45 protein-coding genes, 3 tRNA genes and 2 pseudogenes (2 of these 50 cut by a window edge) are annotated in these 57671 nt (G+C 72.7%); 25 read left to right on the top strand and 25 right to left on the bottom strand.

What is annotated here, in order from left to right; translation table 11 throughout:
• Together K2224_RS07265 and K2224_RS07260 are read right to left on the bottom strand one after the other, a co-directional pair.
• Window positions 1–1352, bottom strand: partial view of a cell wall metabolism sensor histidine kinase WalK gene (locus tag K2224_RS07265; RefSeq protein ID WP_260693420.1) — the 5' portion only. 151 nt of this gene lie to the left of the window's left edge; only the first 1352 of its 1503 coding nucleotides appear in the window; its start codon is at window positions 1350–1352; the stop codon falls past the left edge of the window.
• 311 nt (window positions 1353–1663) lie between these two features.
• On the bottom strand, window positions 1664–2365 hold the full coding sequence (locus K2224_RS07260; RefSeq protein ID WP_313904796.1) for a response regulator transcription factor: 702 nt from the start codon (window positions 2363–2365) through the stop codon (window positions 1664–1666).
• Window positions 2366–2744: 379 nt separating this feature from the next.
• On the opposite strand from K2224_RS07260, the gene K2224_RS07255 reads away from it, so the two are divergent.
• Complete coding sequence (locus tag K2224_RS07255) at window positions 2745–3302, top strand: NADPH-dependent FMN reductase (RefSeq protein ID WP_221905801.1); 558 nt, start codon at window positions 2745–2747, stop codon at window positions 3300–3302.
• A 67-nt stretch (window positions 3303–3369) separates the two neighbouring features.
• Here K2224_RS07255 and K2224_RS07250 read toward each other — a convergent pair whose 3' ends face one another.
• Window positions 3370–4287 (bottom strand): DUF2797 domain-containing protein, encoded by a 918-nt coding sequence (locus K2224_RS07250; protein ID WP_399019972.1) that lies wholly within the window; start codon window positions 4285–4287, stop codon window positions 3370–3372.
• 365 nt (window positions 4288–4652) lie between these two features.
• Window positions 4653–4919 carry a hypothetical protein gene (locus tag K2224_RS07245; RefSeq protein WP_221905800.1) on the bottom strand — a complete coding sequence of 89 codons (267 nt, stop codon included), beginning with the start codon at window positions 4917–4919 and terminating at the stop codon, window positions 4653–4655.
• Between the two features lie 744 nt (window positions 4920–5663).
• Here K2224_RS07245 and K2224_RS07240 point away from each other — a divergent pair.
• Complete coding sequence (locus K2224_RS07240) at window positions 5664–6866, top strand: IS110 family transposase (protein ID WP_221909414.1); 1203 nt, start codon at window positions 5664–5666, stop codon at window positions 6864–6866.
• An 18-nt stretch (window positions 6867–6884) separates the two neighbouring features.
• Here the strand turns inward: K2224_RS07240 and K2224_RS40275 are convergent.
• Window positions 6885–7252, bottom strand: a pseudogene (locus K2224_RS40275) (VOC family protein); the annotation flags it as partial.
• 79 nt (window positions 7253–7331) lie between these two features.
• On the opposite strand from K2224_RS40275, the gene K2224_RS07235 reads away from it, so the two are divergent.
• Window positions 7332–7796 (top strand): MarR family winged helix-turn-helix transcriptional regulator, encoded by a 465-nt coding sequence (locus tag K2224_RS07235; RefSeq protein WP_221905799.1) that lies wholly within the window; start codon window positions 7332–7334, stop codon window positions 7794–7796.
• Between the two features lie 60 nt (window positions 7797–7856).
• Here K2224_RS07235 and K2224_RS07230 read toward each other — a convergent pair.
• Together K2224_RS07230 and K2224_RS07225 are read right to left on the bottom strand one after the other, a co-directional pair.
• A tRNA-Arg gene (locus tag K2224_RS07230) sits at window positions 7857–7929 on the bottom strand.
• Window positions 7930–8458: 529 nt separating this feature from the next.
• A tRNA-Ser gene (locus K2224_RS07225) sits at window positions 8459–8549 on the bottom strand.
• A gap of 291 nt (window positions 8550–8840) precedes the next feature.
• Here K2224_RS07225 and K2224_RS07220 point away from each other — a divergent pair.
• Both K2224_RS07220 and K2224_RS07215 read left to right on the top strand, forming a co-directional pair.
• Window positions 8841–9374 carry an SSI family serine proteinase inhibitor gene (locus tag K2224_RS07220; RefSeq protein ID WP_221905798.1) on the top strand — a complete coding sequence of 178 codons (534 nt, stop codon included), beginning with the start codon at window positions 8841–8843 and terminating at the stop codon, window positions 9372–9374.
• Window positions 9375–9565: 191 nt separating this feature from the next.
• The gene (locus K2224_RS07215) at window positions 9566–13567 is read left to right on the top strand and encodes a PAS domain-containing protein (protein WP_221905797.1); all 4002 of its coding nucleotides are present in this window, start codon (window positions 9566–9568) and stop codon (window positions 13565–13567) included.
• A gap of 69 nt (window positions 13568–13636) precedes the next feature.
• On the opposite strand, the gene K2224_RS07210 is transcribed toward K2224_RS07215, so the two are convergent.
• Window positions 13637–15289, bottom strand: a complete 1653-nt coding sequence (locus K2224_RS07210; RefSeq protein ID WP_221905796.1) for a long-chain fatty acid--CoA ligase — start codon at window positions 15287–15289, stop codon at window positions 13637–13639.
• A 144-nt stretch (window positions 15290–15433) separates the two neighbouring features.
• Complete coding sequence (locus K2224_RS07205) at window positions 15434–17371, bottom strand: SpoIIE family protein phosphatase (protein WP_221905795.1); 1938 nt, start codon at window positions 17369–17371, stop codon at window positions 15434–15436.
• 144 nt (window positions 17372–17515) lie between these two features.
• On the opposite strand from K2224_RS07205, the gene K2224_RS07200 reads away from it, so the two are divergent.
• Window positions 17516–21892: a HAMP domain-containing protein gene (locus tag K2224_RS07200; RefSeq protein ID WP_260692367.1), complete on the top strand. Its 4377-nt coding sequence runs from the start codon at window positions 17516–17518 to the stop codon at window positions 21890–21892.
• The gene (locus K2224_RS07195) at window positions 21889–22623 is read left to right on the top strand and encodes a two-component system response regulator (protein ID WP_221905794.1); all 735 of its coding nucleotides are present in this window, start codon (window positions 21889–21891) and stop codon (window positions 22621–22623) included. The genes K2224_RS07200 and K2224_RS07195 overlap by 4 nt, the downstream gene beginning before the upstream one ends.
• 32 nt (window positions 22624–22655) lie before the next feature.
• Here K2224_RS07195 and K2224_RS07190 read toward each other — a convergent pair whose 3' ends face one another.
• The 4 genes from K2224_RS07190 to K2224_RS07175 form a co-directional block, all read right to left on the bottom strand.
• Window positions 22656–23186, bottom strand: a complete 531-nt coding sequence (locus K2224_RS07190) for a DinB family protein (protein ID WP_221905793.1) — start codon at window positions 23184–23186, stop codon at window positions 22656–22658.
• Window positions 23187–23237: 51 nt separating this feature from the next.
• Window positions 23238–23807, bottom strand: a complete 570-nt coding sequence (locus K2224_RS07185) for a Uma2 family endonuclease (protein ID WP_221905792.1) — start codon at window positions 23805–23807, stop codon at window positions 23238–23240.
• The gene (locus K2224_RS07180; RefSeq protein WP_260692366.1) at window positions 23807–24670 is read right to left on the bottom strand and encodes a helix-turn-helix domain-containing protein; all 864 of its coding nucleotides are present in this window, start codon (window positions 24668–24670) and stop codon (window positions 23807–23809) included. The genes K2224_RS07185 and K2224_RS07180 overlap by 1 nt, the downstream gene beginning before the upstream one ends.
• A 368-nt stretch (window positions 24671–25038) precedes the next feature.
• On the bottom strand, window positions 25039–25449 hold the full coding sequence (locus tag K2224_RS07175; protein WP_221905790.1) for an ATP-binding protein: 411 nt from the start codon (window positions 25447–25449) through the stop codon (window positions 25039–25041).
• Window positions 25450–25558: 109 nt separating this feature from the next.
• On the opposite strand from K2224_RS07175, the gene K2224_RS07170 reads away from it, so the two are divergent.
• Complete coding sequence (locus tag K2224_RS07170) at window positions 25559–26407, top strand: helix-turn-helix transcriptional regulator (RefSeq protein WP_221905789.1); 849 nt, start codon at window positions 25559–25561, stop codon at window positions 26405–26407.
• Window positions 26404–26610 (top strand): DUF397 domain-containing protein, encoded by a 207-nt coding sequence (locus tag K2224_RS07165; protein WP_221905788.1) that lies wholly within the window; start codon window positions 26404–26406, stop codon window positions 26608–26610. Before K2224_RS07170 ends, K2224_RS07165 begins: the two co-directional genes overlap by 4 nt.
• Before the next feature lie 10 nt (window positions 26611–26620).
• Here the strand turns inward: K2224_RS07165 and K2224_RS07160 are convergent, their stop codons facing one another.
• The 4 genes and pseudogenes from K2224_RS07160 to K2224_RS07145 all read right to left on the bottom strand — a co-directional run bounded on the left by K2224_RS07160 (window position 26621) and on the right by K2224_RS07145 (window position 30712).
• Window positions 26621–27172, bottom strand: coding sequence for a SigE family RNA polymerase sigma factor (locus K2224_RS07160; protein WP_221905787.1), 552 nt, complete (start codon window positions 27170–27172; stop codon window positions 26621–26623).
• 162 nt (window positions 27173–27334) lie between these two features.
• The gene (locus K2224_RS07155) at window positions 27335–28501 is read right to left on the bottom strand and encodes a lipid-transfer protein (RefSeq protein ID WP_221905786.1); all 1167 of its coding nucleotides are present in this window, start codon (window positions 28499–28501) and stop codon (window positions 27335–27337) included.
• Window positions 28502–29019: 518 nt separating this feature from the next.
• Window positions 29020–30090: pseudogene (locus K2224_RS07150) on the bottom strand (bifunctional MaoC family dehydratase N-terminal/OB-fold nucleic acid binding domain-containing protein); the annotation flags it as partial.
• A 316-nt stretch (window positions 30091–30406) separates the two neighbouring features.
• The gene (locus K2224_RS07145) at window positions 30407–30712 is read right to left on the bottom strand and encodes a hypothetical protein (protein WP_221905784.1); all 306 of its coding nucleotides are present in this window, start codon (window positions 30710–30712) and stop codon (window positions 30407–30409) included.
• 509 nt (window positions 30713–31221) lie between these two features.
• Here K2224_RS07145 and K2224_RS07140 point away from each other — a divergent pair.
• Window positions 31222–32277, top strand: coding sequence for a bifunctional DNA primase/polymerase (locus K2224_RS07140; protein WP_221905783.1), 1056 nt, complete (start codon window positions 31222–31224; stop codon window positions 32275–32277).
• Between the two features lie 82 nt (window positions 32278–32359).
• Window positions 32360–32734, top strand: a complete 375-nt coding sequence (locus K2224_RS07135) for a hypothetical protein (RefSeq protein WP_221905782.1) — start codon at window positions 32360–32362, stop codon at window positions 32732–32734.
• 93 nt (window positions 32735–32827) lie between these two features.
• Here the strand turns inward: K2224_RS07135 and K2224_RS07130 are convergent.
• Window positions 32828–32914: transfer RNA gene (locus tag K2224_RS07130), tRNA-Ser, on the bottom strand.
• 43 nt (window positions 32915–32957) lie between these two features.
• Window positions 32958–34487, bottom strand: a complete 1530-nt coding sequence (locus K2224_RS07125; protein ID WP_221905781.1) for a S1C family serine protease — start codon at window positions 34485–34487, stop codon at window positions 32958–32960.
• Window positions 34488–34939: 452 nt separating this feature from the next.
• Here K2224_RS07125 and K2224_RS07120 point away from each other — a divergent pair, with 452 nt between their 5' ends.
• From K2224_RS07120 to K2224_RS07110, 3 genes are all read left to right on the top strand, one after another.
• Window positions 34940–35860: a glycerophosphodiester phosphodiesterase family protein gene (locus K2224_RS07120; RefSeq protein WP_221905780.1), complete on the top strand. Its 921-nt coding sequence runs from the start codon at window positions 34940–34942 to the stop codon at window positions 35858–35860.
• Window positions 35861–36073: 213 nt separating this feature from the next.
• A complete protein-coding gene (locus tag K2224_RS07115; protein WP_399017906.1) occupies window positions 36074–36694 on the top strand; it encodes an ATP-binding protein in 621 nt (206 codons plus the stop codon).
• Window positions 36695–36854: 160 nt separating this feature from the next.
• The gene (locus K2224_RS07110; protein WP_221905779.1) at window positions 36855–37847 is read left to right on the top strand and encodes a DUF5926 family protein; all 993 of its coding nucleotides are present in this window, start codon (window positions 36855–36857) and stop codon (window positions 37845–37847) included.
• A gap of 234 nt (window positions 37848–38081) precedes the next feature.
• Here the strand turns inward: K2224_RS07110 and K2224_RS07105 are convergent, their stop codons facing one another.
• Window positions 38082–38639, bottom strand: coding sequence for a hypothetical protein (locus tag K2224_RS07105; protein WP_221905778.1), 558 nt, complete (start codon window positions 38637–38639; stop codon window positions 38082–38084).
• Window positions 38640–38861: 222 nt separating this feature from the next.
• Complete coding sequence (locus K2224_RS07100; RefSeq protein WP_221905777.1) at window positions 38862–39611, bottom strand: bifunctional DNA primase/polymerase; 750 nt, start codon at window positions 39609–39611, stop codon at window positions 38862–38864.
• Window positions 39612–40153: 542 nt separating this feature from the next.
• Here K2224_RS07100 and K2224_RS07095 point away from each other — a divergent pair.
• Window positions 40154–41914, top strand: coding sequence for a PP2C family protein-serine/threonine phosphatase (locus K2224_RS07095; RefSeq protein WP_399017902.1), 1761 nt, complete (start codon window positions 40154–40156; stop codon window positions 41912–41914).
• Between the two features lie 171 nt (window positions 41915–42085).
• Window positions 42086–43555, top strand: coding sequence for an aminopeptidase P family protein (locus K2224_RS07090; protein ID WP_221905775.1), 1470 nt, complete (start codon window positions 42086–42088; stop codon window positions 43553–43555).
• 41 nt (window positions 43556–43596) lie between these two features.
• On the opposite strand, the gene K2224_RS07085 is transcribed toward K2224_RS07090, so the two are convergent.
• The 3 genes from K2224_RS07085 to K2224_RS07075 form a co-directional block, all read right to left on the bottom strand.
• A complete protein-coding gene (locus tag K2224_RS07085) occupies window positions 43597–44238 on the bottom strand; it encodes a TetR/AcrR family transcriptional regulator (RefSeq protein WP_221905774.1) in 642 nt (213 codons plus the stop codon).
• 238 nt (window positions 44239–44476) lie between these two features.
• Complete coding sequence (locus K2224_RS07080) at window positions 44477–45274, bottom strand: SDR family oxidoreductase (protein WP_221905773.1); 798 nt, start codon at window positions 45272–45274, stop codon at window positions 44477–44479.
• A complete protein-coding gene (locus K2224_RS07075; RefSeq protein WP_221905772.1) occupies window positions 45271–46935 on the bottom strand; it encodes an FAD-binding dehydrogenase in 1665 nt (554 codons plus the stop codon). Before K2224_RS07075 ends, K2224_RS07080 begins: the two co-directional genes overlap by 4 nt.
• A gap of 277 nt (window positions 46936–47212) precedes the next feature.
• Between K2224_RS07075 and K2224_RS07070 the strand changes: the two genes are divergently transcribed.
• Entirely contained in the window at window positions 47213–48346 is a 1134-nt protein-coding gene (locus K2224_RS07070; protein ID WP_260692364.1) for an SPFH domain-containing protein, read from the top strand.
• Between the two features lie 25 nt (window positions 48347–48371).
• Window positions 48372–49685, top strand: a complete 1314-nt coding sequence (locus tag K2224_RS07065) for a hypothetical protein (RefSeq protein ID WP_221905770.1) — start codon at window positions 48372–48374, stop codon at window positions 49683–49685.
• A gap of 69 nt (window positions 49686–49754) precedes the next feature.
• Here K2224_RS07065 and K2224_RS07060 read toward each other — a convergent pair whose 3' ends face one another.
• Window positions 49755–50237: an ATP-binding protein gene (locus tag K2224_RS07060; protein WP_221905769.1), complete on the bottom strand. Its 483-nt coding sequence runs from the start codon at window positions 50235–50237 to the stop codon at window positions 49755–49757.
• A 269-nt stretch (window positions 50238–50506) separates the two neighbouring features.
• On the opposite strand from K2224_RS07060, the gene K2224_RS07055 reads away from it, so the two are divergent.
• The 7 genes from K2224_RS07055 to pheA form a co-directional block, all read left to right on the top strand.
• A complete protein-coding gene (locus K2224_RS07055) occupies window positions 50507–51346 on the top strand; it encodes a hypothetical protein (protein ID WP_260692363.1) in 840 nt (279 codons plus the stop codon).
• Window positions 51347–51508: 162 nt separating this feature from the next.
• On the top strand, window positions 51509–52294 hold the full coding sequence (locus K2224_RS07050; RefSeq protein WP_260692362.1) for a YcnI family protein: 786 nt from the start codon (window positions 51509–51511) through the stop codon (window positions 52292–52294).
• A gap of 164 nt (window positions 52295–52458) precedes the next feature.
• Window positions 52459–53109 (top strand): SCO family protein, encoded by a 651-nt coding sequence (locus K2224_RS07045; protein ID WP_221905766.1) that lies wholly within the window; start codon window positions 52459–52461, stop codon window positions 53107–53109.
• On the top strand, window positions 53106–53603 hold the full coding sequence (locus tag K2224_RS07040; protein WP_221905765.1) for a copper chaperone PCu(A)C: 498 nt from the start codon (window positions 53106–53108) through the stop codon (window positions 53601–53603). The genes K2224_RS07045 and K2224_RS07040 overlap by 4 nt, the downstream gene beginning before the upstream one ends.
• A 99-nt stretch (window positions 53604–53702) precedes the next feature.
• A complete protein-coding gene (locus K2224_RS07035; RefSeq protein ID WP_221909475.1) occupies window positions 53703–55763 on the top strand; it encodes a copper resistance CopC family protein in 2061 nt (686 codons plus the stop codon).
• Window positions 55763–57058: an iron uptake transporter deferrochelatase/peroxidase subunit gene (gene efeB / locus K2224_RS07030; RefSeq protein ID WP_221905764.1), complete on the top strand. Its 1296-nt coding sequence runs from the start codon at window positions 55763–55765 to the stop codon at window positions 57056–57058. Before K2224_RS07035 ends, efeB begins: the two co-directional genes overlap by 1 nt.
• A gap of 123 nt (window positions 57059–57181) precedes the next feature.
• Window positions 57182–57671, top strand: the 5' portion of a protein-coding gene (gene pheA, locus K2224_RS07025; protein WP_221905763.1) for a prephenate dehydratase. The gene runs 437 nt beyond the window's last position; only the first 490 of its 927 coding nucleotides appear in the window; the start codon lies at window positions 57182–57184; its stop codon lies beyond the right edge, outside the window.

Genomic DNA, 57671 nt, shown 5'->3' with positions numbered 1-57671 from the left:
GTGGTGCGCGACCGGGATGCGTCGCCCCGCGCGAACCGTTCGAAGACATGCGGCAGCAACCCGGCCGGAACCCCCGGCCCGTCGTCCTCGACCTCCAGCTGGACCGCGTCGCCCGCGCCACTGCCGGCCCCCGCACCCGGGCCGCGCGCCGCGGGCCCCAGGGTCCGCACCCGGGCCGTCACCGTCGTCCCCTCGGGTGTGTGCGTACGCGCGTTGGCCAGCAGGTTGACCAGGATCTGATGCAGCCGGTCGGCGTCCCCGTGCACCAGCGCGGGGTGGTCCGCTTCCGGGAGTTCCAGGCGCCAACGGTGGTCGGGGCCGGCCGCCCGCGCGTCGCTCACCGCGTCCACCACCAGCGGCGAGAGGTCCACCGTGGCGTACGAGAGCGGGCGCCCGGAGTCGAGCCGGGCGAGCAGCAGCAGGTCCTCCACCAGCCCGGTCATCCGCTCCGCCTCGGACTCGATCCGCCCCAGCGCATGCCGGGTCTCCGGGCCGGGCCGCTCCTTGCCGCGGCGGGTCAGCTCGGCGTAGCCCCGTATCGACGCCAGCGGGGTCCGCAGCTCATGACTGGCATCGGCGACGAACCGCCGTACCCGCGTCTCGCTCTCCTGACGCGCCGAGAGCGCCGAACCGACGTGCCCCAGCATGCGGTTGAGCGCCGCCCCGACCTGCCCCACCTCCGTACGTGCATCGGCCTCGGCGGCGGGGACGCGGACGTGCAGGGCGACCTCGCCCTGGTGGAGCGGGAGTTCGGACACCCGGGTCGCGGTCGCGGCGACCCGCCGCAGCGGGCGCAGCGCGATCCCGACCATGGCCGAGCCGGCGATCCCGGCCGCGACCAGCCCGGCGACCGTCACACAGCACTCGATGAGCACCAGCCGCCCGACCGTGTCGTTCACCTCGGTGAGCGGAATCCCCAGCACCAGCGCGCCGTTCTTGGCGTACTGCACGCGGTACGGTCCGAGCCCGGGCACGTCGGTGCTGTGCTGACGACCGTCCCGGGGCACCCCGGCCAGCGCCGCGAGCTGGTCGTCGTCCAACGGGGTCAGCCGGTCCGACGGCAGCCGGCTCGTCGAGTGGTTCATCCGCGCACCGCCCTCGAACGTGCCGTCCGGCCGGACCCGGGCCCCCACCGTCCCCGGCTGCTGACCGGGCAGCGCCACGAACTCCAGCCCCTCGTCCCGCAACGGATCGTGCGGCCGCGGCGCCATCGCCCGCCCGATGCCCTCGCGCAACCGGCCGTCCAACTGCCCTTGCAGATACGCATGCAGCGCAATCGCGGTCACCGTGCTGATCACCGCGGCCACGACGGCGATCAACGCCACCGCCGACACCACGAGCCGCGTCCGCAACGTCCAGCGCCGACGCCGCCGACGCCCGCCACTGCTCCGGGGGCCGGACCTGGCGCCGTCCGCGGCACCGTCGCCGTCGCCGGCACCGTCGGGGCTCACGCCGGCCCCGAGGCCCGCGCCAGGACGGGGACCGGGGCCGTGACCGGGGTCGTGACCGGGACCGGGGTCCGGGTCCGCGCCCGGACCGACACGGTCACCGGCACTGCCGCCGAAGCCCGACCCGGCACGCACAGCCTCCGCCGAAAGCCCAGCAGTCCCCGAAGGCCCAACAGACCCCGAAAGCCGTGAAGACCCCAAAGAGCCCACGATCGTTACCCGACCGGCTTGATCAGATAGCCCGCACCCCGCCGGGTGTGGATCATCGGCTCCCGTCCGGCGTCGATCTTCCGCCTCAGATACGAGATATACAGTTCGACGACATTGGCCTGCCCTCCGAAGTCATAGCTCCACACCCGGTCCAGAATCTGCGTCTTGCTCAGCACCCGCCGCGGATTGCGCATCAGATACCGCAGCAACTCGAACTCCGTGGCGGTCAGATGGATGTCCTGGCCGTCCCGCCACACCTCGTGGCTGTCCTCGTCCAGCACCAGATCGCCCACGGTCAGCAGCGACTCACTGCGCACCGCGGCCGCGCCCGCCCGCCGCAGCAACCCGCGCAGCCGGGCCACCACCTCCTCCAGGCTGAACGGCTTGGTGACGTAGTCGTCGCCCCCCGCCGTCAGCCCGGCGATCCGGTCCTCGACCGCGTCCTTGGCGGTCAGGAACAGCACCGGTACGTCCGGCAGTTCGTTCCGCAGCCGGGCGAGGACCGTCAGCCCGTCCATGTCCGGCAGCATCACATCGAGCACCACCGCGTCCGGCCGCCAGCTCCGGGCGCACCGCAGCGCCCCCGCGCCGTCGCCCTCCGCCTTGATGGCCCATCCCTCGTAACGCAGCGCCAGCGACAACAGGTCCGCGAGCGAGGACTCGTCGTCCACCACGAGCACCCGCACGGGGCTGCCGTCGGCCCGCAACAGCTCCGGCTGCTTGCCGGGGCCCTGCCCGGGCGTCTTGCCGGCTGCCTTACCGGCCGCTCCCCTGGAGGACGAGCCCGAAGTCGCCACACGGCGCGTAGTTGAGGACGTCGACGAAGTCACGGTCATGGCAGGGAGCCTGACCCGGCCCTCTGAAAGCTCCCTTGCCGGTTCCTGTGAATCTCCTGAGAATCTCCCCTCCCTTCGGTCAAGCCCGCAGGACACACCTGCCCCACCCCGTCACAACCGACCGGGGCCCCCGCGCGGCCCATGCCGATCACTCTTCCTTCAGCATGACACCCACCACTGACAATCCCCCTGACCTGCGCCTCTCCCCAAGCACCCCCACCGTCCCCCAACTCCCCGTAACGTCCTCCCCATGACCCGCCTCCTGGCCCTCTCCGGCAGCCTCCGCGCCCGCTCCTCCAACGGCGCCGTCCTGCGCTCCGCCCTGGAACTCTTCGACGGCCCGGCCGGCACCGCGGACATCGGCGCGCTCCCGCACTTCAACCCCGACCTGGACGGCGAGGACGCCACCCCGCCCGCCCCCGTCGCCGCCCTGCGGACCGCCGTCGCCCGGGCCGACGCGCTGCTGATCGTCAGCCCGGAGTACGCGCACGGCGTCCCCGGCGCCCTCAAGAACGCCCTCGACTGGCTGGTCAGCAGCGGCGAATGCGTCGGGAAGCCGATCGCCGTGATCACCGCCTCCCCGTTCCCCACCGGCGGTGACCACGCCAACGCCCAACTCCGGGAAACCCTGCGCATGATGACCGGCAACGTCATCGCGGACGCCTGCCGTGAGATCCCCGCCATCGGCCCGAAGATCGACCCCAGGACCGAGCGCGTCACCGACGAGCCCACGCTCACCGACCTCCGCACGGCCATGACCCACCTGGCCACCGCCGCCGGCACCCCCACACCCGCGCCCGCCACGTAACCGGGACCGGGTCCGCCCCCACCACCCGCACCAGAAGGGCGCCACCGCGTCCCGCCCTACCCCACCCTCAGAACAACCCGCCCTGCTCCCCTCCCTCCTCGGCACGCCCCGCCCCGCCCCACCGCACCGGCACCGTGGTCACCCGCCCCCGCGCCGCCCCCAGCACCCACCCCGCCAACAACCGCCCATCCATCACGGCAACCACCGCGCCCCCGTCCGAGCCCCCGCCCCCACGCTCACCAGCACCCACCAACCGCAGATACACATCCGCCCCCGCCCCGGCCACGACCTCCCCCACGATCTCCGCCCCGGCCGTCATCCCGCCCAGCTCCGCCACACCGCCCGCCGCACCACCTGCCGCCGCGATCCGCTCCAGCCCGAACAGCTCCGTGTGATCCGCGCACGAGAACGCAACCGGCTCCAACGTCTCCGGCCAGCCCCCCAACCCCTGTGTTCTCCCGTGCATTTCGGCCAGCTCCGCGACCCGCTCCGCCACCGGCGGCAACACCCCGCGCGCCGCCCGCTTCGCCTCCTTCCCGAACCGGTCCGGAACGCCCAGCGCACTCCCCAACAGCGCCTCCGCCCGCCGCGCCGCCATCAACGGCCCGCGCCCCAGCCAGGCGTACGCCACCGCCCCCTGCTCCACCAGCCGCGCCGCCCCGCGCTCCACGGCGGTGATCCCCACCTTCACCAGCCCGGGCCCGAAGTACGCCAGATAGACGCCGTACGGACGCGGATCGTCGGCCATGGTGTCCGCCGCCACCGACCGCGAACGGTCCAGCTGCGCACACCGCGGGCACTGGTCCTTCACCCCCTCGCTCTCCAGCACCGCCTCGTACGGGCAGACGATCCACCGCCCGGCCCGCCGCACCCCCAGGCACCGCCGCTCCCCCACCGCCGCGAACGCCAGCTCCTTCCCCGGCGGCAGCAGGCTCACCCGCTCGGCGCCCCGCTCCGCGCAGTACCAACCGAGCCGCTGCCCCAACCGCCCCGCCGGCCCGGCCCCCGGCCCGCCGCCCGACCACCGCGGTCCCGTACATCGCCACACGCAGTCAGCGTACGACCGCCCACTGACAACGCCCCGCCGCACGCCCCGCCCTCAGACCCCAGGCCCAGGCTCAGCCCCACGCCATCGCGCACCGTGTCGACCACGACCGGTTCGTCGCCCTGCCCGCCCTCGCGCTCCACAACTGGGCCCCGGAACGCAAGCCGCGCCGCCACCTCCCCAGCCAGTGCAGAGGAACAGCGCGCTCGGCCGCGAGATCACCGACCTGAAATCGCGTCAGCCCACTGATTTCGACAGTCCTCTCCCCCGCGATCCGAAGCGTTCCACCCGCCCCGCCCCTCGTCTCATCCATGCGCCAACCAGGCCAGCACCCCGAACACCACGAGAAGACCGAAGGCGAAGGCCCCACCGACCCCCGGGGCCCTGCGCCGCGCCGCGCACCACCCCGCCATACAGATCGCCGGCACCCACCCGCATCCGTACAGAATCCACCCGACCCCCACCGCCGCATCGGACCGTACGACGACGAACGCCACAAAGGCAGCCATACAGAAAAGCGCCGTCGACCCCCACATGTTGTCGGAAACGACCTGCGCACGCGTCTTCTTCATTTTCGCCTCGTCTTCATTCCATGCCGAACGAGCTCCCCCGGATTCCCCGGAAGGAGCTCACTTCCAACCACGGCCCAAAACCCGAACCAGCCCACCGACAACCGAACCGGCCCTCGGCCACCGACCCGTTCCGCGGTCTCGAATCAGAGATGGGCGAGATAATCCATGAGCTGGTACACCACGTGCTCGGGACGCCGGGTTCGCGGCCTTCAGCGCGGCCGGCTCCGCCGCGGAAACAGAGGCCGCCGCAACGGCACGGTTCGACGGCATGCGCAGCCGGAGCTCGGCGTGGAAACCGAACGCCCCCGCTCCTCCCCCTGGTTCATTGCCCGGCCCATCGGCATGGTCGGAGCCGGGCGAGCTGACGCCACGTTAGGCGACGCCCCAAGGGAGATCCAAAACATTCCATCATGATCAAGATCACGACAGGGTGACATTGAGGGACAACCCTCAGCCACTGCACTACGCCCCCGACGACAGGACACCCCCGCACTCAGCCCCGCGACTCCCCATTACCTTCTTGGTGGCCCCGCAATGGGGCGCCCGGCCTTCGGAGTTGGCATGACTTTCTCCCCCTGTCGAACGTATGGCCTGGGGGGTGGTGTCACCGGCTCCGGAGGCATCGACAGACCGCTGATTAGGGGCATGACCACCGGCTTGTCCGCAGGTCGGGAGGCTCTTCGTAATGTGGATGTGGCGATCGGTGCCGTGGGACGGCCGGGCGGGAACGACCAGAGGACGCACGTGATCGACGTCAGTGAGATCGGCGCCTTCCTCGGCCTGGACGTCGGCAAGAGCGAACACCACGCCACCGCCGTCACTCCGGCCGGAAGGAAGGCCTTCGACAAGCGGCTGCCCAACAGCGAACCCAAGCTCCGCGACGTGTTCGCCAAGCTGAAAGCCAAGCACGGCACCGTGCTCGTGGTCGTCGACCAGCCCGCCTCCATCGGCGCCCTGCCGCTGGCCGTGGCCCGCGACATGGACTGCCCCGTGGCTTACCTGCCGGGCCTGACGATGCGGCGGATCGCCGACCTCTACCCCGGTGAAGCCAAAACCGACGCCCGCGACGCCTTCATCATCGCGGACGCGGCCCGGTCGATGCCGCACACTCTGCGGGCCGTCGAGCTTGCCGACGAGGCAGTAGCCGAGCTGGAAATGATCGTGGGTTTCGACGACGACCTGGCCGGCGAAGCCACCCGCATCAGCAACAGACTGCGGGGACTGCTGACACAGATCCACCCGTCGCTGGAACGGGTACTGGGACCGCGAATGCAGCACCCAGCCGTGCTCAAGCTGCTCGACCAGTGCGGTTCGCCGGCCCAGGTCCGCAAGGCCGGACGGCGTCGGCTGGTGAACCTGATCCGCCCAAAGGCACCACGGATGGCGGAACGGCTCGTCGATGACATCTTCACCGCCCTGGACGAGCAGACAGTGGTCGTGCCAGGCACGGCCGCGGCCGCATTGATCGTCCCCAGCCTCGCCAGCTCGCTCCAGTCGGTACTTGACCAGCGCAAACTCCTCGCCACAAGGATCGAGGAACTGCTGGAGGCTCACCCTCTTTCCAAGGTCCTGACGTCCATGCCGGGGATCGGCGTCAGGACCGGAGCACGCATCCTCATCGACATCGGCGACGCCAGCAGCTTCCCCAGCGCCGCCCACCTCGCCGCCTACGCCGGCCTCGCCCCGGCAACCCGCAGTTCCGGGTCCTCCATCCGCGGCGAACAGCCATCGCGCAGAGGAAACAAACAGCTCAAACGCGCCTTCTTCCTCTCCGCGTTCGCCGCCCTGGCCGACCCCGTCTCCAGGGCCTACTACGACAAGAAGATCGCCCAGGGAAAACACCACACCCAAGCCCTCCTCTGCCTCGCCAGACGACGAGCCGACGTGCTCTTCGCCATGCTCCGCGACGGCACCTTCTACCAACCCCAACCAGCCCCCACGGGTTGACGAAACCCATAGGGGCACCCCCCCGTGCGCGGTGAGCGTGCCCCCCTCCGGCCCCTCGAACGAAAACATCGGCCCGAACGGACTCCCGACCACCGGCGTCAGAATCCTGATCCCGCCGGCAACGAGCTGATCGTGGAGCCGTTGCGCGTCGGAAGTCCGGAACCAGAGCACCACACCGCGTCCCGGCCGCGCGGCATCCGCGAGAGCGACGCCCGGCAGCAGCTCCCGAACCGCGAACGGCGTCGGCTCGGTGCCGAACACCACCGCATGCGGCGGCGAGACCGCGGCCCGACGCATCCCCAGATGCCGCTCACAGAAGTCCGCCGCCGCATCCACATCACGAACCTGCGGGCGACAGAGTCAGGCCCCTCGACAGCAACAGTCACAAGCTCGCCCCCACTCCCATGTCAAAGCATTGACATGGGAAAGCCCAGGAAACCCCCGCCCCTATGTCAAAATTCTGACATGCCAAAGAGCGCGCCCACCGAACCGCCCCACCCCACGCCGGACGATGTCACCCAACACCTGGGCCACCTGATCAAACGGACCCAGTCCGCCCTCCGCGGCGCCATGGACAAGGCCCTGCGCGCACACGGACTCACCGTCCCCCAGTACGCCACCCTCGAACTCCTGGCCCTGCACCCCGGCATGTCCAACGCGGACCTCGCCCGCGCGACCTTCGTGACCCGCCAGTCCGGCAACGTCGTCCTGCGCGGCCTACAGGAAGCGGGACTGATCACCCGCCCCGCCACCGCCGACCACGGCCGCGCCCGCCCCGCCCACCTCACCGAGGAGGGCCACCGGCGCCTCACCGAAGTCCAGTCCGCCGTCTACGCCATCGAGCAGCGCATGCTCGACGCGATCCCGCCCCACCGCCTGCCGGCACTCCTCGCCGACCTCAACCACCTGGCAACGGCCCTGGAGCAATAACCCCTCAACTCACCACGACAAAGCCCCCACCGGAGAACCGGCGGGGGCTTCGACCTGCTGTGCGCTCGGCAGGATTCGAACCTGCAACCTTCTGATCCGTAGTCAGATGCTCTATCCGTTAAGCTACGAGCGCTTGGCTTTCCGGCGGTTTTTCTTGCCGGTCGGCGTTGCGGGAACAACATTACATGACCTGCGCCGTTAGGCGAAATCCGATTGCCGCACCCCCTCTGACCTGCGGAAATGCACTTTGGGGCCGAGATGGGGGCCGGCCGGGCCGGGAGCGTTCCCCGGTGATCCGGACGAACTCCGGGCGAGGGAAGCCGAGGCGGGGCTCTCCTGTGGTCGGCGATGCCGGGGGCGGTGCCGATGCCTGCGTACCGACGCCCGCGTACCGATGTCCGTGCCGATGCCCGAGCCGGCGGAAGTGCCGACAGCCGGCCCGCCGGTAGCCGTAGAGGTGGACCGGTAGCGGTAGCGGTAGGGGTAGAGGTGTCGCGGGAGGGGTGTGGGCTCGTGGGGCCATGGTCCCGTCCCGGCCCGTCCCGCCGGGTGCGGTGTGCGGCCCCCGCCAGCCCCCCGGCCCCGCGCCCGTGCCCGGCCCCGCGCCCAATAAAAAACCAGGCCCGATCGCAGTTGATCGGGCCTGGGGTGGGACTCAAGAGCGGAGGCGGAGGGATTTGAACCCTCGATGGGCGGTAAAACCCAAACCGCATTAGCAGTGCGGCGCCATAGACCGGACTAGGCGACGCCTCCACACACCTCACGCGCGTGAACGCGATGTGGCGTGACCAGATGATGACACAGCTCGGTGGCCTGTCACCAATCGCCCCCTACGGTACTAGGCCCGCAGGCCACCCGGCAAAGACGTTCCTGCGGCGCAACGTCGGGGGCGGCGGGGCGTTAGAGAGTCGGGGTCGCGGCCGCCCGCACGTGTGTCGTGCGCCCCCGGCGCGTACGGACCGCGTACCGCCGCCACGTCCTGTACGGGCCGTCCCGCGCATGGAATCGGGTAGCGCCCGCACTCGCCCCTTCCAGGAGCCCGTGATGTCCCGTCGCCGGATCCCGTCCCGATCGCTGTCGCTGCTCGCCGCCGCCGCGGCCGCCGTGTGCGCGGTGCCCGCACTCGCCATGGCGCCGGCCGCCTCCGCCGCCCCCATCCCGCTGCCGTACCACCACGACGAGCTGCCGATCCTGGGGCATTTCGCGCCCGACGCCGAGGTGCCCGGGCTCTTCCCCGACCGGCGGCGGCAGGACCACCTGACGATCACCGTCCGCGACTCCGGCGCGAAGCGTACGGACGGCCGGTTCGAGCTGTACTGCCATCCGCAGGGCGGGACGCACCCCGACGCGCGGCGGGCCTGCGACCGGCTGGACCGGATGACGCGGTGGGGCAAGGACATGTTCGCCCCCGTGCCGCAGGGGGCGCAGTGCACGATGATGTACGGCGGTCCGGCGCGGGCGCACGTCAGCGGGACGTGGGCGGGGCGCCGCGTCAACGCCGACTTCCGGCGCACCGACGGGTGTGAGATCGAACGCTGGGGCCGCTTCGAACCCATGCTCCCCAAGACCGTTTCCTGACCCGGTTCGTGCCGGAGTAGCGCGCCAGGTCAGGACGAGGGGCACATGTCGGGCACGCGGCGAGTCGCGTCGGGGCGCGGCAATAGCGGGGCGTGATCCGCCTCCGCGTCCCCGGCATGTGCCCGTAGACTCCATCCCAGCGACCCGCCGTGGTGGGTCGGCAAGGTGCGGTAACAGGGAGGAAGCGTCGCGTGAGCAGCAGGCCATCCCGAGGCGCTGCTCGCCTCGCAGCCATACTGGACGCCCTCCCCGACGCGTTGCTGCTGGTGAACTGCAACGGCACCGTCGTCAACGCCAACGCCATCGCGCTGGAGATGTTCGAGGCCCCCGGCACGGCCCTGGTCGGGCGCGGGCTGCTCGATCTGCTGCCGACCTTCGACTCCAAGCGGATCCCGGGGTCGATGCGGCGCGCGGAAGAAGAGGTTTACGGGCGGACGAAGCCGACGCGGATGGTCGCGAGGCGGACCGACGGCGGCGAGCTGCTGGTCGAGGTGACCAGTGCCAATCTGGAGGACGGCCGCACCCCGTACGAGTCCTCCTTCGAGGCGGCCTACGCCGATCACCGCAACGGCTACACCGGCGACGAGCTGCTGATGCTCGTGGTGCGGGATCTGACCGGGACGCTGGACACCGAGACCGAGCTGGCGCGCCAGCAGCGGCAGACGGAGATGATCCTGCGGGCCGCGGCGGAGGGCGTGGTCGGCGTCGACTCCGAGGGCCGGGTGGTCCTGGTCAATCCGTCCGCGGCGCAGATCCTCGGCTACCGGGCGAGCGAGTTGGGCGGCAAGGAGCTGCATCCGCTGGTCCACCACTCGCGGGCGGACGGTTCGGCGCTGCCGTGGGAGGACACTCCGCTCGCCGACACCCTCAAGTCCGGGCGCAAGCACCGGGTGCGCGGACAGGTGCTGTGGTCCAAGGGCGGCCGGTCGGTCGCCGTCGATCTGACGACCGCGCCGGTGCGGGACGGCGATCAGCTGGTGGGCGCGGTGATGACGTTCACCGACCGCCGTCCGTACGACGCGCTGGCAGACCGGCAGGCCCAGCTGCTGGCCGTGCTGGGGCGGTCGCTGCGCGGCCCCCTGGAGGAGCTCAGCGGTGAGCTGGGCACCCTCGCCGCGGACCCGGCGGGCCAGTTGTGGCCCGAGGCGAACCAGATCCTGCACCATCTCGCGGCCGGGCACGCCCGGATGACGACGCTGGTCGACAACGTTCTCAGCTACCAGCGGCTGGACTCCGGCCAGGAGAAGCTCAACCGCACCAAGGTGTCGCTGGACCAGGTGGTCGCGGCCGGTGTGGAAGGCGCCGTCGAGCTGATCGGGCCGGGCCGGGCGCAGTTCGCGGTGCACGCGCCGCCGATAGCGGCGCTGGTCGACGCGGAGCGGCTGGCGCAGGCGTTGTCGCATCTGATCGCGGACGTCGCCGGGGTGGATTCCACCGGCCGGACGGTCGCCGACGGTGCCACCGGGCCGGGCGGCCGCCCGGTGCCCGGTGACTCGACGATCGTGGTGGCCGCGGCCAAGCGCGGCGAGGTGGTCCGTATCGAGGTGCGCGGGCCGTTCGGCGGCGGCGATCCGGTGCACGGGCCGATCGTCCGCGGGATCGTGCGGATGCACGACGGGCTGATCCAGACGCACGAGGTGCCGGGCGGTTCCGGTCCGGTCGGCAGTGCGTACGTACTGGAGCTGCCGGTACTGGTCGACGAGCCGGAGGCGGAGTCCGACGAGGCGGCGGCCGAGGGCGCGGAGCCGGCGCCGGCGGGCGACGCCGCGGCCGGTGGTGCGGAGGCGGGTGCTCCGGGGACGGACGGCCGCGGGCTCCCCGGCGCCGCGGAGGCGTCGGCGGGACCGAAGACGGAGGGCGGTACGGGCGGCGCGCAGCCGACCGGCCGTCGGCGCGCGCGGCACTCGGGCGGGGAGCCCGCGGCCGCGGCGGACGGAACACAGGGCGCGGGGCTGGCCGCGGGCGCCGAGGCGGGGCCGCCGAGCGGTCGTCGCCGGGCGCGGCCGGCGCCGGAGGGCTCGGCGCTGCCCGCGCTGCCGTCCGGGGCCGGTGACGGGGCCCCGGCCGGCGGTCCGGCGCACGGTCTGACGCCCGCGGTGAGCCCGGCGCTCGGGCCGGTGCGGCCGCAGGGCCAGCCCCAGGGGCAGCAGGCAGCGCAGCAGACGGGACCGCAGGCAGGACGGCCCGCCGGGCAGTCGCAGGGTCCGGTTCCGGCCGGTGGCCGACGGGCCCGGCGGGCGCTGGCCGAGGCGCCCGAGCGGGCCGGTGAGCCGGGTGCAGCGGGCCCGGCGGGCGCGTCCGGTGGCGCCGCGCAGGCTCCGGCCGCGCCGCGCTCCCCGTTCGCGCTGCCGCCCGCCGCGGCGGACCGGGCACCGCAGCAGCAGCCGGCCGCACAGCCGGCGCTGCCCGCGCGCCCCGGTGGGACGCCGGTGCCCGCGGGTCCCGTACAGGCGGAGGCCGGGCCGCAGGAGGCGGCCGGTACAGGGCGGCGCCGGGCGCGCCGTCCGGTGGCCGGCGGCCCGGAGGCCGTGTCCGAGGCCGTGGGCGGCCCGCAGCCGTCCGGCGCGGCACCCGACGCACCGGGCGCACCTGACGCGCCCAACCCGCCTGACGCGCAAGGGAATTGGGACGGCGAGCCGACCGGCCGGCGGCGGGCCCGGCGGGCCGCCGCCGAGCAGCGCGCGGCCGCGGCGATGGCCGACTCCGAGGCGTCCGGCACGTTCGTGGCGGGCCCCGAGGGCCTGGTCGCGCAGCCGTCCGCACCGGCGGACCAGGACGTCCCGGCCGAGGCGACCGGTACGGGCACCGGGGCGGCCCCCGGTATCGCCGGCGCGTCCGCCCCGACCGCGCCCACCGGCCGCCGTCGGGGCCGCCCCAGCCCCGCCGAGGAGGCCGCACCGCCCGCGGCCGGTCCCGCCGGCGCGCCCGCGCCGGGCGGCCCGGTGCCGCCGCAGGGCGCCGCCGTGCCGCCGCAGGCCCGGCAGCCGCTGCCGCCCGCCGAGGACGCCGCCGGGCGGGCGTTCAGCGTGCGCACGCTCGGCCAGGGGGTGCCGTTCGCCCAGCAGTTGGCCGATCCGCAGCGTCCGGCGCCGCAGCCCGGCGCCGCGCCGCAGAGCCCCGCGCCCCAGGCGGGCGCGCCCAGGCCCCAGCCCGGTACGAGCACCCCGCCCGGTGGCACCGCCACGGGTTCCGGCCGCCGCCGGAAGCTCGCCACACCGCCGCCGGAGGGCGAGCGCGGCACGGCCGAGACGCCGCCTCCCGGGACCCTGCCGGCGCAGGCCACCGGGCCGCAGCCGCCCGCCCGGCCCAAGCAGCCGGCCCCGCAGCCGCATCTGATGGACGCCGGCGAGGGGCGCGCGTTCGCCATCTCGGCGCCCGACGAGGGCAGCGAGGGGCCCGAGCTGTTGGACGGGCCGAACGGCGCGGTTGAGGTGATGGAGCGTCAGCAACCGCCGATGGACGACGAGTTGCCGCCGGAGCCGCTGGACAACCCGCGCCGGCTGCTGGTCTGGCCGGCGCCCGACGTCGCCACCCAGCAGGCGCTCAGCGACCGCGGCTACCGCCCGGTGATCGTCAACTCCCGCGAGGAGGTGGACGCGCAGATCGCCGCGTACCCGGCGGCGCTCTTCGTGGACCCGCTGACCGGGCCGATCACCCGGACCGCGCTGCAGTCGCTGCGCCAGGCCGCCGGTGCCGCCGAGGTGCCCGTCCTGGTCACCGCGGGGCTGGGGCAGGCGACGCGGGAGGCCGCCTACGGCGCCGACCCGGCGGTGCTGCTCAAGGCACTCGCCCCCCGGGACGGCGAGAACCACCCGGCGCGGGTGCTGCTCATCGAGCAGAACGACGCCATCGCGGGCGCGCTGACCGCTTCGCTGGAGCGGCGCGGCATGCAGGTGGGCCGGGCCGGCGCGGACACCGACGCGGTCGCGCTGGCGACGCAGCTGCGGCCCAACCTCGTCGTGATGGATCTGATGCAGGTGCGCCGCCGCCGGGCCGGGATCGTGGACTGGCTGCGCGCCAACGGGCTGCTGGACCGCACCCCGCTGGTCGTCTACACCTCCGCCGACCTGGATCCGACCCAGCTGCCGGGGCTGGCCTCCGGGGAGACGGTGCTCTTCCTGGCGGAGCGCTCGACCAGTGCCGAGGTGCAGTCCCGGATCGTGGACCTGCTGGCGAAGATCGGCACCAACTAGCCCGACTGACGGGGCAGAGCGCCGGGAGCAGGGCACCGGGGCGGGCCCGTGAAGGCCCGCCCCACGGCTTCACCCCAGCCGGGTCACGTCCAGCTCGCCGTCGGCGTACTGCCGCCGCAGCACCTTCTTGTCGAACTTGCCCACGCTCGTCTTGGGCACCGACGGAATCACCGCCCACCGCTCCGGCAGCTGCCAGCGCGCGATCCGCTCGCCGAGGAAGGCCCGCAGCTCCTCGTAGGTGATCGCCGAGCCGTCGGTCAACACCACGGTCGCCAGCGGCCGTTCGCCCCATTTCTCGTCCGGGACGGCGACCACCGCGGCCTCGGCGACGCCCGGGTGCGCCATCAGGTGGTTCTCCAGCTCGACCGAGGAGATCCACTCGCCGCCGGACTTGATGACGTCCTTGGCGCGGTCGGTCAGGGTCAGATAGCCGTCCGGCGAGATCGTGCCGACGTCGCCGGTGCGCAGCCAGCCGTCCGGGCTGAACTTGTCCTCCGGGCGCAGCGCCCCGCCCTGCGCGCCGCCGTAGTACGCGCCCGCGATCCACGGGCCGCGCACCTCCAACTCGCCGGCGGCGGTGCCGTCCCAGGGCAGCTCCTCGCCGGACGGGCCGATCAGCCGGGCCTCGACGGAGGCCGGGAAGCGGCCCTGGGTGGTGCGGTAGGCCCACTCGTCCTCGCCGCTCACGCCGGCCGGCGGGTGGGAGACGCAGCCCAGCGGGGAGGTCTCGGTCATTCCCCAGGCGTGCACCACACGGATGCCGTGCCGCTCCTCGAAGCCGCGCATCAGAGCCGGCGGGCAGGCGGAGCCGCCGATGACGACGGTGTGCAGACAGGCCACGTCCCGCTTGTGGGCGTCGAGTTCGGCCAGCAGGCCCTGCCAGATCGTCGGGACCGCGGCTCCTATCGTCGGCCGGATGGTCTCGATCATCTCGGCGAGCGGCGCGGGCTGCAGGAAGCGGTCCGGCATCAGCAGCGACGCACCGGCCATGAACGCGGCGTGCGGCAGGCCCCAGGCGTTGACGTGGAACATCGGCACCACCGGCAGCGCGATGTCCCGGGAGGCGAGGGCGAACGCCTCGGCGGTGTTGACCTGGAGGGAGTGCAGATAGAGCGAACGGTGGCTGTAGAGCACGCCCTTGGGCTCGCCGGTGGTGCCCGAGGTGTAACAGAGCGCGGCGGCCTCCCGCTCGTCGATCTCGGGCCAGTCGTAGTGCTCGGGCCGGCCGGCCAGCAGCTCCTCGTAGTCGTGGACCTCGGCGTGGGCGCCGGCCAGCGGGGCGCGGTCGCCGGGGCCGACGACGACCACGTGCGCCACGTTGGGCAGCCGCGGCAGCAGGGGCGCCAGCAGCGGGATCAGGGTGCCGTTGACGAGCACGACCCGGTCCTCGGCGTGGTTGACGATCCAGGCGAGCTGCTCGGCCGGGAGCCGGAGGTTCAGCGTGTGCAGCACCGCCCCCATGGAGGGGATGCCCAGATACGCCTCCATGTGCTCGCTGTTGTTCCACATGAGGGTGCCGACCCGTTCCTCGGGGGCGACTTCGAGGGTGTCGCGGAGCGCGTGCGCGAGCTGCGCGGCCCTGCGGCCGATCTCGGCGAAGGTGCGGCGGTGCGGCTCGGCCTCGCCGGTCCAGGTGATGACCTGCGACTTTCCGTGAACTGTGGACCCATGGCTGAGAATTCGCGAGACCGTGAGCGGTACGTCCTGCATCGTGCTGAGCACCGAGTGCCTCCGCTTTGTTACGGGCGGGTAGTGGTGCTGCGATTCTCGATGCATACCGCCTGGTATGTCACGCCTTCATGGCGTGTTCTTTTCGTCTCGGCGCGGGAAACGGCCGGGAACCGGTCACCGCGGGCCGCGGCCGCTTCACCCGTACGAGGTCCCCTGCGGCCTGCCCTCGGCGGGCCGCGCGTACACCGCCGGCCCCGGCTTCGGCGCCACCGCCTGGAGGACGAGCACCGAGAGGTCGTCCTCCACCGGGCCGGTGCCGAAGTCGTGGGCGGCCCGCCGGATGTGTTCGGCGAGCGCCTTGGCGCCCAGCCCGAGGCCCTCCCGCAACACCTCGACCAGGCCGTCGTTGTCGTCCAACTGCCAGTTCCCGCAACGGCGTTCGGTGACGCCGTCGGTGACGCACAGCAGCGTCTCGCCGGGGGCGAGGAGGAAGGTGCTGGCGTGGAACTCGGTGCCCTCGTCGATGCCGAGCAGCATCTGCGGGTCGGAGGCCGGCTCCACGCCACCATCGGTGAACATGTGCAGCGGCGGCGGGTGCCCGGCGGTGGCGACCGTGCACCGTGCCCCGGGGATGCCCGGATCGACGGTCAGCTCCCCGTAGAGCAGGCTCAGGAAGCGGGAGCTGGCCTGTTCGCCGCCGAGCTCCACCGCCTCCGCGCTCTCCTCGGCCATGGCCAGATTCAGCCGCCCGAGGACCGACTCGACGCCGTGCCCCTCGCGGGCCAGCAGCCGCACCAGGTGGCGGGCCAGCCCGGTCACCGACATCGCCTCGGGGTCCTTGCCCTGCACGTCCCCCAGCAGGAAGCACCAGCGCCGGTGGCCCATCGGGAAGACGTCGTAGAAGTCGCCGCCGACGGTCTGCCCCTCGCCGTGCGGCTCGTAGACGATCGCGGTGTCCACGCCGGGGATGCTGGCCAGCGAGGCGGGCAGCTGGCGGCGCTGGAGCGCGAGGCTGATGGTGGTCTGGCGGGTGTACTGGCGGGCGGTGTGGACGGCCTGGGCGACCCGCCGGGCGACGTCCTCGACCATGCGGACGACGGTGTCGGTCATCTTCAGCCGGCCGGCCCGGCCCAGCAGCAGCACGCCCTGCAACTCACCGCGCGCCACCAGCGGGAAGGCCAGCGCCGACCCGCCCGACGCGGTGGCGCCGGCGACCGCGGGCCAGGGCCAGGCGGTGCCGCCGGTGTGCACGACGTCGGTGGGCGGCTCGCGCTCCAGGTCGGCCCGCAGCGGCGCGATCCGCCGCTCGTCGACGTGCCACACCCGGGAGAGCTCCATCCGGCCGCCCTCGACGCTCAGCCAGATCGCGCACCAGTCGGCGAGCCGGGGCACCAGCAGCTGGGCGGCGAGCGCGGTGACCATGTCCTGGTCGAGCTGGCCGGCCAGCAGCTCGCTGGTCTCGGCCAGGAACGACGGGCCGCCGCGGTCGGCCCACTCGGCGGCGTCGCCGTGCCGCGGGCCGCCGTGCCCGTGCGGCACCCGGACCGGCGTCGCGGCCCCGTGCGGCCGCCGCCCCGGCCGGCCCGGCACGGCCTCGGTCTCGCCCTCGGTGGCCTCCAGCCGGAACCACACCGTCTTGGTCGACCTGCGGTACGTCACACCCCAGGACTCGGCGAGCGCGCTGACCAGTTGCAGGCCGTAGCCCGGCGCGCCGCTGCGGGCGTCCACCCCGCCGCGCACCACCCGCGAGGGGTGCCGGTCGGAGACCTCCAGGACGACCGCGACGGTGGCCGGGCCCGACGGCGCGGGGTCGCCGCCGGGACGGGCCGGCCCGCCGTCCGCCGGGGCCGGTTTGCGCCCGTATTCCAGCCGGCAGGTCACGTCGATGTCGGTGCCCGCGTACATCACGGCGTTGGTGACCAGCTCGCTGACGAGGAGGACGGCCTGGTCGACGAGTTCCCCGCTGATCGCCGCGGCGCCGGGGACGGCGTCCGCGGCCGCGGCCCGCTCGGTGAGCAGTGTGCGCACGAATCTGCGGGCCCCGGCGGCGGCCAGCTGGTTCGCCGGCAGCCCGGTCCGGGACACCGTCTCGGCGGCCTTGGGGGCCGTCTTCCGCGGGGACAGCGACGTCACTGCGCCCCCCGTTGAAACTGGAGAAAACCACTCATTACGGGCGCTTTATACTATGACATATCTGCCTAATTCGATCAGTTCCGGGCCTGGTCCGGGACCCGGACCCGGTTCACGTTCCGTCTAGATCAGGGGGGATGGTGTGCCATGGCGCCCGACCCGACCCGGCCCGACCGCGCGCCGTCGCCCCCGGCCCCCGGCCCCGACGGCCGGTGGGTGCGCACCGGCGAACTGCGCCCCCTGCTCGCCGCCATGAACGCCCTGCGGGACGGCGACTTCACCGCCCGCGCCGAGCCCGCCCCGGGCGAGTCCCCGCCCGACGGCGTGCTCGCCGACCTGACCGACGTCTTCGCCCAGATCGTCGCGCGCAACGCCCACCTCGCCGGCGAACTCCAGCGCATGCGCCACGAAGTCGTCCGCCAGGGCCGGCTGGACGAGCGGATCAGCGCCAGCCCCGGCCAGGGCGGCTGGACGACCAACGTCGACTCCGCCAACGCCGTGCTGGAAGCCCTGGTCATCCCGGTCGCCAAGGCCACCCGGGTGCTGGACTCGGTCGCCGACGGCGACCTGACCCGCCATGTCGACCTGCACGACGGCTCCCGTCAGCTCCGCGGCGACCTGCGCCGCCTGGGCAGCTGCGTCAACCGCGTGGTCGACCAGCTCTCGCTGTTCACCGGCGAGGTCACCCGGGTCGCCCGCGAGGTCGGCACCGAGGGCCGGCTCGGCGGCCGCGCCCAGGTCCAGGACCTCTCCGGCGACTGGCTGCACGTGACCGAGGCGGTCAACACCATGGCGTCCCGGCTCACCGCCCAGGTCCGCGACATCGCCGTGGTCACCACCGCGGTGGCCCGCGGCGACCTCACCCAGCAGGTCACGGTCGAGGCCACCGGCGAGCTGCTGGAACTCAAGCTCACCGTGAACACCATGGTCGACCAGCTGCGGGCGTTCGCCGACGAGGTCACCCGCGTCGCCCGCGAGGTCGGCACCGAGGGCCGACTCGGCGGCCGCGCCCAGGTCCACGGCGTCTCCGGCGTCTGGAAGGACCTCACCGACAACGTCAACTCCATGGCGTCCAACCTGACCTGGCAGGTCCGCAACATCGCCCAGGTCACCACCGCCGTCGCCAACGGCGACCTCAGCCAGAAGATCACCGTGGACGCCCGCGGCGAGATCCTGGAGCTGAAGTCGACCATCAACACCATGGTCGACCAGCTCTCCGCCTTCGCCGACGAGGTCACCCGCGTCGCCCGGGAAGTCGGCACCGAGGGCCGGCTCGGCGGCCGCGCCCAGGTCCGGGACGTCTCCGGCGTCTGGAAGGACCTCACCGAGAGCGTCAACTTCATGGCGGACAACCTCACCACGCAGGTCCGCAACATCGCCCTGGTCGCCACCGCCGTCGCCGAGGGCGACCTCGGCAAGAAGATCACCGTCGAGGCGAAGGGCGAGATCCTGGAGCTGAAGTCGACCATCAACACCATGGTCGACCAGCTCTCCGCCTTCGCCGACGAGGTCACCCGCGTCGCCCGCGAGGTCGGCACCGAGGGCAACCTCGGCGGTCAGGCGCAGGTCCGCGGCGTCTCCGGGGTCTGGAAGGAGCTGACCGACAACGTCAACTCCATGGCCCTGAACCTCACCTCGCAGGTCCGCAACATCGCCCAGGTCACCACCGCCGTCGCCAACGGCGACCTCACCAAGAAGATCGACGTGGACGCCCGCGGCGAGATCCTGGAACTCAAGGACACCGTCAACACCATGGTCAAGCAGCTGCGGGCGTTCGCCGACGAGGTCACCCGGGTCGCCCGCGAGGTCGGCACCGAGGGCCGACTCGGCGGCCGCGCCCAGGTCCACGGCGTCTCCGGCGTCTGGAAGAACCTCACCGACAACGTCAACTCCATGGCGGACAACCTGACCTCGCAGGTCCGCAACATCGCCGAGGTGGCGACGTCGGTGGCCCGCGGCGACCTCTCCAAGAAGATCGACGTGGACGCCCGCGGCGAGATCCTGGAACTCAAGACCACCATCAACACCATGGTCGACACGCTGTCCTCGTTCGCCTCCGAGGTGACCCGGGTGGCCCGCGAGGTCGGCAGCGAGGGCCAGCTCGGCGGCCAGGCCCGCGTCGAGGGCGTCTACGGCACCTGGAAGCAGCTCACCACCAGCGTCAACGAGCTGGCCCTCAACCTCACCACCCAGGTCCGCGCCATCGCCGAGGTGACCAGCGCGGTCACCCAGGGCGACATGTCCGGCTCGATCACCGTCGACGCCCAGGGCGAGGTCGCCGCCCTGAAGAACAACGTCAACCTCATGGTCGCCAACCTCCGCGAGACCACCCGCGCCAAGGACTGGCTGGAGTCCAACCTCACCCGCATCGCCGGCCTGATGCAGGGCCACCGCGACCTCGTCGAGGTCGCCGACCTGATCCTGCGCGAGCTGACCCCGCTGGTGAACGCCCAGTTCGGCGCGTTCTTCCTGGCCGAGGCGGGCGCCCGGCCCGGCGAGGGCCTGGAGCTGATCGCCGGCTACGGCACCGGCCACCCCGAGGGCCGCCGGTCACCGCCCCGGATGCGGATGGGCACCCCCGGCTGGGGCCTGATCACCCAGGCCGCCACGGAGAAGAAGCGCATCCTCGTCGAGAACGTCCCGGCCGACTACCTCACCATCAGCTCCGGCCTCGGCGCCGCCGCCCCCGCCAGCGTCGTCATCCTGCCGATCCTCTTCGAGGACCACGTCCTCGGCGTGATCGAACTGGCCTCCTTCAGCCGCTTCAGCGACGTCCACCTCGCCTTCATCGACCAGTTCGTGAACACCATCGGCGTCTCCATCAACACCATCATCGCCAACTCCCGCACCGAGGCCCTGCTCTCGGAATCCCAGCGGCTGACCGCCGAACTCCGCCAGCGCTCCGACGAACTCCAGCTCACCAACGCCGAGTTGGAGGAGAAGGCGGCCCTGCTGGCTACGTCGTCGCAGTACAAATCCGAGTTCCTGGCCAACATGTCGCACGAGCTGCGCACCCCCCTCAACTCCCTCCTCGTCCTCTCCCGCCTCCTCGCCGACAACCCCGAGGACCACCTCAGCCCGCAGGAGGTGGAGTTCGCCGTCACCATCCACCGCGCCGGCTCCGACCTGCTCCAGCTCATCAACGACATCCTCGACCTGTCGAAGATCGAGGCCGGCCGGATGGACGTGCACCCCAAGGCCCTGCCGCTGAAGAAGCTCCTCGACTACGTCCACGCCACCTTCCGCCCGCTCACCGTCGACCGCGGCCTCAGCTTCGACGTCCGGGTCGGCGACGACGTCCCCGAGGAGCTGTTCTCCGACGAGCAGCGCCTCCAGCAGATCCTCCGCAACCTGCTCTCCAACGCGGTGAAGTTCACCTCCACCGGCGGCGTGGAACTCCTCGTCGAACGCGTCCCCGGCGGCCAGTTCGAGGAGGAGACCCTGCGCACCGCCGACGCCGTGATCGCCCTCTCCGTCAAGGACACCGGCATCGGCATCCCCCCGGAGAAGATCGCCGGGATCTTCGAGGCGTTCCAGCAGTCCGACGGCACCACCAACCGCAAGTACGGCGGCACCGGCCTCGGCCTCTCCATCAGCCGCGACATGGCCGCCCTGCTCGGCGGCCGCATCAAGGCCGAGAGCCGGGTCGACGTCGGCTCCACCTTCACCCTCTACGTCCCCGCCCGCTACACCGGCCCGTCCACCGCACCCGCCGCCGGCCTGGCGGCCCGCCCCGGCGAGAACGGCGGGACCCCGCCGGCCCACGGCATCGAGCCCACCGCCCTCGTCGCCCCCGACGGCCACGCAACGGCCACGGCTCCGCCTCTCCCGCTCACCCCGCCCCCCTCCGAGGTCTTCCCCGGCCAGGAGGGCCTGGCCTCCCGCACCGCCGCCCACCCCGCCGAGGCCGGCGACGTCACCTGGCCCGAGGCCACCCGCCTGAAGGACTGGCTCAGCGGCCGCCCCGGCCGGGTCCTGGCCGACCGCCGGATCCTGATCGTCGACGACGACATCCGCAACGTCTTCGCGCTCACCCACGTCCTCGGCCGCGTCGGCATCAAGGTCAAGTACGCCGAGGACGGCCGCGAGGGGCTGGAGGTCCTCGACCGGACCCCCGACGTCTCCCTCGTCCTGATGGACATCATGATGCCGGAGATGGACGGCTACGAGATGATCCGCGCCATCCGCCGCACCCCCCGCTTCGCCGACCTCCCGATCGTCGCCCTCACCGCCAAGGCCATGCCCGGCGACCGTGAGAAGGCCATCGAGAGCGGCGCCGACGACTACATCCCCAAACCGGTGGACGTGGACCGCCTGCTGTCGGTCGTCTGCGGCCTGCTCGACCCCGAGACCAGCCCCCGCCCCGGCCCACCCCAGGCTCCCCAACGGGCCGACGAACCGACCGACACCTGCGCACCAGCCGACGAACCGACCGGCGCCCCGGCCACCGCACCGACCGCCGAACCGGCCGCCGACCCCCCGCACCCCATCTCCGACGAGGGAAGGGAAGGGCCGCAGTCATGACATCTTCCGTACCCGACACCGCGCCCATCCTCATCGTCGACGACATGGAGGAGAACCTCGTCGCCCTCGAAGCGGTGCTCGGCTCGCTGACCCCGAAGGTCGTCCGCGCCCGCTCCGGTGAGGAGGCCCTGAAGGCCATGCTCCGCGAGGAGTTCGCGGTCGTCCTCATCGACGTCCTGATGCCCGGCATGAACGGCTTCGAGACCGCCGCCAACATCAAGGGCCTGGACCAGACGAAGGACGTCCCGATCATCCTCCTCACCGGCGCCTCCGTGGACCCCAATTACGCCTACCGCGGCTACACCGTCGGCGCCGCCGACTTCCTCATCAAGCCCTTCGACCCCTGGCTCCTGCGCACCAAGGTCAACGTCTTCCTCGACCTCTACCGCAAGAACCACCAACTCGCCGCCCAGGCCGACCAGTTGAAGCGTCTCCTGACCGGCCCCGAGGAGCCGGCCGCCGGCCCGGCCCCCACCGAACCCCACACCTTCCACCCCCACCACCCGGCCCCGTCCCCGCCGTCGTCCGTGACTCCGGACGCGGGCACGGAACCCCGCGAGGACGACGCCCGCCTCTCCGACATCGCCAGCCGCCTCGCCCAGATCGAACTCCTCCTCCGCGAGGCCCAGGACACCGGCGCCGCCACCGGCACCGACGTCTCCGGCCTCGCCGACCGCATCGCCGCCCTGGAGGAGTCGGTGGAACGCCTGATGGCCGGCCGGGAGGCGTAGCCGCCCCGGCGGCTGCCTCCGACTGCTTCCAGCTACTCGCCGGTGACGCCGTCGGCAAGCTCCCGGACGACGTCGAGCTGCCCGACGTGCCGCGCGTACTCCTGAAGCAAGTGGAACAGCACCCAGATCAGCGTCGGCCGCTCCTCCTCGGGCGGGACCCGGCCCCCGAGCGTGGCCATCCGGTCCTCCAGCCGCGCGCCGGCGACGATCGCCCGGGACCGCTCGCACTGGGCACGGAAGAACGTCACGACATCCTCGACGGACTCATCCGCCCCGACACGCCATCTGCCGCCGCGGGCTTCCATATCGCCCCACGGCTGTTCGACCTCCCGGCCGGCGAAGCCCCACTGCAACCAGCGCAGCTCCACATGGGCCAGATGCTTCAACAGCTCCAGCGGCGCCCAGCCCGATGGCAGCCGGCTGCCCCGCAGCTCCTCGTCGCTCAGGCCGTCCAGCTTGCGCAGCACGGCGTCGCGGTAGAAATCCAGATAGCCCGCCAACAACTCGGCCGGGCTGGTCAGCGTGACATCGGGCTCCGCCGGGGGCTCGGCTTCAGTAGTCATGGCAGGCGATGCTATTGGCAGGCGACGCCGAGCGGGGCCCAGCCGACGCGGCTAGGCGTACCGCGGCAGGTCCCGCGTCGCGATCGTCCACTCCCCGATCGTCACGTCCTCGCCGTACACGAAGTCCTTGCGGACGGCGTACCGCGGGCCGTCCGGGGTGACGTGGATGTCGGTGAAGACGGCGCCGCTGCCGGTACGCGGATCGAAGATCGCGTAGATCGGGATGCCCATCAGGGGGTAGTCGCGGACCTTGCCCACCCAGTCGTTGTCGGGGTTGGAACGGGAGACGACTTCGATGGCGGCGAGGAGGGTGCGGGGGTCGAAGGACCCGTCACCCTCCATGTCCGACTCGGCAATCACCATGATCTCGGGACACCGCAGAACGCCGATCTCCTCGTCCTCGACGTCCGGCATACCCGAGTGGACCACCAGGCGTTCCGGCGTCAGCTTCTCCAGCAGCCGCCTGACCCGGGCAACCGTGAATTCGTGCCGCGCCGAGGGTGTCGGCACGTCGTGGACGAGCCCCTCCCGCGTGATCTCCAGCTTGCCTGGGATACGGCGCTGGGAGCCCTGGACGAGCGCCCGCAGAGCACCGTATCCACGGCACCTCACACCACCCATCAGGCCACGCCCCCATCGGGAGGCGGATCCAGCCGTTGTCCGCCCTCGCGGCACTCTCGGCAGAGTCCCGCCTCTCTTGCTCTGAAGGCCCGTTCGCAGCCGTCGCAGGTCTGGAACGGAGCGGGGCCGGGGGTCGTGGGCTCCGGGGGCGGCGGTGTCTCGGGGAGGGGCGGCGGAAGCAAGGCCGTCAGGCGGTGTGCGACCAAGCCCGCCGGATTGCGGACGGGGTCCGGGAGATCCGCGCTCAGCGCTCTTCGGACGGCCTCCGGGGGCACCCCGCGTTCCAACCAGGCGGCCACGCCCGGCGCGAGGCGATCGATCTCCCGTACGGGGAGGAGGAGGCGGGCGTCGTCCCGGCGCAGGTTGGCGAGGAGCGCGGTGGCGGTGGTGTGGTGCTGGGCGGAGCGGGGGCGGGGCAGGAAGGGCCGGGGCTTGGCCTTGGCCGCCCGGGTGGTCGGTGCGGTGATGAGCGCGGATGCAGGCGCCTTCGGCCGCACCGGACACTGCGTACGGACCCCTGCCGGTGCCGGGGCCCGTTCCCGCGCGTCACCCGAGCGCTTGGCCTGCCGCGCTCGTGTCACCTTCGGGTTGTTGTACGCGTAAGTGACGGTCACCAACCGGCCGTCAGGCAGGCGCTTCTTCACTCGCTGCAAATACCCGTGCTTCTCCAGCTCTCGCAGGCCGGACGCGATGCGCTCACGCCCCTCAGGGAACTTCTCCGCCAGCGTACGAATGTCGACCGGCGAGCCCTCCGGCAGCGAGAGGATGTGCACGCCAAGGCCGATCGCCGTCATCGACAACTCGGGGTGCTGAGCGAGGTGATCGCCAACGATGCTGAAGCCGGATTCCTGAAATTCGGTCACCTTGTGTACTCCTACGGGGGACCGGCGAACCGTGTACGGCGCGCCAGTGGGCGCGTTAAGCTTCTGCACAGCCATCGGGAAGGTGCTTCTTCCTAGGTGGTCAGGCCCTCGACCGGGATGCCAGTCCCGCCGGGGGCCAATTGCTTGTCTGGGATTCGCGAACGCCTCGAACTGGCGTTGCTGCCGAGCCTGCACCCGACCACATCGGAAAAGCCAGCCCAGAGCCACCGGATCACTCCACCGTGTGACACAGGCGTGCGAACCTGCGGAGTTCGGTTGGGTTCGGTTTGGTTGGTTGGTTTTTTCCCCCGTGGTTATGGGTCTTTAGGGCGGCCCACTTCACCGACGCCAGTTGCGCCGGGTCCCGGTCAGCCCCACATCGGCAGGCCGAACTCCGCCCACACGGTCTTGCACGGGAACGGCCCCCGGACCGTCCCCCAGCGGTCCGCGAGCGCGCCGACGATGAGCAGTCCGTGGCCGGACTCCCCTGCCACCGGGGCCCGTTGGGACGGAATCCGGTCACCGCGTGCGTCCGTGACGCCGACACAGAGCGTGTCCGCGTCAGCCGCCAACGCCAGCCGGAAGTCCCGCCCCGCAACGCGTCCGTGCGAGACGGCGTTCGCGGCCAGCTCGGCGATCACCTGACCCGGGGCCTCGAACGGCAGCCCCCAGGAGCGGAGTTGCTCCGTCCCGAGGAGGCGGGCGAGACGGGCGCCACGGCGGGTGGCGGACAGCTGGACGCGGTAGAGCAGCTTGGGCTCGGCAATTTGCTGATTCACGTGACTCAGCGTGGTCGGGCGCACCTACTCTGAACAGTAATGACGTCGATACGTTCGGTGATGTCCAAGAACTGGACAGGACGTCTCGGCTGTCCAGGAGGTGAGGCACATGCACGGCGATGCCACGGACGACTCAAGCTGGGCACTCGATCCCGAGGACGACGTCCAGCCGTCCGTCGAGATGGTAGGTCGCCAGCTGAAGTTGTGGAGGACGGCAGCGGGTCTGCGGGCCGCCGACTTCGCGAAGCTGATGGGCTACAGCGAGGGCCTGATCTACAAGATCGAGCAGGGAGTTCGGATCCCGCGCCCGGAGTATTTGGCCAAGGCGGACGAGATCCTCAAGGCAGGCGGAAAACTTGCCGGGATGCGGGATGACGTGGAGAAGGCCCGCTACCCGAAGAAGGTCAGGGATCTGAAGCGGTGGGAGGACGAGGCGGTAGAACTGGGCACGTACGAGAGCCACAACCTGTACGGGCTCTTGCAGACGGAAGAGTACATGCGGGCTCTGTACGAGATGCGGCGCCCGGCCTGGTCACCGGACGAAGTGAATCGACTGGTGGCAGCCCGTATGGCTCGATGGTCGATTTTCGAACGCACCCCGGCCCCCGCGCTCACATTCGTCCAGGAAGAGGTCACCATCAGGCGTCCCCTCGGGGGGAGAATGGTGCACCGGCGACAGCTCGAACATCTGTTGGATGTGGGCCAGTTGAGGAACGTTGAGATCCAGGTCATGCCGACTGATCGTGAGGATCACGCAGGCATGGGTGGCCAGATCGAGGTGATGAAGTTTGCTGACGGTGGCGCCGTCGGCCACTCGCTGCACCAGTTCGGCACCCGACCCGTCTCTGACCCGAAGCTGATCCGAATCCTCGAACTGCGCTATGGAATCATCCGATCCCAGGCCCTCACGCCCCGGGAATCGCTCGCCTTCATCCAAAAAGTGCTGGGAGAAACATGACCCTCAAGCCTTCTGCCGGGACTGCGTCCAAGCTGGAGTGGTTCAAGAGCAGCTACAGCAGCGGCAATGAGCGTGATGACTGCATCGAGGTCGCAAGTACCCCCGCCACCATCCACATCCGTGACTCCAAGGACGCCGACGGGCCCCACCTGCGCGTCCCCCCGGCCACCTGGGCCGACTTCGTCGCGTTCGCCCGGCGCTAGACGGGATCCGCTAGGCGGCGATCCGGCTCAGGCCCAGGACCGCCAGTTCCGGGTCGTCCCGGAGTTTGGCGAGGGCGCGCGAGACGGCGCTCTTGACCGTGCCGATCGAGACCTCCATGACCTCGGCGGTCTGGGCCTCGCTGAGGTCCTCGTAGTACCTGAGGACGACCATCGCGCGCTGTCGCGCCGGGAGCCGCATGATCGCGCGCCACATCGCGTCGCGCAGACCCTGGAGCTCGGCCGGGTCGGGCGCGGGCGTCGGGTCCGGCTCGGGCAGCTCGTCGCAGGCGAACTCCTCGACCTTGCGCTTGCGCCACTGGGAGGTGCGGGTGTTGATCAGCGCGCGGCGCACGTAGCCGTCCAGCGCGCGGTGGTCCTCGATGCGCTCCCAGGCCACGTACGTCTTGGTGAGCGCGGTCTGAAGGAGGTCCTCGGCGTCGTTGGGATTCGGGGACAGGGACCGCGCGGCGCGCAGCAGAACCGGCCCCCGGGCCCGTACATAGGACGCGAACGACGGGAACGTCGCGGGCGTCGAGGCGCTTGTGCACGCAGTCGTGGTCATGTGTTCCACGCTAGGAGCGGGGGTGGGTCGCGGGCGTCGGCCCAAGGTGCCGAAGCGGCGTCCGCCTCAAGTTGTACGGGCGACGCCCTCCGCACCTCCTCAGGGGGGAGCCCCCCGGAGGCTCCCCTAGGGGCGTACCGGCCGCCGGCCCGGCCGCTCCCCCTATCTCTCCCGCCCCAGCACCAACCCCGACGTGGGCACCCCGGTGCCCGCCGTGACCAGGGTGTGCGCGGGGGCGTCGGCCTGGTTGGGGCTGGTGCCGCGCAGTTGGCGGACGGCCTCGGCGATGCCGTTCATGCCGTGCAGGTACGCCTCGCCGAGCTGGCCGCCGTGGGTGTTCAGGGGGAGGACGTCGGCGGCGACGAAGTCGGCGGCCTCGCCGGGGCCGCAGAAGCCGAACTCCTCCAGCTGCATGAGCACGAAGGGGGTGAAGTGGTCGTAGAGGACGGCGACGTCGATGTCGGCCGGGGTGAGGCCGGAGGTGCGCCAGAGCTGGTCGGCGACCACGCGCATCTCGGGGAGGCCGGTGAGGTCGTCGCGGTAGAAGCTGGTCATCTGCTCCTGGGCGCGGCCGGCGCCCTGGGCCGCGGCGGTGATCACGGCCGGGGTGTGCGGCAGGTCGCGGGCCCGTTCGACGGAGGTGACCACCAGTGCCTGGGCGCCGTCGGTCTCCTGGCAGCAGTCCAGCAGCCGCAGTGGTTCGACGATCCAGCGGGAGGCGGCGTGGTCGGCGAGGGTGATCGGCTTGCCGTGGAAGTACGCGGCCGGGTTGCGGGCGGCGTGCCGTCGGTCGGTGACCGCGACATGGCCGAAGGCGTCCGGGGTCAACCCGTAGGTGTGCAGGTAGCGCTGGGCGGCCATGGCGACCCAGGAGGCGGGGGTGAGCAGGCCGAAGGGGATGTTCCAGCCGAGCGCGGTGCCCTCGGCGGAGGGCTCGCGGTGCTGGACGCCGGCGCCGAAGCGGCGGCCGGAGCGCTCGTTGAAGGCGCGGTAGCAGACCACGACGTCGGCGAGGCCGGTGGCGACCGCGAGGGCGGCCTGCTGGACGGTGGCGCAGGCCGCTCCGCCGCCGTAGTGGACGCGGGAGAAGAAGGTCAGTTCACCGATGCCGGCGGCCTGCGCGACGGTGATCTCGGGGTTGGTGTCCATGGTGAAGGTGACCAGGCCGTCCACGTCGTCCGGGGTCAGCCCGGCGTCCGCCAGGGCGGCGTGCACGGCCTCGACGGCGAGCTTGAGTTCGCTGCGGCCGGAGTCCTTGGAGAACTCGGTGGCGCCGATGCCGACGACGGCGGCGCGGCCACCGAGGGTGTCGGGGCGGTGGCGGGTCATCGGGCGTCCGCCGCCGGCTCGACGGTGACGGTGACGGTTCCGGTGACGTGGTTGCCCAGGCCGTTCGTGCCGACGACCCGGACCTCGGCCGTGCCGCCGTCGACGGCGGTGACGGTGCCGCTCAACACCATGGTGTCTCCCGGGTAGTTGGGCGCGCCGAGGCGGATGGCGACCTTGCGCAGGACGGACCGCGGGCCGAAGTGGTCGGTGATGTAGCGGCCGACGAGGCCGTTGGTGGTCAGGATGTTCATGAAGATGTCGGGGGAGCCCTTCTCGCGGGCGGCCTCGGCGTCGTGGTGCACGTCCTGGTAGTCGCGCGAGGCGATCGCCCCGGAGACGATCAGGGTGCGGGTGAGGGGGAGGGCGAGGGGCGGGAGCTCCAGGCCGGGGCGGAGGGCGGCGGGCGGGGCCGTGTCCTTGGCCGTGTCCTGGGCGGGGGCCTCCTCGGCCGTCGCGCCCTCCTCGAACGATGCGCCCTCCTCGGCCGTCGCGCCCTCCGCGACCGCCGCGTCCGCCTCCGCCCGGAAGACCGGAAGCGTCAACTCCTCGTCCGCCCGCAGGAATTCCAGCCTCACCGGCATCCCGATCCGCACCCGGTCGTACGGCACCCCGACCACGTTGCTGACCATCCGCACCCCTTCCGCCAGCTCGATCAACCCGACCGCATACGGCCCTCCCGCACCGGCGTCACCAGCAGCATCGGGGCCACCGGCGGTCGCACCGAAGGCCGGGAACGGCGGGTGGTGCATCACCACGTACGAGTACACGGTCCCGGCGCCGCTCGCCTCGACGGTGTCCCAGTCCGCCGCACCGCACCCGTTGCACCCCGGAAGCCAGGGAAAACGCAGCATCCCGCAGCCGCCGCAGCGCTGGATGAGCAGCTTGTGGGCGGCCACGCCTTCCCAGAAGCCGGCGTTGTCCCGGTTGACGACCGGCCGGGGCCGCCGCTCCGTGGCCGAGCGGGTCCGCCTCTCCGGCACCGTCCCGGGCCGCTGCCCCGGGGAGCGCCCGCCCGCGTCCCGCCCCTGTGTGCCGCGACCGGCCGCCGGCGTGTACTTGAGGATCCGGAAGCGGTGCGTTCCGGCCTTCTCGCCGTTCGCCCGGACGTCCATCCGGGTCGTGATGAAGTGGCCGGTGCCCAGCTTGGTGGTCTTGCGCGCCGACACCGACTCGATCAGCGAGTCGAAGGTGATCACGTCGCCGGGGCGCAGCGGACGCAGATACTCCTGTTCGCAGTCGGTGGCGACGACGGAGGTGTAACCGGCGCCGTCGAGCAGCGCGAACAGCTCGTCGTGCGCGGGGTTGCGGCCCTGGTGGCCGGAGAGCCCGCCCATCGTCCACGCCTGGAGCATGGTCGGCGGGGCGACCGCGTCCGGCCCCTCGTAGGCGGGGTGGGCATCGCCCATCGCCTCGCACCAGTGCCGGATCATCACCGCGTTGACCGGGTCCTTCCCCACCCCCTCGGCTGCCGCCCCCCGCCCCTCGAACGCCTTGAGCGCCCGCTCGTACGCGTCTCCGTCGGGCGCGCCATCCGCCCGCTCGCCCCCACTGGCCCCATCAGCTCCATCGGCCTGGACAACCCCACTCACCGCTGTCGCCCCCTCCGCATCCCCGGTCGCGTCGTGGCCACGCTCTCCCGCTGCGCCTCACCGGCCCCGCCCTTGCCCGTCGCGCCCGCGCGATACGCGCCGGTGCGAGACGGGTCCGTGCCTTACGCGCCCGTGCGATACGAGTCCGCGACGAGCGACGGCCGGGCGAACGAGCGAGCGGGTTTCTGACTGTCCGTCAGAAACCCGCTCGCTGTCAAGGTCCGCGCGATGAACCCCAGAGCGGCCCACCGGCCCACCGCGCGGCACCTCGTATCACCCTCCGGTCAACCGCCGCACCAGGGCGCGGCGGGCCGGCTCACCAGATCTGGTCGAAGTCGACGTTGGCGTTGTCCTGGTCGATGACCGTGAAGCCGTGACCGTTCACGCTGGCGGTGTTGTTCTGGTTCGACGCCCCGGGACCGTTGGCCACCTGCTGGCCGGTGGTGGAGTTGCCGAAGTTGTTGTGACCGACGCCGGTGCCGATCTGACTCGTGGCGGCCGAGCTCGACCCGTTGTTCGCAAAGCCACCGTTGTCGGCCTGCGCCACGCCGGTGCAGAGCGCCGCCGCGAAGGGCAGTGCGAGAGCGACCGCGATGACACGGGCGGTACGGGTGCTTGCCATGTCTTCCTCCTACGGAACGCAACTTCTAGGTACTGATGGGTGCTGATGGGTCCTGGTGGGTGCTGATGGGTTGTGGCGTGCTGGATGCCGGTGTGCGGGCCGACCGCCGGACCGTCTTCCGGACCGGGGCCCGACCTCCTGGGCCCCGCTCCGGACGACCGGTCCCGGCCGGCCGTGAAGCACCAACTCCATTGGTTCACCGGGTAGTTGGCCGACCACCGCGGTGCCTTCCTCGACGTCGCGACCTCAGGATTGCCCACCCGCCCACCGGAGAAGCCCTGGCGAAGACCGATTCCCTCGCAAGCATGAGAAAGCCCGGGTAAACCCCGACGCCTCCACTCGCACCCCCGAAACACCCCGCGATCCCGCGCTCATCCGCCACAACCCGCTCCCCGCCCGGGCAACGCGCGCCCCCCGTCCTTCCACAAGACCCGGCGCATACGTGATCTTCACCGCACACCCTCTCCGGCCCCCTTCCTTTCATCGAACATCCGTACGAAAATGAATCCATGGCCACGCCCCAACGCCATACCGCACGGAACAGCGCACGGATCACCGCACGCCCGGCGGCGGCCCTCCCACCCGAGACCCCCGACGCACCCCCGGGCCCCCTCCTCGCCCCGGCCGACGCCCACCACACCGCCCTCGCCCACGCCCTCCTCGCCGCCGAGCGCGGCCACCCGGTCATCCCCCTGACCCGCACCAAACTCCCCGCCCTCCGCTCCCCGCACCACGAGGACACGCACCGCTTCCCCGACGACACCCACGGCACCCCCGGCCACGTCCAAGGCAGCCCCGGTGACGTCCGCCGCCCCTCCGACGCCCGCCGCGCCCCCGCCGCCCCGCCCTGCCACGGCGCCTGCGGCCGCCTCGGCCACGGCGTCCACGACGCCACCACCGACCCGTTCGCGATCCGCCGGATGTTCGCCGCCGCCCCCTGGGCCACCGGCTACGGCATCGCCTGCGGCCGCGCCCCGCACCACCTCGTCGGCATCGACCTCGACACCCGGCACGGCGCCGACGGCCCCACCGCCCTCCGCCTGATCGCCGAGGCACACGGCTTCGCACTGCCCCCGACGGTCACCGTCCTGACCCCCTCGGGCGGCCGCCACCTGTGGTTCACCGGCCCGCCGGCGCCGCCCGTCCCCAACTCCGCCGGCCGGCTCGCCCCGGGCATCGACGTCCGCGGCAGCGGCGGCTATCTGGTGGGCCCCGGCTCCCTCACCGTCCACGGCCGGTACGCCCTCGCACCGGACACCCCGCGCCGCCCCGCCCCGGCCCCGCCCGCCCTGCTGGCGCTCCTGCACCCCCCGCTCGGCACCCCGCCGCACGCGGAACGCCCCTTCCCGCCCCACGGCGCCCGGCAGCCCGCCGCCGCCCTCCTCCGCTTCGTCCGCGCCTCCCCGAGGGGCCAGCGCAACACCCGCCTCTTCTGGGCCGCCTGCCGCGCCTACGAAACCGGCCTCGGACCGGAACTCGCCGAGCGCCTGGTCGCCGCCGCCCGCCACACCGGCCTGCCGGAGCCCGAGGCCCGCGCCACCATCGCCTCCGCGGCCCGCCACTGAAGCAGCCCGGGAGCGGGCCACCTGCCCACCCCCGCCCCACCAGAATCGAACGAGTGAACGGTGCGAGCGGTATCCTTCCGATGTGGCTGACAAGCAGAAGACCTACGACTTCCCCCAGGACCTGCGGGAAGCACAGCTGGAGCTGCACCAGGTCCAGTCCGCCCTCGCGGACCTCTACAAGCGCCTGCCGTGGTCGGTCGAGCCCCTCCCCGGCTGGACCCACAGCAAGGAAAACGGCCGCTTCCACGAGACCGAACGCGCCGACTCCCCGGGCTGGACCGACGAGGAGCAGACCCAGGTCGCCACGCTGCGCGCCCGCACCCTCGAACTCGCCGAACGCGTCGTCACCCACGACTTCTGGACCACCTGCGACGACGCCCCCGCCGCCCGCTCCGCCCTCAAACACCTCCACGCACAGGAAGAGGCGTCCGAGGTCGAACAGGCCCTGGGCGAATGACCCACCCGGCCACCGACCCACCGTCCGCACATACGAAGAGGGGCGCCCGGCCTCGCCGGACGCCCCTCTCCCGCAGCTGACTCACTGCCCCTGCGGAGGCTGTGGGATTTGAACCCACGGTGACGTTGCCGCCACGACAGTTTTCAAGACTGTTCCCTTAGGCCGCTCGGGCAAGCCTCCCCGCGGCGCCGGAGTGCGGTGCCGCGGGGATCAGATTAGCGCGTCACTTGTCGCCCGTGCGCTGCCCCAGGGTGACCTGGGTGGTGTGCTCCTTGCCACCGCGCTTGTAGGTGAGCGTGACGTGGTCGCCGGGCTTGTGCTGCCAGATCTCGCTGATGAGGGTCGGGCCGCTGTCGATCACCGTGCTGTCGAGCTTGGTGATGGTGTCGCCGGGCTTCAGGCCGGCCTTGGCGGCCGGGCCGCCCGGAGTGACCGCGTCGGAGCCGCCGTTGCCGGTCTGGGCGATGGTCGCACCGTCGCCGCTCTCCCGCATGCCCACCTGGACGCCTATCTGCGGATAGACCGGCTGCCCCGTCTTGATCAGGTCCTCCGCCACCCGCCTCGCCTGGTCGATGGGGATCGCGAAGCCCAGGCCGATGCTGCCGGACTGGCCGGATTCGCCGCCCAGCCCGCCGCCGTTGCCGGCCGACTGGATCGCGGAGTTGATGCCGATGACGTTGCCGCCGGCGTCCAGCAGCGGGCCGCCGGAGTTGCCGGGGTTTATCGACGCGTCGGTCTGCAGGGCGCTCATGTACGAGGCGCTGCTGCCGCCGCCGTCGCTGGAGGCCACCGGGCGGTCCTTGGCGCTGATGATGCCGGTGGTGACCGTGCCGGACAGGCCGAAGGGCGCGCCGATGGCGATCGTGGCGTCGCCGACCTGGACGTTGGCGGACTTGCCGAGCGGGAGCGGGTTGAGCGTGGCGCCGGCGGCGTTCTTGAGCTTGATGACGGCGACGTCGTAGCCCTGGGCGTGGCCGATGACCTCGGCGTCGTACTTCTTGCCGTTGGAGAACGTCGCGGTGAGCCGGCCGCCGTCGGCCGCGCTGGCGACGACGTGGTTGTTGGTGAGGATGTGGCCCTGCTTGTCGTAGACGAAACCGGTGCCGGTGCCGCCGTCGCCCGACGCGCCCTGGGCCTCGATCGTGACGACGCTGGGCAGCGCCCGCTGCGCTATCCCGGAGACGGAGGTGGGCTTGCGGTTCAGCGCACCGGAGTCGCCGGGGGCGGAGACCGTCGTGGAGTTGCTGTCGTTGCGGCCCGCGGCCCAGTAGCCGATGCCGCCGCCGACGCCGCCCGCGACCAGCGCGGCGACCAGCACCGCGGCGATCAGGCCGCCGTTCCGCTTCTGGGGGGCCGGGTGGTGGTGGCCGGGCGCGGCCCACGGGTCGCCGGCACCGCCGGGCGGGGGAGCGCCCCAGCCGCCGGCCGCACCGTGCCCGGCCGCGGCATACGGGGCGGCGGGGGCAGTGGGTGCGGCGGGGGCGGCGGGCTGCTCCGGGTGCGCGGCCGGGGTCGGGGGGAGCGGCTGCGTGCGGTCGTCGTGCGCGGGCGGTTCGGCGTCACCGGGGGCCGCGGCCTGCGGGGCGTAGTCCGGCGGCGGGGGCGCCGCGGGGGGCGTGGCCGGCGTGGCGGGCACGGTCGGGGCGTCCTGAGACCGGTCGCCGGAGGCGGGCGCGGGGGCGCTGTCCGGCTGCGGTCCGGTCGGCGGCTTGGCCTCCGACGGGACGCCGGCTCCCTCGTTCTCGGTGCTCACAGCTCTCTCCTCAGTCAGCGTGCTTCACGGCGGTGCCGGTCCGGGGGACCGGGCCCCGGCCTTCCGGCATCCGGGTCTCCGCGGTATTCCAGCATCCGCGATCCCGCCGCTCGGGGCGAGTCCCGGCCGTCCCGTCGATCGTCCGGCGACCCGCTCAGGGCCGGCCACGGTGCACCACCGCCCGGCCCGTCTCCACCCAGCCTCCCCAGCCTCCCCCATGGGCCGTCAGAGCACCGTAAGCCGAACCTGTGACTTATTCGCCGTATTGCCGGTCATACCGGATCAAACAGGACAGCCTCTCCCTCTACGTCATACGCGGCCCGCGCGATACGCACGGTGTGTGCGGCGATCGGGCGACCCGGCAACGGGTACGCGCGGGGTCCGGGGCCGGGGTCCGGGGCCGTCGATCTTCCCGCGGGCGGGCCGTCGGCGCCGGATGACACGATGACGCGGTGACCTATCGACGCCCCACCGAGGACGCCCGCCCGGACCGGCCCGCGATCGTGGCCCACCGGGGCGCGTCCGACGACGCGCCGGAGCACACCCTGGCCGCCTACCGCCAGGCGATCGAGGACGGCGCGGACGCCCTGGAGTGCGATGTCCGGATGACCGCCGACGGGCATCTGGTCTGCGTCCACGACCGGCGGGTGAACCGCACCTCCAACGGGCGCGGCGCGGTCTCGGCGCTGGAGCTGGCCGACCTCGCGGCGCTGGACTTCGGATCCTGGAAGGACGTCCTGGCCGCGCAGGGCGTTCTGACGGACCCGACGCGGGCCGACGGCCGGCCGGTGGACGCCGACGAGGAGCCGGACCGGCAGAACGAGAACGCCGAGCGGACGTCCGTACTGACCCTGGAGCGGCTGCTGGAACTGGTCGCGGACGCGGACCGGCGGGTCGAGCTGGCCATCGAGACCAAGCACCCCACGCGCTGGGCCGGGCAGGTCGAGCAGCGCCTGGTCGACCTTCTCGCGCGCTTCGGCCACACGAAACCGGCCACCCGCGACTGGACGCCGCCGGTCCGCGTCATGAGCTTCTCCGCCCGCTCCCTGCACCGCGTGCGCGCCGCCGCGCCGGGCATCCCCGGCGTCTACCTGATGCAGTTCCTCACCCCCCGCCACCGGGACGGCCGGCTGCCGCCGGGAGTGCGCATCGCGGGCCCCGGCGTACGGATCCTCCGTGCGCACCCGGAGTACGTCACCAGGGCGCACCGGGCGGGCCACCGGGTCCACGTCTGGACCGTCAACGACCCGGCGGACGTGGAGATGTGCCGCGAACTGGGCGTGGACGCGATCATCACCAACCGCCCCAAACAGGTACGCCTCCAACTCGACGCCGGCCGCGACCTGTCGGATCCGCCCGCCGGCAGACCCTAGACCCTTACAGGGTGTGCACCGGCGCATTCGGTCCGTAGGCGGCCGTATTGAGTGCGTCACTGTGTGCCGGTTGGCCGGTTTCCGGTCCAGTCCATTGGGGCATCCATCCCCTGGCGTGGGGCAAAGGAGGTCTCGGGGGTGGCGTTGGTGGTGGCACAAGAGGTGCCGACGTCGTCGATCATGGCCGTACCCCATGGTCCAGCGGGTGTGGGCATGGCCAGGCGACGCATGCGAGAAGAGCTGTTGGCAAGGGGAGTTCAGGACACAGTCGTCGATGACGCGACCCTGGTCCTCTCGGAACTACTGAGCAACGCGTGTCGCCATGCGCGTCCGATACACGAGAACCGCACACCGGATTCCGACGGCACGTCAGGCGACCCCGGCGGCTCCGACGGCTCCGTCCGCGCTTCCTGGCGCATCGACGGCCAGGGGCGGCTGACCATCGCGGTCACCGACGGCGGCGGTCCGACCCGCCCGATTCCGGCCACACCGTCCATCACCGCCCGCGGCGGCCGCGGGCTGGCCATCATCCGCTCGCTCGCCAAGGACTGGGGCGTCCGCGACAGCGCCCGTGGCGAGGTGACGGTCTGGGCCGCGCTCTCCCTTCAAGGCGCTTTCGCTACGCGCGTGGACCTGGCGGCCGACCTGACGGCCGATCTGGCGACGGACCTGTCGTCCGACCTCACATCCGAGTTGGCGACCGACCGCACGCGCGAGCTGACCGGGCTCCCGCTCTCCCTGCGGAAGTCCCGCACCGGCGGCCCGGCCCGCCCGCACCGCAACGGCCGCGGCCCGGCGGGCCCGACCTTCACCGAGTTCGACGAACTGCCGTAGCGACGGCACCCGGCGCACGCGACGCGCCCGCCCTGAGCACCCACCCCGGCGTACTCACGGCGCTTACGGCGATGTTGGTGGCGCCCCGGACGCCGGTCTCCTTTAGGCTCGCGCCGGAACGCGTCCGTACGACCAGGAACCACCAGGAGACACCGTCGCCATGGCCAAGAAGCGCCGTCCCCAGCCCCGGGCCGCAGCAGTACAGACCAAGGACGGCGCCCGTTGCGCGGCGCCCGAGGGTTCCTACCCGGTGGTCGGCGCCCGCGAGCCCTGCCCGTGCGGTTCCGGCCGCCGCTACAAGGCGTGCCACGGCCGGCAGGCGGCGCACGCCGTCACCGAGTTGGTACGGCGCCCCTTCGAGGGGCTGCCCGGCGAGTGCGACTGGGTCGCGCTGCGTGAGCTGGTGCCCGCCGCCACCGCGTCGCTGACGCTCAAGGGCGGCCTGCCCGAGGGCGTCCCGTCGGTGACGCTGGCGACCGTGCTGCCGATGGCCTGGCCCGCGCTGCGCCGGGACAACGGCGCGGTGCTGCTCGGCCTGCAGAACGACACCTCCTCCGGCGACATCAGCCGGGACCTCGCCGACACCCTCCAGCGGGCGCTGACCACCGAGCCCGGCCACCCGGTCGCGGCCGGCCGGCCCCCCCTCGACGGCCCGCGCCTGCAGGACCTGCTGGATCCGGACGCGCCTTTTGAGCCGTCCGTCCACACCGGCTTCGAGTTCTGGGTGGAGAACGCCGAGAACGCCACCGCCGAGGTCGCCGCCTCCCTGGAGCGGGCCAACGCCGCGGCCATCCCGACCGCCCGGATTCCGGGCCTGGAAGGCGCGTACTGGTGCGAGGCGCCGGAGAAGAACCACCTGCGCTGGGTCACCGCGCACCCCGAGGAGCAGCTGCTCGACGCGCTCGCCCGGCTGCACGCCGCCGGTGCCTCCTCACTGGGCGAAGGCACCCGGCTGGTGGGCTCCTTCCGGGCACACGGCCTGGTCGTCCCGGTGTGGGACCTGCCGTCCTCGATGGGCGCCGACGAGGTCGCCGGCCCGGCCGCCGCCTTCCAGGAGCGGCTGGCCAAGGCGCTCGCCACGGACACCCCGCTGACCGCCGAGGAGCGCCGGGCCCGCGGCGGTCTCACCAACCGTCAGGTCACCCTGAGCTGACCCGCACCGGGCCCATCTTGGGCGTGACGCCCGTCACAGAATCCCGGGCAACTCCCCGTACTCAACGGTGAATCCGCGTCCGGAATTCCACGATCGAATTTGCGAACCGCCGATCTCTTGTTACGGTTCTAAAAGCCCGGTCGCTGGTGCATCCCCCGTCGCCAGCGACCGGGCGCTTCCATGTCCGGATGCCGCCACCGGCACCGGTCGGCCCGCCCCGTCGCGGCCGGGCCCTCAGCGCCCCGAACTCCCGCCGTCCGGCGCCGAGTTGCCGCTGGAGCGCAGCAGCAGCCGCTCCCCCGCCGCATCCGAGAACTCCGCCACCGCGCCGTACGGCAGCCGCGCCCCGCGCACCGTCGGACCGCCCGGCGTCTCGCACACCCCCGGCACCCCGCCCGCCGGTACGACGCAGTACGCCTGGACGCTCCGGCCGTCCGGACGCAGCAGCGTCAACGCGGCACGCACCGGGTCACCCGAGGAATTCCGGAAGAAGGTGCGCGCCCAGGTGCGGCCGCCCTCGGTGAGCACACAGGTCTGGGCCGTGATCCGCTCCCGGGCGGTGAGTTCGGGGCCGCAACGGGTGGTGCGGGCGGGGCCGGAGAGGAGGGGCAGACCGAGGTCGGTGAGCGGGCCGGCGGCCGCGGGTGTGCCCGCCGACCCCGAGGGTTCCGGGGCGCCGGGCGGGAGGAGGGAGTCCGCCGGGCCCGCCGTAGCGGCGGCCAGGGGGACGGCGAGGGCGAGCACGGCGGTGCCGGCGAGCCCGGTCAGGCGGAGAATCCGCGCACGCTGCATGGGACCCACTTGCAAGTGACGAGATAGGCGGGGGAGCTGAGAAACGCGAGGGATATACCGTCCGCGGCATGGCGGGCGATATGTCGAACTTATCGGGCGGCAGGGGTGGCACCCGGTGCCCGTACACGCGATTCCCGTAGGTACGGGGCAGCTCACACCCTTACGGGTGAACCGGAGAGGTGCGTTTTCCGGCCACCCGTGGGACCTCCGCGGGACGGCGGCTCAGTACGCGAGCCGACTGCCGCCGTCGGGGCTGCCGGCGCTCGCCGTCACCAGCGCGTCGACGATCGTGGCCACCTTGGGCAGCCAGGGCACGGCCCGGGATGGGGGTCCCCCCTGCTCGAACAAAGTTGAGCGCTTGGGGGACGCCGGCGGGCGCTCCCAGCGGACCTTGCCGGCGCCGGTCGGGGACGGCGGCAGGACGAGGTAGCCGCCCTCGCCGTGGAAACGCAGCGAGCTGGGCACCCAGTCCTGCGAGCTGAGCAGCTCCCCCAACTCCGGTAGGCCGTAAGGCGATACGAGCAGCGACCAGCGGGTGGGGGTGGCCACCACGGGGCCGGTGCGGACGCCGAAGTGGTCCAGCGCGGCCAGCGCGCGGGCCCCGGCGACGGCCGGCAGGCTCACCGCGCACGGCGCACGGCCGCCGGTCGCCAGGACGACCGGGGCGTCCGGGCGGTTGCTCCACCACCAGCGCACCATCCGGGCGTCGGTGGTCGCCGCCAGCAGCCCGGGGTCGAAGGGGTGCGCGCCCGGAACCACGCAGTCGGGGTCGGGGCAGTTGCAGCGGCGGGGCACCCGCTCGCCGAGTCCGAGCCGCCCGGCGGCCTGCTGCCGGCCGGCGGGCCGCAGTCCGACGCCCGGGAGGACCGGCCACTGCCACTCGGTGGCGCAGTGGAGCGCCGCACCGAGCAGCGCCGACCTCCCGCTGCGCCGGAACAGGGGCTTGCGTCGCCTTCCGAGGATCTCGCGCATGAGCGCTCGTTCCTTTCCGTTACGCCGAGGGCTGGTCCTTCGCGTACTTCGCACCGCATACCGATGAGCTTGTTGGTGCATGTCGTTCGCACCTGCGGTGGTGGTGCTCCGGGCCGGTACGGGGTGGTGCTGCTGCCCGGTCGTGCGGTTGTGGCCGGCCGGCCCGGATCGTGCGACCCGGAGGCCGTTCGCGCTCGATCACCACACACGGCGCTCTGGTCACCGCATGTACGAGGCAGCGCATCACGCCGTACACCGGGCGTGGAACGTGGCGGAGGGTGGCGCGCGCATGGCGCTTGCGCTTCCGGTGGTGCCATCCCGCCACTGGGGAGTGCGTCGCGGTGGTCGCCGTATAGGACGCCGGTGCCGGCCGGAGAGTTCCGGTGCGGCCCCAACTGCCCCCGCACCTATCCGAGTACGTACCCGCCACAGTGGATATGACGCGCTACTGATCGCCGCAAGGAGACCTCAAATTGACGCCCGGGGGGCTCTTTTCAGGCCAATCTACAGACCTCGTTGACACCACAAACCCCAAAGGGACAGTGCTGGACATCACATCACTGGTGCGTGTACATGTGGAGGCATTGATAGCGGAGCAGCATGACATGGGGGTTTGCGATGCTATTGAGGAAATTGAGCGGACAGCCATACCGCACAACATCACTCAACAAAAAGCCGCACTCCCTGCCACATCGCGGCCTGACCTGGGGATTTGCCGGGCGCGACGTGGGTCGTCGGCCATGACCGCCCCTCACGTACCGAAAGTGGCTGGAATCGAACCAGCTCTTCCCTCTCCCACGCACACTACCGACCCTCATGGGGCGCCCGCATCCGGTGACCCCGCCTCCGGCACCTCCACTGACGCCCCGTCCGGCGCCGCCGACGCTCCCGAGGACGGCTCGGCCCCCACCGCCCCGGACACCGCCGACCTCTCCCCCGTGGACCGGATCGCCGCCGTCCAGGACCGGCTGGCCGGCTGGATCTCCGATCTCAGCACCCTGCACGATCTCACCGAACAGCTCGCCCGCACCCGCACCTTGGAGGACGCCCTCCACGAACTCCTGCGGGCCGGCGCCTTCCTCGTCGGCGCCCGCCGCGGACTGGTCGTCCTGACACCGCAGGACGGACTCGGCCCGGAGACCACCGTCGGCCTGGGCCTGGGCCGCGCCGAGATCGGCCACATCGAGACCGTGCCGCGCCGCGCGCTGTCGTACGCGCGGATACTGGACGGCCTGCCGGAGCCCGGCGCGGGCGACGACGCCGAGGCCCGTACCGAGATCGCCGAGCCGGACATCCCCGGGGAGAAGGACCTCGACCCCCGCCTGCGCGAGGTCGCCGCCCGCCTCGGCTACGCCGCCAGTTACGCCGTACCGCTCACCGCCGGCCCGGTCGGCCGGCTCGGCGCCGCGGTCTGGCTCTACGACGAACCCGCCGAGCCCGGCGACCGCCGGCGCCACCTCGTCGGCCTCTACCGCGCCCACGCCGCCGAGCACCTCGCCCGGCTCCTCGAACTCCACCGCAGCCGGCACGACGCCCGGACCCTCCGCAACGAACTCCTGCCCCGCAGGCTGCCGCGGATCCCCGGCGTCCGGCTCGCCGTGCGACACGCCACCGGGCCGCGCGGCGGCGGCGACTGGTACGACGCGCTGCCGCTGCCGGACGGCGCGCTGGGCCTGGCGGTCGGGTCGGTCACCGGGTCCGGGCCGAGCGCGGTGGCCGCCATGGGACGGCTGCGGGCCTCGCTGCGCGCGTATGCCGTCATGGAGGGCGAGGACCCGGTCGCGGTCCTCTCCGACCTCGAACTGCTGATGCGGCTGACCGAGCCGGCCCGCAGCGCCACCGCGCTGTTCGCCTTCACCGAGCCGTCGCCGGGCGCGGCCGGGGCGCCCGCGTCGCCGGTGCCGGCCGGGATGGGCGGCCCGGCGCCGCGCAAGATGGTGCTGGCCGGGGCCGGCCACTGCCCGCCGCTGATCCTCGGTGATCTGCGGGCGGAGTTCGTGGAGACCTCGCTCTCCGCGCCGCTGGGCATGCTGGCCTGCTGGGAGGCGCCCAGTGTGGAGATCCAGCCGGCCCGGGGCGAGACCGTGCTCCTCTACAGCGACGGGCTGCTGCACCGCACCGGTGAACCGATGGACCGGGCCTTCGCCCGTCTGCACTCCGCGGCCGCCGGCGTCCCCCGGGCCGGCCGGAGCGACCCGGAGGCGGTGGCGGACCACATCGTGCGGGCCATGCTGCCGCAGGGCCTGGACGACCCCGCCTCGGAGGAGGACGTGGTCCTGCTCGCCGCGCACTTCGAGGAGTAGGGCTGCCGCTGCGGGCGGGCATCACCGCAGGTCGCAGGGGGTGGGCGCGGGGCGTCCGCCCCCTGTGGCAGGTGGTGCCGCACAGGTCGGGGCCGCCGGTCCCTGGACCGTTTTCCGCTCGCACTTACGATGGAATGCGGTTCAGTCTGAAAAGCCTTAAAAGGAGGCACGGTGACCGACGAGCTCACTCCGGAGACCCCGGAAGAGGAAGAGCAGCCGATCAAGCAGCGCAAGAACGGCCTGTACCCGGGCGTTTCGGACGAGCTCGCCGAGAACATGAAGAGCGGCTGGGCCGACACCGAGCTGCGCGGCCTGGAGCCGACCGAGCAGGCCCCGTACGCCGCCCGCCGCCGCGCCGCGCTCTCCGCGCGCTTCCCCGGCGAGCGTCTGGTGATCCCCGCGGGCGTGCTGAAGACCCGCTCCAACGACACCGAGTACCCCTTCCGGGCCGCGACCGAGTACGTCCACCTCACCGGCGACCAGACCGACGGCAGCGTGCTCGTGCTGGAGCCCCGCGCCGACGGGGCCGAGGGCCACGAGGAGACGCTCTACCGCCTCCCCCGCTCCGACCGCGAGAACGGCGAGTTCTGGCTGAACGGCATGGGCGAGCTGTGGGTCGGCCGCCGGAACAGCCTGGAGGAGTCCGCGGCGCTGCTCGGGCTCGCCTGCAAGGACGTCCGCGAGCTGGCCGGCCTGCTCAAGGAGGCCACCGGCCCGGTCCGGGTCGTCCGCGGGCACGACGCCGCCATCGAGGAGGCGCTGCACGACAAGGTCACCGCGGAGCGGGACGAAGAGCTGCGGGTGTACCTCTCCGAGGCCCGGCTGGTGAAGGACGAGTTCGAGATCGGCGAGTTGCAGAAGGCCGTCGACTCGACGGTGCGCGGCTTCGCCGACGTGGTCAAGGTGCTGGACAAGGCCGAGGCGACCAGCGAGCGCTACATCGAGGGCACCTTCTTCCTGCGCGCCCGCGTCGAGGGCAACGACGTCGGCTACGGCTCGATCTGCGCCGCCGGCCCGCACGCCACCACCCTGCACTGGGTCCGCAACGACGGCGCGGTCCGCTCCGGCGAGCTGCTGCTGCTGGACGCGGGCGTGGAGACCACCACCCTCTACACCGCGGACGTCACCCGCACCCTGCCGATCAACGGCCGCTACACCGACCTCCAGCGCAAGATCTACGACGCGGTCCACGAGGCCCAGGAGGCCGGCATCGCGGCGGTGAAGCCGGGCGCCTCGTTCCGTGACTTCCACGACGCGGCCCAGCGGGTGCTCGCCGCGAAGCTGGTGGAGTGGGGCCTGGTCGAGGGCCCGGTGGAGCGTGTCCTGGAGCTGGGCCTGCAGCGTCGCTGGACCCTGCACGGCACGGGTCACATGCTCGGCCTGGACGTCCACGACTGCGCCGCCGCCCGCACCGAGAGCTACGTCAACGGCACCCTGGAGCCCGGCATGGTGCTGACCGTCGAGCCCGGCCTGTACTTCCAGGCGGACGACCTGACGGTGCCCGAGGAGTACCGCGGCATCGGCGTCCGGATCGAGGACGACATCCTGGTGACGGAGAGCGGCAACCGCAATCTGTCGGCCGCCCTGCCGCGCCGCTCCGACGAGGTCGAGGCGTGGATGGCGGAGCTGCTCGGCAAGTAGGCGCCGCGCGCACGTGACCCCGGCGCGCCGGGGCGGGTGGCTCAGTCCTCCCGCCCCGGCGCGCCGTCGTGTTCCCCGAGGGCGTACGCGCCGGCGCGGGCCGCGGCCCACACGGCGGTGGCGGCGGACGCGCCGAGGCCCGGCTCCACGGGGCGGCGTTCGATCAGGATGCGGTAGTAGAAGGGCGCGCCGAGGGCCGCCACCACGGCCTTCGGGTCGGTGTCCGGGGGCAGCTCGCCGCGCGCGACGGCGCGCCGCACCATCGCCCCGGCCAGCGTCAGCCGCTCGTCGAAGAAGGTCCGCAGCGCACTGGCCGCCTGGGGGTCGCGGGCCGCGGCGGCGACCACCGCCTCCAGCACGCGGCGGGGCCCGGCGGAGCCGTAGAAGCGCTCTATCGCGTCCGCCAGTGCCCGCAGATCGCCGGGCAGGCTGCCGGTGTCCGGCAGCGGTATGTCGTTGCTCATCTCCGTCAGCAGCTCGCAGACGAGCTTGTCGACGCTGCGCCAGCGGCGGTAGAGCGTCGCGAGGTGCACCCCGGAGCGCTGGGCCACCCGTTCCATGGTCAGTGCGGCGAAGCCGCCGTCGTCCAGTTCCTCGGAGACGGCGGTCAGTACGGCGCGGCGGGTGCGCGCCGTACGTCCCCCGGGTCGGGTCTCGCCCGGGGCCTGATGCGCGGTCGTCACGGCAGCTCCGTTACGGGGGTCGTTTACGGATGGCAGCGCGGATTGCAGTGCGGGTTCTGGCCAAGTATTGTCCAGGAGCAGATTAACGCGAGCAACTTCGCGTTAGTCGTGGTGCCGCGCTGGTCTCGCCGGAAAGGGGACGCCGCGGGGGAGGTCCTCCTCCTGCGAGACCGCGCAGCCCACGTTCTTCGGGGCGGATCACCACCCCTTCCCTGCCCGCCGGGCTTCCGGCGCCGGCTCAGCGCAGCCCGTGTCTGCGCGCCACCATCCGCTCCACCGCCGCGCCGGGCAGCAGCCGGCGCAGCAGGAAGACCGCGGGGGCGTTGCTACCGACCGCGTAGTGCGCGCGGGGGCGGGGCGCCTCGATCGCCTTCAGGACGGTGGCGGCGACCTTCTCCGGCGGGATGCCGTGCGCTTCGTTGGCGTTCAGGGCGGCCAGCATCGTCCGGTACTCGTCCGCGTACGGCGAGCCGTCGGCCAGGTAGTGGGTGCGCCGGGCGCTGATGCCGGTGGCGATGGAGCCCGGTTCGACGGTGGTGAACGCCACGCCGTAGGGCGCGACTTCGCGTCGGGCGGCGTCCGCGAATCCCTTGAGCGCGGCCTTGGAGGCCACGTAGGACGAGCGGTGGGCGAGCGGGAAGCTGGCCAGCATGGAGCCGATCATCACCACCCGGCCGTGGCCGCGCTCCCGCATGCCGGGCAGCAGGAGCTGGGTGAGCCGGACGGCGCCGAAGACGTTCAGCTGGAACAGGCGGCGGACCGCGGCCATCGGGAGCTCTTCGAAGGGGCCGCTCTGGCTCTCCCCGGCGTTGTTGACCAGCACGTCGACGGGGCCCGCCGCGGCGGCGCAGTCCTCGACGGCCGCGTCGTCCGCCAGGTCCAGCGGGAGGTACTCGACGCCGGGCAGCGGCGCGGCGATCGCCGAGGGGTGGCGGCTGGTGCCCAGGACGCGGTATCCGCGGGCGAGCAGCGCCGCGGACACCGCGGCACCGATACCGGAGGAGGCCCCGGTCACCAGCGCGGTGCGGCCGCTCACGCCAGGCTCCGGGCCAGCGCCCGTCCGGCCGCGCGGCCGGAGAAGACGCAGCCGCCCAGGAAGGTGCCCTCCAGCGCGTTGTAGCCGTGCACCCCGCCGCCACCGAATCCGGCGACCTCGCCGGCCGCGTAGAGCCCGTCGAAGAGCGTGCCGTCCGGCCGGACCACCTGCGAGTCCAGGGTGGTCTCCAGTCCGCCCAGCGTCTTACGGGTCAGCAGGTGCAGCCGGACCGCGATCAGCGGGCCGTGCGCCGGGTCGAGCAGCCGGTGCGGCTTCGCGACCCGGGTCAGCCGGTCCGGCCAGTACCCCCGCGCGTTGCGCACCGCCATCAGCTGGAGGTCCTTGGAGTAGGGGTGTGCCACCGCGCGGTCGCGGGCCACCACTTCCCGCTCGACCACCGCGTGGTCAAGGGGGGTGGACGGCTCCAGGGCGTTCATCCCGGCGACCAGCTCGCGCAGGGTGCGGCGGACGACGAAGTCCTCGCCGCGGTCCAGGAACGCCTGGACCGGTCCGGGCGCCCCCTTCTTCACCCGCGCCAGCGCGAGTTTGAGGTCCTTGCCCGTGATGTCCGGGTTCTGCTCGGAGCCGGAGAGCGCGAACTCCTTCTCCACGATGGAGCGGGTCAGGATGAACCAGGTGTGGTCGTGGCCGGTGCGGACGATGTGGCGCAGGGTGCCGAGGGTGTCGTGGCCGGGGAAGAGCGGCGCGGGCAGCCGTCGGCCGGTGGCGTCCAGCCACAGCGACGACGGACCGGGGATGATCCGGATGGCGTGGTCGGGCCAGACCGGGTCCCAGTTCTTGATGCCCTCGGTGTAGTGCCACATCCGGTCGCGGTTGACCAGGGAGCCGCCGGCCCGTTCGGCGATCTCCAGCATCCGCCCGTCCACGTAGGCGGGCACCCCGGTGATCATCGACTTGGGGGCCGGGCCGATCCGGTCCACCGGCCAGTTCTTGCGGACCAGTTCGTGGTTGCCCCCGATACCACCGGAGGTCACCACCACCGCCTGCGCCCGGAACGCGAACTCGCCCTCCGCCGTGCGCTCGGACGCCACCCCGCGCGGCCGGTCCGACGGCACCAGCGTGGTGCCGCGCACCCCGACCGCGGCCCCGTCCTCCACGATCAGCTCGTCGACCCGGTGCCGGTGCCGGAAGACCACCAGCCCGCGCTCGGCCGCGGCCCGCACCGGCTCGGCGAAGACCCGGACGACCTCGGGGCCGGTGCCCCAGGCGAGGTGGAAGCGGGGGACGGAGTTGCCGTGCCCGGTCGCCAGGCCCGCGCCGCGCTCGGCCCAGCCGACGGTGGGGGTCAGCCGCAGCCCGAGGTCGTGCAGATAGCGGCGCTTCTCGCCGGCCGCGAAGTCGACGTACGCCTGCGCCCACTGCCGGGGCCAGTGGTCCTCGCGGTCCCGGTCGAAGGCCGCCGAATCCAGCCAGTCCGACAGCGCGAGTTCCGGCGAGTCCTTGATGCCGGCCCGCCGCTGCTCGGGGCTGTCCACCAGGAACAGCCCGCCCAGCGACCAGAAGGCCTGGCCGCCGAGGTTGGCTCCGCTCTCCTGGTCGACGACGAGCACCCGGCGCCCGGCCCGGGTGAGTTCGTAGGTGGCGACCAGACCGGCCAGCCCCGCGCCTACGACGATGACGTCGGCGTCCTCGCTGCTCATGGGAGCTCCTCCACGGTTCCGTGGCGGCCGCACACGCCCCGGCCGACAGCCTTGTCGCGTCCATGTCCGTAACAACCGATACAGGAACGTATCCGATGGGCCGGGGCCACAACAAGGACCGCGGGTGCGCACGACATCCGCACCACCACAGCCGGTCCCCAGGTACGGCTTCTACTATGACGTGGACATCTGAGCGGAACGGATTCCGTGCCCGTCACCGCCGGCAGCGGCCCGGCCGGGCGGCCGGAGCGAACTGGGGGGACCTGGCGTGGGCTTCATGGACCGCGTACGCGGCGAATTCATCGACATCATCGAGTGGACCGACGACAGCCGGGACACGATCGTCTGGCGCTTCCCGCGCTACGAGAACGAGATCAAGATGGGCGCCAAGCTCATCGTGCGCGAGTCGCAGGCCGCCGTCTTCGTCAACCAGGGCCGGATCGCGGACGTCTTCGCGCCGGGCATGTACGAGCTGCAGACGGGCAACCTGCCGATCCTGGCGACGCTCCAGGGCTGGAAGTACGGCTTCCACTCGCCGTTCAAGGCGGAGGTCTACTTCGTCACCACCCGGCAGTTCACGGACCTGAAGTGGGGCACCCAGAACCCGGTGACGGTGCGGGACCCGGAATTCGGCATGGTGCGGCTGCGGGCCTTCGGCGGCTACGCGACGCGGGTGACCGACCCGGCCCGGCTGATCACCGAACTCGCCGGCACCGACCCGCAGTTCCGCACCGAAGAGGTCGAGGAGTACCTGCGGCAGCTGATCGTGGGACGGCTCGGCACGCTGCTGGCCGGCGCGGGCATCCCGATGCTCGACCTCTCCGCGCGCCAGGCCGAGCTGGGCGACCGGCTGGCCAAGGCGCTGACCGACGAGCTGGCGCCGTCGCACGGCCTGTCCATCCCGAAGTTCATCATCGAGAACATCTCGCTGCCGCCCGAGGTCGAGCAGGCCATCGACGCCCGCAGCCGCATGGGCATCCTCGGGAACGTCGACAACTACGCGCGCCTCCAGGCCGCGGACGCGATCCGGGACGCGGCGAACAACCCGGGCGGCGCCGGCGAGGGCATCGGCCTGGGGCTGGGCATGGCCGCCGGCCAGCAGATGGCGCAGGCGTTCGCGCCCCAGCAGGGCCAGCAGCCGCAGCAGCCCGCCGCTCCGGCGCCCGGTGGCGCGGCCGCTCCGCCGCCGCTGCCCGGCCAGCAGCAGTACCAGTGGCACGTGGCCGTGAACGGGCAGCAGCAGGGCCCCTACGACCACGCCACGTTCACCGGGCACATCGGGTCGGGCGCGGTCCGGCCCGGCATGCTCGTCTGGCGCGAGGGAATGGCGGGGTGGCAGCCGGTGGAGAACGTGCCCGAGCTCGCCTCGTACTTCCGCGCCACCCCGCCGCCGCTGCCGCCGCAGGTCTGACCCACCGCCAGGAGGCCGTGTCCCCGTGAGCTACCAGCCGTATCAGCCGCAGCAGCCCTACCAGCCACCACAGCAGCCGTACCCGCAGCAGCAGCCCTACCCGCAGCAGCCGTACCCGCAGCAACAGCCGCCGTACCAGCAGCAGCCGCCGCAGCAGCCCTATCCGCAGCAAGCACCCCAGCAGCCGTACCCGCCTCAGCAGTACCCGCAGCAGGCACCGCAGCAGCAACAGCCACCGCAGCAGTACTCTCCACAGCCGCCCCCGCCGCCGTACCAGCAGCAGCCCGGCCAGGCTCCGCAGCCCGAGCAGCCGCAGACATACGCGTGCCCGAGCTGCGGTTCCACCGCCGAGTACGCCCCGGGGACGAACTCCCTGCGCTGCCCGAACTGCCGCTTCGAGCAGCCCATCGCGCCCGTCAACCGCGAGGTGCAGGAGCACGCCTGGGAAGAGCTGGCTTCCCTGGCGCCCAAGCAGATGGCGGCCGGCGGCCAGGTGCTCAAGTGCCCCGGCTGCGGCGCGACCAACGAGACCAGCGCGCTCTCCGGCCGCTGTCAGTTCTGCGCCACGCCCATGGTCGCCTCGGCCGCCGCCGACCGGATCGTGCCCGAGGGCCTGGTGCCCTTCCGCGTCGACAAGCGCGCCGTGCACGACAGTCTGGGCAAATGGGCCAAGTCCCGCTGGTTCGCGCCGAACAGCCTCAAGAAGGTCAACACGGCGGAGACCCTGCACGGGACGTACGTACCGCACTGGACGTACGACGCCGCGACCACGTCCTCCTACCACGGCGAACGCGGCGAGGAGTACACCGTCGGGAGCGGCGACGACAAGGAGACCAAGGTCCGCTGGTACCGGGTCGGCGGCACGGTCAACCGGTTCTTCGACGACGTCCTCGTCCCCGGCGTCGGACACGTCTCACCGGAACGGCTGGAGGCCCTGGAGCCCTGGCCGCTGAAGCAGGCGGTGGCCTACCAGGAGGCGTATCTGGCGGGCTTCCGGACGCTGCGCTACGACGTGGAGCCGGAGTCCGGGTTCGAGAACGCCCGGCAGAAGATGGCCAAGGTCATCGACAAGGACGTCCGGAAGGACATCGGCGGCGACCGCCAGCGGGTGCACTCGGTCGACACCTCCTACGCGTCGGTGACGTACAAGCTCCTGCTGCTCCCGGTGTGGTTCGCGTCCTACGTCTACAACGGCAAGCAGTGGCAGGTGATGGTCAACGCCGAGACCGGCGAGGTGACCGGCGACCGTCCCTACAGCCCCGTGAAGATCGCCTTCGCCGTGCTCCTGCTGGCGGTGGTGGTGACCCTCGCGGTCGTCTTCGGCCGCCACCACCACTGACGGACCGGCCCGGCGACGGGCCCGGTGCCACACCGGGTCCGTCGCCCCGGGCGCCCTCGCCCCGGTCCCTCAGGACGCCATCAACAGCGGTGCGCCCTCTCGCCACTTGAGGATCTTGTCGAAGCTGACCACCGCGCCCCGCCGGCCCGTGCGGTTGCGGTACTGGACGTGGTCGGTGAGTGCCTCGATCAGAAAGAGCCCCCGGCCGTCCTCGGCGTAACCGGGGGCCTGCGCGGGGGCTGGGACGGTGACCTGCGGCAGTGCGCGGTCCGCGGTGGTATGGGGAGGGGCGGCGCCGTGGAAACCGGGTCCGGAGTCGGTGACCTCGATACGGCAGGTGTCGCCGTCGATATAGGCGGTGACGCGGTAGTCGTCGCTGGCGTCGCCACCGTGCTCGACGGCGTTGGCACACGCCTCGGAGAGGGCCACCGAGAGGTCGTAACAAATGTCCGGGTCGACGCCGGCGGTCTCCATCGCGCCCAGCAGCAACCGCCGGGCGAGCGGCACACTCGCGGGCTCACGCCGCAGATGGAGGGTCCACCAGATGCTCATCGCTCCTGCCTCCTGGCCACGGCTCGACATACCGATACGTATTGCCGGGGCGCAAGGTCGGTAAGCATCCTCGGGACGTGATGCCGCTCATTCGGCGGATGCGGAAAGTGAGCGCACAGGTGTAGGCGAGGTGCCGGCCGCACGCCTCCGCGCGCCCGCCCCGGGACTCCGGACGCCCCTGGTGGGCGCCCCCGTGACCAGGCCGCACCGTAGCCGGTGAAACCCTGCCGTACGCGGCGAAGGGGGGCAGTGGGATGATGGCGGCCGCCATGACTGCCCCCTCCGTCCCCACAGCGCGGGCGGCCGCCGATCTGCGGCTGCTCCGGGCCGCGGTGTTCACCGCGGCCTGCGTCATGCTGTCCGCGGCCGGGCACATGGTCGCGTCGTGGGCCGCGATCCCGCTGTGGACGCTGGCGCTGGCCGCGGTCGCGGTGTTCGCGGTGGCGGTCCCGCTGGCCGGCCGGGAGCGCTCGCTGCCCGGTATTGCGGCCGGTCTGGCGGTCGGCCAACTGGCGCTGCACACGCTGTTCGCGATGGGCCAGCACCCGATGCCGGTGCTGTCCGCGCAGGCTTCCGGCCTCTCGGACCAGGCGGCGGTCGCGCTGGCCCGGCACCTGACGTGCGGGCTGGACGGCGTCCGGCTCGACGGCGGCACCGCGCGGCAGTTGCTCGGCCCCGGCGGCACGGACCTGGCCGGGAACGCCGGGCTGGTCGGCGCCGGCGGGCACCCCATGAGCGGTGCCGACGCCCCGATGATGGCGCACTGCCTGGCGCCGTCGCTGCCCATGTTGCTCGGGCACCTGCTCGCCGCGGTCGGCCTCGGGTGGCTGCTGCGGCGCGGCGAGGCGGCCCTGTGGCGGCTGGTGCGGCTGTCCGCCCCGGCGGCGCGCGAGCTCACGGCACGGGCGCTGGTCGGCGCGGTGCGCCGGTCGCTCGCGCTGGTGCGGGTACTGCTCACGGCGCTCGGCGCGGCACAGGAGAAGGCGCGGCGCGCCCCCGCGGCACATGCGGACAGGCCGGGCCCGCAGGATCCGGCGCTCCACCACAGCGTCGTACGGCGCGGCCCGCCGGTCGCCGGCCGGCTCGGCCTCCTGGCCACCGCGGTCTGACACCACGCGCAGCACGCTCCCGGAGCAGAACGGGGACGGACGGCGGCGCGCGGCGGCAGCGTGCGCGGGCCCGGCCAGGGCCACACCGCCACCCCACCCCGCAGCCATTCCCCCTCCTTCCGTCTCCCAGTGGAGCGTTTCACCATGACCAAGAAGTCCGGTATGTCAGAGATTTCGGTCGGTGCACCGTCACCTTCGTCCGCGTCCTCGGCGCCTTCGGCGTCCTCCTCGTCCGCGCGGCGGCTGGTCCGCCGGCTCCCCGTCGTCGGCGGGATCGCGGCCGGCAGCGTGCTGCTGCTGGCCGGCCCGGCCTTCGCGCACGTCACCGTGCAGCCGGGCACCGCGCCCAAGGGCGGCTTCGCCACCGTCGACATCAAGGTGCCCAACGAGCGCGACAACGCCTCGACGGTGAAGGTCGAGGTCTCCCTGCCGACCGACCACCCGCTGGCCTCCGTCATGCCGCAGCCGGTGCCCGGCTGGAAGGTGGACATCACCAAGTCCAAGCTCGCCAAGCCCCTGGAGATGGAGGGCGAGAAGATCAACGAGGCCCCCTCGAAGATCACCTGGACCGCGGAGGACAAGGGCATAGCGCCCGGCCAGTTCCAGCAGTTCCCGCTCTCCGTCGGCCAGCTCCCCAGCGACACCGACCAGCTGGTCTTCAAGGCCCTCCAGACGTACTCCGACGACCAGGTCGTGCGCTGGATCGAGCCGGCCAAGCCCGGCGGCCCGGAGCCGGAGAACCCGGCGCCGGTGCTCAAGCTGACCGCGGCCGGCGCCCAGGGCACCGGCGACGCGTCCGACGGCAAGAACGGCGCCCGGGGCGACACCGCGGCCGCCGCGCCGGCCACCAGCGACACCACCGCGCGGGTGCTGGGCGTCGTCGGGATCGTCGTCGGCATCGCCGGCGTCGCCTTCGGCGTGCTGGCCGGCCGGCGCCGCAACACCTGACCTCGCCCCGCCACCGGACGCGGTCGGACCGGCGCACCCCACGCGCCGGCCAGGCACGCCCCGGTACGACCCTCCCGACCGGCGCCCGCCACGGGCGCCCCGACGAACACCCCGAACCCCGTACACCCATCGGCCCCGCGCCACGGAAAGACCGGGACACACCCATGCACAGAAGGAAACTGCTGGTATCCGCCCTGGGGGCGGCAGCCGCGCTCGGCCTCACCCTGACCGCCTGCGACAGTGGCGGCGACCAGCCCGCCGCCGTGGTCTCCGGCGGGACGGCGGCCAAGCCGATCGTCACCCTCGACAGCCCGATGGAGAAGCCGGACCTCACGCTGACCGACACCGACGGCAAGTCCTACGACCTGCTGGAGAAGACCAAGGGCCACCCGACCCTGATCTACTTCGGCTACACCAACTGCCCGGACGTCTGCCCCACCACGATGGCCAACATCGCGGTGGCGGTGAAGCAGCTGCCGGCGGCCGAACGCAGCGATCTGCGGGTGGTCTTCGTGACCTCCGACCCCGAGCGCGACACCCCGGCCCAGCTCAAGAAGTGGCTCGGCGGCATCAACAAGGACTTCATCGGGCTCACCGGCCCGTTCAAGAAGATCCAGCAGGCCGCCCGCAGCGTCAACATCGGCATCGAGGCGCCGGTCAAGAAGAAGAACGGCGACGTGGTCTCCACCCACGGCGCCCAGGTCCTGCTCAGCTCCCCCAAGGACGACAAGATCCATTGGATGGGGCTGCAGGAGGCCACCGCAGACAACTACACCACCGCACTTCCGAAGATCACCAAGGGACAGAACCCGTGACCCGCCGCACCACCCCCCGCACCCCGCTCACCACGCTCACCCCCGTCAGCCGCCGAATAGCCGTCGGCTCCGCGCTCGCCGTCGCCGCCGGCCTCACCCTGGCGGGCTGCGGCGGCGGGGACGGCAAGCCCCAGCTCTCCGTGAGCGACGCCTACATGCCGCAGCCGATCACCGACGGCATGGCCGGCGCCTACTTCGTGGTCAAGAACAGCGGCGGCACCGCCGACAAGCTGACCTCGGTCACCAGCGAGCTGTCCAAGGACATCTCCATCCACAAGACCACCGGCAACAAGATGGAGCAGGTCGACTCCCTGCCGGTGCCCGCCAACGGCGAACTCAAGCTCAGCGCCGGCGGCAACCACCTGATGTTCATGGGCCTGACCCACAAGCCCACCGCGGGCCAGAAGGTCACCGTCGAACTGCACTTCGCCACCGCCGACCCGGTGAAGGTCGACATCCCGGTGAAGCCGGCCGACTACCGGCCGGGAAAGTGACGGCCGCCGCGGCACCGCGGACGCCATGACATGACGGGCCCCGACGGGCCCGGTGGAGGAAACGGACACCTCATGCCAACGGGAAGGGGAGCGCACACCATGGCCCTCACCGGCTTCCGGCCGCGACGGCTGCTGGTCGTCCTGGCCGTGCTGTTCGGCGCGCTGACCGCGGGCATCGCCCCGGCCAGCGCGCACGCCGCGCTGACCGGCAGCGATCCCGCGTCGGGCTCGGTCGTGGCGCACGCGCCCGAACAGGTCGCGCTCACCTTCTCCGAGGGCGTGGCCATGGGTGACGACTCACTGCGCGTCCTGGACCCGCACGGCAAGCGGGTGGACCGCGGCAAGCTGCGCGACCTGTGCAGCGGCACCGTCGTCAAGTACGCGGCGGGGCTCCCGCCGGGGCTCGCCGACGGGACGTACACCGTCGCCTGGCAGGCGATCTCGGCGGACAGCCACCCGGTGTCCGGTGCCTTCACCTTCTCCATCGGGTCGCCGTCCACGACGACCGCCGCCGTCCCCCAACAGCAGGCCGGCGGCGGCCTGGTGGGCGCGCTCTACGAGATCGCCCGCTACCTCGCCTACGCCGGCTTCGTGCTGCTGGCGGGCGGCGCGGCGTTCGTGCTGGCGTGCCGGCCGGCCGCCGCCGGGGTGCGGTCCGTGCAACGGCTGGTGGTCCGCGGCTGGGCGCTGCTGACCGGCGCCACACTGGCGATGCTGCTGCTGCGCACCCCGTACACCGGCTCCGGGAAGCTCGCCGACGTCCTCGACCTCGGCGGGCTCCAGCAGGTGCTGTCGACCAAGCCGGGGGCGGCGCTGCTCTGCCGGCTGCTGCTGCTCGCCGCGGCGGCGCTGTTCGTGGCGGTGCTCTTCGGGGCGTACGCCCGGGCGCACGCCGCGGTCGCCGCGGACGCCCCGGCACCGGCGGACGCGGGCCCCGGAAACGCCGAGGCCGTCAAGCGGCGCCGGAGCCTCACGCTCGCACTGGCCGCCGGCGGGGTGGTGGTCGCCGCCGGGCTCGCCACCACCTGGGCGATCGCCGAGCACGCCTCGACCGGGTTGCAGCCGGCCGTCGCCATGCCCGTCGACGTCCTGCACCTGCTCGCGGTCGCCGCCTGGCTCGGCGGGCTCGCGGCGCTGCTGGTGTCCCTCTACTCGGGCCCGGCGGTCGAACGGGCCGCCGTCCGCCGCTTCTCCCGGATCGCCTTCGGCTCCGTCCTGGTCCTGGTCGCGACGGGTACGTACCAGTCCTGGCGACAGGTCGGCTCCTGGCACGCGCTGACCGACACCACCTACGGGTGGCTGCTGCTGCTCAAGGTGGGCCTGGTGCTGGTCATGGTGGCCGTCGCGGGCCTCTCCCGCCGGTGGACGGGCCGGCTGACGGCCACCGACGAAACAGCGGCCCGTACGGAGCGGGAGGGGACGGAACCGCGGACGGAGCACGAAGACGCACCGGACCGGGACACGGAGCAGGACACCGAACAGAGCACCGAACAGGACGCCGACCGGGATCCGGCGGATCCCAACACCCCCGAGCCCGCCCTCGCCACCACCTCCGCCTCCGAAACCGACTCCACTCCCACCAACCCCACCCGCGCCGCCCAACTGGCCCGTCAGCAGGCCGCGTTGGCCACCGCCCGGAAGAAGCGGGTCCGGGACGCCGACCCGGTGCGGCTGGGGCTGCGGCGGTCCGTCCTGGCCGAGGCCGGCATCGCGGTGGTGCTGCTCGCGGTGACCACCGCGCTGACCACCACCGAACCGGCCCGCACCGAGGAGGCCGTCAGGGCCACCACCGCCGGGCGGGCCACCGACGCCAACCAGCCGCGGGTACTGACCGTCCCGTTCGACACCGGCGGCCCGGGCGGCAGGGGCACCGCCCGCCTCGACCTCGACCCGGGGCACAGCGGCGGCGGCAACGAGCTGCGGCTGCGGATCGCCGACCCGTCGGGCAGGGCCCGCGACATCCCCGAGGTGAAGGTCGCCTTCACGCTCGACGCGAAGAAGCTGGGGCCGCTCCCGGTCACGCTGCGCCACAGCGGGACCGGCCACTGGACCGCGAGCGGCGTCCAACTCCCGGTCCCCGGGCGGTGGCAGCTCGCACTGCTCGTCCGGACCTCAGACTTCGACCAGGTGACCGAGACCAGGAACGTGACAATCAACTGATGAGCAAGCAGCTGGACACCACGGCCGCGGCCCCGGAGGAGCACCCCGCCGCGGACGGCCCCACCCTGGAACTCTCCCGCCGCCGGCTCCTCGGGACCGTCGGCGCGGCCGGCGCCGCCGGGCTGGTCCTCGGCGGCGCCGGCGGCGCCCTCGGCGCCTCGGCCGCGCAGGACGACGCCCCGGAGGCGCTGAGCACGATCGGATCGACCGAGGTGGCGTTCCGGACGGCGGGCGCCAAGCACCAGGCGGGCATCACCACGCCGTTGCAGGCCAGCGGCCACCTCATCGCCTTCGACCTGGCGCCCGGCGCCGGCCGCAAGGAGGCCGCCGCGCTGCTGCGCCGCTGGTCGCGGACGGCCCAGGAGCTGATGGCCGGGCGCACCCCGGACGCCGACACCGGCGTGGCGCTGGACGCCGGTCCCTCCTCGCTGACCGTCACCTTCGGCCTGGGCCACAGCTTCTTCGACCGGACCGGCCTGACCGCCCGCCGCCCGATCCAGCTCGACCCGCTGCCGGACTTCTCCGCCGACGCCCTGGACCCGAAGCGCTCCGACGGCGACCTGTGGATCCAGATCGGCGCCGACGACGCGCTGGTCGCCTTCCACGCGCTGCGCACGCTCCAGAAGGAGGCGGCGGACACCGCCCGGCTGCGCTGGCAGATGAACGGCTTCAACCGCACCCCGGGCGCCACCGCGCACCCGATGACCGCCCGCAACCTCATGGGCCAGGTCGACGGCACCAACAACCCCAAGCCGTCCGAGTCGGACTTCGACCGCCGCATCTTCGTCGGGGCGGACACACAGCAGGAGTGGATGCTCGGCGGCTCCTACGCGGTGGTGCGCCGGATCCGGATGCTGCTGGACGACTGGGAGAAGCGCTCCCGGACCGAGCAGGAGCGGGTCATAGGCCGGCGCAAGGACAACGGCGCCCCGTTGACCGGCGGCACCGAGACCACCCCGATGAAGCTGGACGCCACCGGCCCCGACGGGCTCCCGGTCATCCCCGTCAACGCGCACGCCCGGATCGCCGCCCCGGAGGCCAACCAGGGCGCGGCGATGCTGCGCCGCCCGTTCTCCTTCCACGACGGCTTCCGCGAGGACGGCGCCCCGGACGCCGGGCTGCTCTTCGTCTGCTGGCAGGCCGACCCGCTGCGCGCCTTCACCCAGATCCAGCGGAAGCTGGACCGCGGCGACGCGCTCTCACCGTTCCTGCGCCACGAGGCCAGCGGCCTGTACGCGGTGCCGCCGGCCCCGTCTTCCGGCGACTACGTGGCCCAGCCGCTGCTGGAGGGCTGACGGCCGGGTGGCGGGCGACCACTCCGCGGAACGCGTCCGCCCGCCACCCGGCCGCTCGGTATCGTGACAAGGGCAGGCGGAAGACGGCGGGGCGCTCCCGCAGGCATGTGAGGGAGTCCACGGATGTCGGCCAGTCGCTATACCTATCTCGGTCCCGCAGGCACGTTCACGGAGGCCGCGCTGCGCACCCTCCCCGAGGCGGCGACCCGCGAGCTGGTCCCGATGGTCTCGGTACCCGCCGCCCTGGACGCCGTACGAGCCGGGGAGGCCGCGGCGGCCCTGGTGCCGATCGAGAACTCCGTCGAGGGCGGGGTGACCACCACCCTCGACGAACTGGCCTCCGGCGAACCGCTGATGATCTACCGCGAGGTGCTGCTGCCGATCGCCTTCGCGCTCCTGGTCCGCCCGGGGACGGCGCTGGCCGACGTGAAGACGGTGACCGGCCACCCGGTCGCCCAGCCCCAGGTCCGCAAGTGGCTCTCGGCCCAACTCCCGGACGCGGTCTGGGAGTCGGCGGCCTCCAACGCCGACGGGGCGCGGCTGGTCCAGGAGGGCCGCTACGACGGCGCGTTCGCCGGCGAGTTCGCGGCCACCACCTACGGCCTGGAGTCGC

This window comes from Streptomyces sp. BHT-5-2 (assembly GCF_019774615.1).
Classification (GTDB): domain Bacteria; phylum Actinomycetota; class Actinomycetes; order Streptomycetales; family Streptomycetaceae; genus Streptomyces.
This window is presented reverse-complemented; position numbering and strand designations above follow the sequence as displayed.

What these genes read in the sequence shown, in the direction of transcription:
- K2224_RS07195 (WP_221905794.1), top strand. Translation starts at nt 21,889, where the DNA reads ATGACATCTTCCGTACCCGACACCGCGCCCATCCTCATCGTCGACGAC.
- efeB (WP_221905764.1), top strand. Translation starts at nt 55,763, where the DNA reads ATGAGCAAGCAGCTGGACACCACGGCCGCGGCCCCGGAGGAGCACCCC.
- K2224_RS07170 (WP_221905789.1), top strand. Translation starts at nt 25,559, where the DNA reads ATGCACGGCGATGCCACGGACGACTCAAGCTGGGCACTCGATCCCGAG.
- K2224_RS07110 (WP_221905779.1), top strand. Translation starts at nt 36,855, where the DNA reads ATGGCCAAGAAGCGCCGTCCCCAGCCCCGGGCCGCAGCAGTACAGACC.
- K2224_RS07155 (WP_221905786.1), bottom strand. Translation starts at nt 28,501, where the DNA reads ATGACCCGCCACCGCCCCGACACCCTCGGTGGCCGCGCCGCCGTCGTC.
- K2224_RS07165 (WP_221905788.1), top strand. Translation starts at nt 26,404, where the DNA reads ATGACCCTCAAGCCTTCTGCCGGGACTGCGTCCAAGCTGGAGTGGTTC.
- K2224_RS07105 (WP_221905778.1), bottom strand. Translation starts at nt 38,639, where the DNA reads ATGCAGCGTGCGCGGATTCTCCGCCTGACCGGGCTCGCCGGCACCGCC.
- K2224_RS07200 (WP_260692367.1), top strand. Translation starts at nt 17,516, where the DNA reads ATGGCGCCCGACCCGACCCGGCCCGACCGCGCGCCGTCGCCCCCGGCC.
- K2224_RS07100 (WP_221905777.1), bottom strand. Translation starts at nt 39,611, where the DNA reads ATGCGCGAGATCCTCGGAAGGCGACGCAAGCCCCTGTTCCGGCGCAGC.
- K2224_RS07220 (WP_221905798.1), top strand. Translation starts at nt 8,841, where the DNA reads ATGTCCCGTCGCCGGATCCCGTCCCGATCGCTGTCGCTGCTCGCCGCC.
- K2224_RS07255 (WP_221905801.1), top strand. Translation starts at nt 2,745, where the DNA reads ATGACCCGCCTCCTGGCCCTCTCCGGCAGCCTCCGCGCCCGCTCCTCC.
- K2224_RS07140 (WP_221905783.1), top strand. Translation starts at nt 31,222, where the DNA reads ATGGCCACGCCCCAACGCCATACCGCACGGAACAGCGCACGGATCACC.
- K2224_RS07045 (WP_221905766.1), top strand. Translation starts at nt 52,459, where the DNA reads ATGCACAGAAGGAAACTGCTGGTATCCGCCCTGGGGGCGGCAGCCGCG.
- K2224_RS07055 (WP_260692363.1), top strand. Translation starts at nt 50,507, where the DNA reads ATGACTGCCCCCTCCGTCCCCACAGCGCGGGCGGCCGCCGATCTGCGG.
- K2224_RS07245 (WP_221905800.1), bottom strand. Translation starts at nt 4,919, where the DNA reads ATGAAGAAGACGCGTGCGCAGGTCGTTTCCGACAACATGTGGGGGTCG.
- K2224_RS07190 (WP_221905793.1), bottom strand. Translation starts at nt 23,186, where the DNA reads ATGACTACTGAAGCCGAGCCCCCGGCGGAGCCCGATGTCACGCTGACC.
- K2224_RS07060 (WP_221905769.1), bottom strand. Translation starts at nt 50,237, where the DNA reads ATGAGCATCTGGTGGACCCTCCATCTGCGGCGTGAGCCCGCGAGTGTG.
- K2224_RS07070 (WP_260692364.1), top strand. Translation starts at nt 47,213, where the DNA reads ATGGACCGCGTACGCGGCGAATTCATCGACATCATCGAGTGGACCGAC.
- K2224_RS07160 (WP_221905787.1), bottom strand. Translation starts at nt 27,172, where the DNA reads ATGACCACGACTGCGTGCACAAGCGCCTCGACGCCCGCGACGTTCCCG.
- K2224_RS07145 (WP_221905784.1), bottom strand. Translation starts at nt 30,712, where the DNA reads ATGGCAAGCACCCGTACCGCCCGTGTCATCGCGGTCGCTCTCGCACTG.
- K2224_RS07115 (WP_399017906.1), top strand. Translation starts at nt 36,074, where the DNA reads ATGGCCAGGCGACGCATGCGAGAAGAGCTGTTGGCAAGGGGAGTTCAG.
- K2224_RS07235 (WP_221905799.1), top strand. Translation starts at nt 7,332, where the DNA reads ATGCCAAAGAGCGCGCCCACCGAACCGCCCCACCCCACGCCGGACGAT.
- K2224_RS07075 (WP_221905772.1), bottom strand. Translation starts at nt 46,935, where the DNA reads ATGAGCAGCGAGGACGCCGACGTCATCGTCGTAGGCGCGGGGCTGGCC.
- K2224_RS07050 (WP_260692362.1), top strand. Translation starts at nt 51,509, where the DNA reads ATGTCAGAGATTTCGGTCGGTGCACCGTCACCTTCGTCCGCGTCCTCG.
- K2224_RS07035 (WP_221909475.1), top strand. Translation starts at nt 53,703, where the DNA reads ATGGCCCTCACCGGCTTCCGGCCGCGACGGCTGCTGGTCGTCCTGGCC.
- K2224_RS07185 (WP_221905792.1), bottom strand. Translation starts at nt 23,807, where the DNA reads ATGGGTGGTGTGAGGTGCCGTGGATACGGTGCTCTGCGGGCGCTCGTC.